Annotated in this window: 62 protein-coding genes, 1 tRNA gene and 1 pseudogene (2 of these 64 cut by a window edge); 33 read left to right on the top strand and 31 right to left on the bottom strand. The window is 38.8% G+C overall.

Annotation, left to right across the window (positions count from 1 at the left end; genetic code table 11):
- On the bottom strand, nt 1–783 hold the 5' portion of the coding sequence (locus WBW42_RS08925) for a DMT family transporter (protein WP_002118781.1). 60 nt of this gene lie to the left of the window's left edge; only the first 783 of its 843 coding nucleotides appear in the window; the start codon lies at nt 781–783; the stop codon falls past the left edge of the window.
- Between the two features lie 246 nt (nt 784–1,029).
- Between WBW42_RS08925 and WBW42_RS08920 the strand changes: the two genes are divergently transcribed.
- Complete coding sequence (locus WBW42_RS08920; protein WP_032055222.1) at nt 1,030–1,467, top strand: PaaI family thioesterase; 438 nt, start codon at nt 1,030–1,032, stop codon at nt 1,465–1,467.
- A gap of 15 nt (nt 1,468–1,482) precedes the next feature.
- Here the strand turns inward: WBW42_RS08920 and WBW42_RS08915 are convergent, their stop codons facing one another.
- Nucleotides 1,483–1,914, bottom strand: a complete 432-nt coding sequence (locus tag WBW42_RS08915; protein ID WP_032055221.1) for a hypothetical protein — start codon at nt 1,912–1,914, stop codon at nt 1,483–1,485.
- A 41-nt stretch (nt 1,915–1,955) separates the two neighbouring features.
- Nucleotides 1,956–2,102 carry a hypothetical protein gene (locus WBW42_RS08910; RefSeq protein WP_079381033.1) on the bottom strand — a complete coding sequence of 49 codons (147 nt, stop codon included), beginning with the start codon at nt 2,100–2,102 and terminating at the stop codon, nt 1,956–1,958.
- 46 nt (nt 2,103–2,148) lie between these two features.
- On the opposite strand from WBW42_RS08910, the gene WBW42_RS08905 reads away from it, so the two are divergent.
- Nucleotides 2,149–2,224 (top strand) — tRNA-Asn (locus tag WBW42_RS08905).
- 168 nt (nt 2,225–2,392) lie between these two features.
- Here the strand turns inward: WBW42_RS08905 and WBW42_RS08900 are convergent.
- The 13 genes and pseudogenes from WBW42_RS08900 to WBW42_RS08840 all read right to left on the bottom strand — a co-directional run bounded on the left by WBW42_RS08900 (nt 2,393) and on the right by WBW42_RS08840 (nt 13,258).
- Entirely contained in the window at nt 2,393–3,151 is a 759-nt protein-coding gene (locus tag WBW42_RS08900; RefSeq protein ID WP_032035927.1) for an SDR family oxidoreductase, read from the bottom strand.
- A gap of 251 nt (nt 3,152–3,402) precedes the next feature.
- The gene (locus tag WBW42_RS08895; RefSeq protein ID WP_032055220.1) at nt 3,403–4,047 is read right to left on the bottom strand and encodes a MiaE family protein; all 645 of its coding nucleotides are present in this window, start codon (nt 4,045–4,047) and stop codon (nt 3,403–3,405) included.
- A gap of 6 nt (nt 4,048–4,053) precedes the next feature.
- The gene (gene pdxJ, locus WBW42_RS08890) at nt 4,054–4,779 is read right to left on the bottom strand and encodes a pyridoxine 5'-phosphate synthase (protein WP_002118629.1); all 726 of its coding nucleotides are present in this window, start codon (nt 4,777–4,779) and stop codon (nt 4,054–4,056) included.
- Nucleotides 4,780–4,792: 13 nt separating this feature from the next.
- Nucleotides 4,793–5,506 carry a DNA repair protein RecO gene (gene recO, locus WBW42_RS08885; RefSeq protein ID WP_016140294.1) on the bottom strand — a complete coding sequence of 238 codons (714 nt, stop codon included), beginning with the start codon at nt 5,504–5,506 and terminating at the stop codon, nt 4,793–4,795.
- 9 nt (nt 5,507–5,515) lie between these two features.
- On the bottom strand, nt 5,516–5,719 hold the full coding sequence (locus WBW42_RS08880; protein ID WP_005067833.1) for an NF038104 family lipoprotein: 204 nt from the start codon (nt 5,717–5,719) through the stop codon (nt 5,516–5,518).
- A 17-nt stretch (nt 5,720–5,736) separates the two neighbouring features.
- Nucleotides 5,737–6,759: a GTPase Era gene (era, locus tag WBW42_RS08875; protein ID WP_079381034.1), complete on the bottom strand. Its 1,023-nt coding sequence runs from the start codon at nt 6,757–6,759 to the stop codon at nt 5,737–5,739.
- 11 nt (nt 6,760–6,770) lie between these two features.
- The gene (rnc, locus tag WBW42_RS08870) at nt 6,771–7,463 is read right to left on the bottom strand and encodes a ribonuclease III (RefSeq protein WP_005067830.1); all 693 of its coding nucleotides are present in this window, start codon (nt 7,461–7,463) and stop codon (nt 6,771–6,773) included.
- A complete protein-coding gene (locus WBW42_RS08865; RefSeq protein WP_032055219.1) occupies nt 7,435–7,809 on the bottom strand; it encodes a DUF4845 domain-containing protein in 375 nt (124 codons plus the stop codon). The genes rnc and WBW42_RS08865 overlap by 29 nt, the downstream gene beginning before the upstream one ends.
- A 24-nt stretch (nt 7,810–7,833) precedes the next feature.
- Nucleotides 7,834–8,661, bottom strand: coding sequence for a signal peptidase I (lepB, locus tag WBW42_RS08860; protein WP_002118456.1), 828 nt, complete (start codon nt 8,659–8,661; stop codon nt 7,834–7,836).
- Between the two features lie 75 nt (nt 8,662–8,736).
- Nucleotides 8,737–10,554, bottom strand: coding sequence for a translation elongation factor 4 (gene lepA / locus WBW42_RS08855; protein WP_002118606.1), 1,818 nt, complete (start codon nt 10,552–10,554; stop codon nt 8,737–8,739).
- A 183-nt stretch (nt 10,555–10,737) separates the two neighbouring features.
- A pseudogene (locus WBW42_RS08850) lies at nt 10,738–11,285 on the bottom strand (GNAT family N-acetyltransferase).
- Nucleotides 11,286–11,306: 21 nt separating this feature from the next.
- The gene (locus WBW42_RS08845) at nt 11,307–11,759 is read right to left on the bottom strand and encodes an acyl-CoA thioesterase (RefSeq protein ID WP_005073148.1); all 453 of its coding nucleotides are present in this window, start codon (nt 11,757–11,759) and stop codon (nt 11,307–11,309) included.
- Nucleotides 11,760–11,881: 122 nt separating this feature from the next.
- Nucleotides 11,882–13,258 carry a Do family serine endopeptidase gene (locus WBW42_RS08840; RefSeq protein ID WP_005067820.1) on the bottom strand — a complete coding sequence of 459 codons (1,377 nt, stop codon included), beginning with the start codon at nt 13,256–13,258 and terminating at the stop codon, nt 11,882–11,884.
- Between the two features lie 230 nt (nt 13,259–13,488).
- Between WBW42_RS08840 and nadB the strand changes: the two genes are divergently transcribed.
- Nucleotides 13,489–15,132, top strand: coding sequence for an L-aspartate oxidase (gene nadB / locus WBW42_RS08835; protein WP_000367525.1), 1,644 nt, complete (start codon nt 13,489–13,491; stop codon nt 15,130–15,132).
- 62 nt (nt 15,133–15,194) lie between these two features.
- Here nadB and WBW42_RS08830 read toward each other — a convergent pair whose 3' ends face one another.
- From WBW42_RS08830 to pabC, 4 genes are all read right to left on the bottom strand, one after another.
- On the bottom strand, nt 15,195–15,611 hold the full coding sequence (locus tag WBW42_RS08830; protein ID WP_000842533.1) for a PaaI family thioesterase: 417 nt from the start codon (nt 15,609–15,611) through the stop codon (nt 15,195–15,197).
- A gap of 136 nt (nt 15,612–15,747) precedes the next feature.
- Nucleotides 15,748–16,347 (bottom strand): dTMP kinase, encoded by a 600-nt coding sequence (gene tmk / locus WBW42_RS08825; protein ID WP_032055218.1) that lies wholly within the window; start codon nt 16,345–16,347, stop codon nt 15,748–15,750.
- Between the two features lie 9 nt (nt 16,348–16,356).
- Nucleotides 16,357–17,427, bottom strand: coding sequence for an endolytic transglycosylase MltG (mltG, locus tag WBW42_RS08820; protein ID WP_032055217.1), 1,071 nt, complete (start codon nt 17,425–17,427; stop codon nt 16,357–16,359).
- A gap of 1 nt (nt 17,428) precedes the next feature.
- Nucleotides 17,429–18,241 (bottom strand): aminodeoxychorismate lyase, encoded by an 813-nt coding sequence (pabC, locus tag WBW42_RS08815; protein ID WP_002118496.1) that lies wholly within the window; start codon nt 18,239–18,241, stop codon nt 17,429–17,431.
- Between the two features lie 263 nt (nt 18,242–18,504).
- On the opposite strand from pabC, the gene WBW42_RS08810 reads away from it, so the two are divergent.
- From WBW42_RS08810 to WBW42_RS08785, 6 genes are all read left to right on the top strand, one after another.
- The gene (locus WBW42_RS08810) at nt 18,505–19,512 is read left to right on the top strand and encodes a sulfate ABC transporter substrate-binding protein (RefSeq protein WP_001212602.1); all 1,008 of its coding nucleotides are present in this window, start codon (nt 18,505–18,507) and stop codon (nt 19,510–19,512) included.
- 30 nt (nt 19,513–19,542) lie between these two features.
- Nucleotides 19,543–20,151, top strand: coding sequence for an RBBP9/YdeN family alpha/beta hydrolase (locus WBW42_RS08805; RefSeq protein ID WP_032055214.1), 609 nt, complete (start codon nt 19,543–19,545; stop codon nt 20,149–20,151).
- 80 nt (nt 20,152–20,231) lie between these two features.
- Nucleotides 20,232–21,065 (top strand): sulfate ABC transporter permease subunit CysT, encoded by an 834-nt coding sequence (gene cysT, locus WBW42_RS08800; protein ID WP_032055212.1) that lies wholly within the window; start codon nt 20,232–20,234, stop codon nt 21,063–21,065.
- Nucleotides 21,062–21,946: a sulfate ABC transporter permease subunit CysW gene (gene cysW / locus WBW42_RS08795; protein WP_002118746.1), complete on the top strand. Its 885-nt coding sequence runs from the start codon at nt 21,062–21,064 to the stop codon at nt 21,944–21,946. The genes cysT and cysW overlap by 4 nt, the downstream gene beginning before the upstream one ends.
- 11 nt (nt 21,947–21,957) lie before the next feature.
- Nucleotides 21,958–23,019, top strand: a complete 1,062-nt coding sequence (locus WBW42_RS08790; RefSeq protein ID WP_002118816.1) for a sulfate/molybdate ABC transporter ATP-binding protein — start codon at nt 21,958–21,960, stop codon at nt 23,017–23,019.
- A gap of 71 nt (nt 23,020–23,090) precedes the next feature.
- The gene (locus WBW42_RS08785; RefSeq protein WP_002118601.1) at nt 23,091–24,014 is read left to right on the top strand and encodes a CysB family HTH-type transcriptional regulator; all 924 of its coding nucleotides are present in this window, start codon (nt 23,091–23,093) and stop codon (nt 24,012–24,014) included.
- Nucleotides 24,015–24,108: 94 nt separating this feature from the next.
- Here WBW42_RS08785 and carO read toward each other — a convergent pair whose 3' ends face one another.
- Nucleotides 24,109–24,837 (bottom strand): ornithine uptake porin CarO type 4, encoded by a 729-nt coding sequence (gene carO / locus WBW42_RS08780; protein ID WP_002118918.1) that lies wholly within the window; start codon nt 24,835–24,837, stop codon nt 24,109–24,111.
- A 294-nt stretch (nt 24,838–25,131) separates the two neighbouring features.
- On the opposite strand from carO, the gene dapD reads away from it, so the two are divergent.
- From dapD to WBW42_RS08740, 8 genes are all read left to right on the top strand, one after another.
- Nucleotides 25,132–25,953, top strand: a complete 822-nt coding sequence (gene dapD, locus WBW42_RS08775) for a 2,3,4,5-tetrahydropyridine-2,6-dicarboxylate N-succinyltransferase (RefSeq protein ID WP_002118664.1) — start codon at nt 25,132–25,134, stop codon at nt 25,951–25,953.
- Nucleotides 25,954–26,051: 98 nt separating this feature from the next.
- Entirely contained in the window at nt 26,052–26,762 is a 711-nt protein-coding gene (gene queE, locus WBW42_RS08770) for a 7-carboxy-7-deazaguanine synthase QueE (RefSeq protein ID WP_032063834.1), read from the top strand.
- A gap of 40 nt (nt 26,763–26,802) precedes the next feature.
- Nucleotides 26,803–27,471 (top strand): 7-cyano-7-deazaguanine synthase QueC, encoded by a 669-nt coding sequence (gene queC, locus WBW42_RS08765; RefSeq protein ID WP_002118843.1) that lies wholly within the window; start codon nt 26,803–26,805, stop codon nt 27,469–27,471.
- A 16-nt stretch (nt 27,472–27,487) separates the two neighbouring features.
- On the top strand, nt 27,488–27,904 hold the full coding sequence (locus WBW42_RS08760; RefSeq protein ID WP_005073124.1) for a hypothetical protein: 417 nt from the start codon (nt 27,488–27,490) through the stop codon (nt 27,902–27,904).
- 97 nt (nt 27,905–28,001) lie between these two features.
- The gene (locus WBW42_RS08755; protein ID WP_032055208.1) at nt 28,002–28,688 is read left to right on the top strand and encodes a Dph6-related ATP pyrophosphatase; all 687 of its coding nucleotides are present in this window, start codon (nt 28,002–28,004) and stop codon (nt 28,686–28,688) included.
- 17 nt (nt 28,689–28,705) lie between these two features.
- A complete protein-coding gene (locus WBW42_RS08750) occupies nt 28,706–29,167 on the top strand; it encodes a peroxiredoxin (RefSeq protein WP_032055206.1) in 462 nt (153 codons plus the stop codon).
- A gap of 118 nt (nt 29,168–29,285) precedes the next feature.
- Nucleotides 29,286–29,855, top strand: a complete 570-nt coding sequence (locus tag WBW42_RS08745; RefSeq protein WP_005073120.1) for a CAP domain-containing protein — start codon at nt 29,286–29,288, stop codon at nt 29,853–29,855.
- A gap of 11 nt (nt 29,856–29,866) precedes the next feature.
- Complete coding sequence (locus WBW42_RS08740) at nt 29,867–30,229, top strand: glyoxalase superfamily protein (protein ID WP_005067793.1); 363 nt, start codon at nt 29,867–29,869, stop codon at nt 30,227–30,229.
- Between the two features lie 11 nt (nt 30,230–30,240).
- On the opposite strand, the gene WBW42_RS08735 is transcribed toward WBW42_RS08740, so the two are convergent.
- Complete coding sequence (locus WBW42_RS08735) at nt 30,241–30,816, bottom strand: nicotinate-nicotinamide nucleotide adenylyltransferase (RefSeq protein WP_002119001.1); 576 nt, start codon at nt 30,814–30,816, stop codon at nt 30,241–30,243.
- A gap of 109 nt (nt 30,817–30,925) precedes the next feature.
- On the opposite strand from WBW42_RS08735, the gene WBW42_RS08730 reads away from it, so the two are divergent.
- A complete protein-coding gene (locus WBW42_RS08730; RefSeq protein WP_032055202.1) occupies nt 30,926–31,726 on the top strand; it encodes an enoyl-CoA hydratase-related protein in 801 nt (266 codons plus the stop codon).
- On the opposite strand, the gene WBW42_RS08725 is transcribed toward WBW42_RS08730, so the two are convergent.
- The 4 genes from WBW42_RS08725 to purL form a co-directional block, all read right to left on the bottom strand.
- Entirely contained in the window at nt 31,723–32,040 is a 318-nt protein-coding gene (locus WBW42_RS08725) for a YqfO family protein (protein WP_032055200.1), read from the bottom strand. The genes WBW42_RS08730 and WBW42_RS08725 overlap by 4 nt on opposite strands.
- A gap of 68 nt (nt 32,041–32,108) precedes the next feature.
- A complete protein-coding gene (locus WBW42_RS08720; protein WP_002118600.1) occupies nt 32,109–32,234 on the bottom strand; it encodes a KGW motif small protein in 126 nt (41 codons plus the stop codon).
- A gap of 200 nt (nt 32,235–32,434) precedes the next feature.
- The gene (locus WBW42_RS08715; RefSeq protein ID WP_032055197.1) at nt 32,435–33,640 is read right to left on the bottom strand and encodes a multidrug effflux MFS transporter; all 1,206 of its coding nucleotides are present in this window, start codon (nt 33,638–33,640) and stop codon (nt 32,435–32,437) included.
- A 77-nt stretch (nt 33,641–33,717) separates the two neighbouring features.
- Nucleotides 33,718–37,551, bottom strand: a complete 3,834-nt coding sequence (gene purL / locus WBW42_RS08710) for a phosphoribosylformylglycinamidine synthase (RefSeq protein WP_032055195.1) — start codon at nt 37,549–37,551, stop codon at nt 33,718–33,720.
- A gap of 309 nt (nt 37,552–37,860) precedes the next feature.
- On the opposite strand from purL, the gene WBW42_RS08705 reads away from it, so the two are divergent.
- From WBW42_RS08705 to pal, 10 genes are all read left to right on the top strand, one after another.
- Nucleotides 37,861–39,201 carry a deoxyguanosinetriphosphate triphosphohydrolase gene (locus tag WBW42_RS08705; protein WP_002118538.1) on the top strand — a complete coding sequence of 447 codons (1,341 nt, stop codon included), beginning with the start codon at nt 37,861–37,863 and terminating at the stop codon, nt 39,199–39,201.
- Nucleotides 39,202–39,294: 93 nt separating this feature from the next.
- Entirely contained in the window at nt 39,295–39,894 is a 600-nt protein-coding gene (gene ruvA / locus WBW42_RS08700) for a Holliday junction branch migration protein RuvA (protein WP_002118762.1), read from the top strand.
- Between the two features lie 7 nt (nt 39,895–39,901).
- Nucleotides 39,902–40,906: a Holliday junction branch migration DNA helicase RuvB gene (gene ruvB, locus WBW42_RS08695; RefSeq protein WP_002052424.1), complete on the top strand. Its 1,005-nt coding sequence runs from the start codon at nt 39,902–39,904 to the stop codon at nt 40,904–40,906.
- Between the two features lie 204 nt (nt 40,907–41,110).
- Nucleotides 41,111–42,445 (top strand): M20 family metallopeptidase, encoded by a 1,335-nt coding sequence (locus tag WBW42_RS08690; protein ID WP_032055192.1) that lies wholly within the window; start codon nt 41,111–41,113, stop codon nt 42,443–42,445.
- 212 nt (nt 42,446–42,657) lie between these two features.
- On the top strand, nt 42,658–43,065 hold the full coding sequence (ybgC, locus tag WBW42_RS08685; RefSeq protein ID WP_004699892.1) for a tol-pal system-associated acyl-CoA thioesterase: 408 nt from the start codon (nt 42,658–42,660) through the stop codon (nt 43,063–43,065).
- 24 nt (nt 43,066–43,089) lie between these two features.
- The gene (gene tolQ / locus WBW42_RS08680) at nt 43,090–43,788 is read left to right on the top strand and encodes a protein TolQ (RefSeq protein WP_016140259.1); all 699 of its coding nucleotides are present in this window, start codon (nt 43,090–43,092) and stop codon (nt 43,786–43,788) included.
- Nucleotides 43,788–44,240: a protein TolR gene (gene tolR, locus WBW42_RS08675; protein WP_005067772.1), complete on the top strand. Its 453-nt coding sequence runs from the start codon at nt 43,788–43,790 to the stop codon at nt 44,238–44,240. The genes tolQ and tolR overlap by 1 nt, the downstream gene beginning before the upstream one ends.
- Before the next feature lie 3 nt (nt 44,241–44,243).
- Nucleotides 44,244–45,659 carry a cell envelope integrity protein TolA gene (gene tolA, locus WBW42_RS08670; RefSeq protein WP_032055189.1) on the top strand — a complete coding sequence of 472 codons (1,416 nt, stop codon included), beginning with the start codon at nt 44,244–44,246 and terminating at the stop codon, nt 45,657–45,659.
- A gap of 93 nt (nt 45,660–45,752) precedes the next feature.
- The gene (tolB, locus tag WBW42_RS08665; protein ID WP_002118491.1) at nt 45,753–47,033 is read left to right on the top strand and encodes a Tol-Pal system beta propeller repeat protein TolB; all 1,281 of its coding nucleotides are present in this window, start codon (nt 45,753–45,755) and stop codon (nt 47,031–47,033) included.
- Nucleotides 47,034–47,060: 27 nt separating this feature from the next.
- Nucleotides 47,061–47,621 (top strand): peptidoglycan-associated lipoprotein Pal, encoded by a 561-nt coding sequence (gene pal / locus WBW42_RS08660; RefSeq protein ID WP_032055187.1) that lies wholly within the window; start codon nt 47,061–47,063, stop codon nt 47,619–47,621.
- A 50-nt stretch (nt 47,622–47,671) separates the two neighbouring features.
- Here pal and WBW42_RS08655 read toward each other — a convergent pair whose 3' ends face one another.
- Nucleotides 47,672–47,857, bottom strand: coding sequence for an NF038105 family protein (locus WBW42_RS08655; RefSeq protein ID WP_002118730.1), 186 nt, complete (start codon nt 47,855–47,857; stop codon nt 47,672–47,674).
- 185 nt (nt 47,858–48,042) lie between these two features.
- Here WBW42_RS08655 and WBW42_RS08650 point away from each other — a divergent pair, with 185 nt between their 5' ends.
- The 5 genes from WBW42_RS08650 (at nt 48,043) to WBW42_RS08630 (ending at nt 51,313) form a co-directional block, all read left to right on the top strand.
- Nucleotides 48,043–49,014, top strand: coding sequence for a class 1 fructose-bisphosphatase (locus tag WBW42_RS08650; protein ID WP_017399238.1), 972 nt, complete (start codon nt 48,043–48,045; stop codon nt 49,012–49,014).
- Nucleotides 49,015–49,073: 59 nt separating this feature from the next.
- Complete coding sequence (locus WBW42_RS08645; RefSeq protein WP_002118372.1) at nt 49,074–49,850, top strand: TrmH family RNA methyltransferase; 777 nt, start codon at nt 49,074–49,076, stop codon at nt 49,848–49,850.
- A gap of 159 nt (nt 49,851–50,009) precedes the next feature.
- A complete protein-coding gene (locus WBW42_RS08640) occupies nt 50,010–50,624 on the top strand; it encodes an RNA polymerase sigma factor (RefSeq protein ID WP_002118814.1) in 615 nt (204 codons plus the stop codon).
- Nucleotides 50,614–50,934, top strand: coding sequence for a hypothetical protein (locus tag WBW42_RS08635; protein ID WP_002118556.1), 321 nt, complete (start codon nt 50,614–50,616; stop codon nt 50,932–50,934). The genes WBW42_RS08640 and WBW42_RS08635 overlap by 11 nt, the downstream gene beginning before the upstream one ends.
- Nucleotides 50,924–51,313 carry a DUF3106 domain-containing protein gene (locus tag WBW42_RS08630; protein WP_016140251.1) on the top strand — a complete coding sequence of 130 codons (390 nt, stop codon included), beginning with the start codon at nt 50,924–50,926 and terminating at the stop codon, nt 51,311–51,313. Before WBW42_RS08635 ends, WBW42_RS08630 begins: the two co-directional genes overlap by 11 nt.
- Nucleotides 51,314–51,416: 103 nt before the next feature.
- On the opposite strand, the gene WBW42_RS08625 is transcribed toward WBW42_RS08630, so the two are convergent.
- The 4 genes from WBW42_RS08625 to cxpE form a co-directional block, all read right to left on the bottom strand.
- On the bottom strand, nt 51,417–53,834 hold the full coding sequence (locus WBW42_RS08625; RefSeq protein WP_032055183.1) for a CSLREA domain-containing protein: 2,418 nt from the start codon (nt 53,832–53,834) through the stop codon (nt 51,417–51,419).
- Nucleotides 53,835–53,848: 14 nt separating this feature from the next.
- Nucleotides 53,849–55,699, bottom strand: coding sequence for a rhombotarget A (gene rbtA / locus WBW42_RS08620; RefSeq protein ID WP_032055181.1), 1,851 nt, complete (start codon nt 55,697–55,699; stop codon nt 53,849–53,851).
- A gap of 337 nt (nt 55,700–56,036) precedes the next feature.
- Entirely contained in the window at nt 56,037–56,735 is a 699-nt protein-coding gene (hda, locus tag WBW42_RS08615; protein ID WP_002118656.1) for a DnaA regulatory inactivator Hda, read from the bottom strand.
- A gap of 20 nt (nt 56,736–56,755) precedes the next feature.
- Nucleotides 56,756–57,671 carry the 3' portion of a chloramphenicol efflux transporter CxpE gene (gene cxpE / locus WBW42_RS08610; protein ID WP_002118385.1) on the bottom strand. The gene runs 278 nt beyond the window's last position, so the window shows 916 of its 1,194 coding nt (coding positions 279–1,194); its start codon lies beyond the right edge, outside the window; it ends in the stop codon at nt 56,756–56,758.

Genomic DNA, 57,671 nt, shown 5'->3' with positions numbered 1-57,671 from the left:
CATAAAACTCGATAAAATCACTCGCCCTGTCACAGTCTCATTTACAAATAGGCTTCCACCTATAATCGCCAAACATGGCACACTTAGCTGTACTGTACTCGCTGTCACCCGATCAATATGCTTCAAAATTGCATACCAGAGTACATAAGCCCCGCTTGAAGTGACACCGCCCGACAAAATCGCTAAGACCCATCCTTGCATGTCAATGTAGCGATCTTGGGCAAGTAATACATTCGCCAACAAAACCATTGGCACAGCTAGCGTAAAATTTGCCAACGTACTACCAATCGGTTGTGTCATATTACGACCAGCAATGCTGTATCCTGCCCATGCCAACCCAGATATCACCATAATTAGAGCATATCCCCAATCAGGCGCATGAGTATCGGGTAATAACAAAACAATGATTCCAGCCAAAGCAATACATAAGCCTATACCACGATATATGCCAATCTGTTCACCCTGCCAATAGCCATAAAGCACCATAGTCAGCTGTACAACCCCAAACAATAACAGAGCACCAATACCAGCGTCGATCTGAAGATAAGCATATGAAAATGCCAAAATATAAACCGCTAGAAAAAATGCGTTTTTTAAACTCCATTGGACTTTGGTTTGAGACGATTTTGAATATAAAAACAGTCCAAATAAAACAACCGCACCACTTCCCACTCGTATTAGACTAAAAGTCATTGGGTCAATATGTCGGCCAACCAAAGCCAAACGACACAATACAGAATTTGCTGCAAAAGCCGCCATTATAAGTGCAATTTTAAAAAGCATTGTCCTTATGCTCCTGTTATTTCTTATTTCTTATAGTGTAAAAGAAGTCTTTCTTATCTATCTAATTCATTATGCAACTCATTTAATTCAATTTTTATAATAAAGGAATTTTATATTAAATGAACAAAATTTTAAAATTCAACTTATCAGTTCAATCTTTAACTATAGAATTGACTTATCGATGACTTAATAATAGGCTAATATCAAGTTCTATTTTGGAACTTAAAAAATTAAAGGACCCAAAAAATGAAAAATCCGATGGAAATGACTGGCCTTGAATTTTTACAAGCAATGATAGAAGGCCATATTCCACCTGCCAGCATTAGTAAAACAATACCTATGCAACCTACTGAAATTTCAGAAGGATCTGTTACCTTTAAAGCCCAAGCAGATCATAACCATTTAAATCCACTCGGTGGCGTACATGGTGGTTTTGCTGCCACCGTCCTAGATTCAGTGACTGGCTGTGCAGTACATACGATGTTACCTGCGGGTGTAGGTTACGGCACAATCGACCTTAACGTAAAAATGTGCCGCCCTATTCCCCAAAATCAGGCTTTAATTGCAACAGGCAAAGTTATTAATTTAAGTAAAAATTTAGGTATTACTGAAGGAAAGATTATTGATGAGGAAGGTAAACTGTATGCCTATGCAACAGCAACCTGCATGATTATTCGTCCATAATCATTAAAGGCAGCCTTAAACCGCTGCCTTTTTTATTAAGTCATCTGAATTATCTGGACGTTCACAAGTTTGTGCAATCACATACGGCGCCCAAATATTTTTAAGTTGAAGTTCTATAATTTCTTGATGCTCTACAGACCAAGCTAAAACTTTATTTTTACCCAACAATAACTCCCCTTCTAATTGAAAAATATATAAAGATTCAGAAGAGTTTAGTAGTTTCGAGCTTTTTAAAATCTTAAGTGAATTATGCACATTCCATTTAGCGCTAAACCAAAGCTGCAATAAATCGCCTAAATATAAATCCTGCTTTTTGAAAGGATAAGCATTAATCCATGCACCTTCTACAAGTGTGTAATAAGATTCTGATTGATTTAAGATATTGAGATAATTGTTTTGATAGAAATCAAAATTAGAAAAAATAGAAGCGATCGTAAGCGTTTTCATACTTATCTCCGATTTAGCCATTTTAGTGCTGGCAAGTTGGTTTAAATCCACACTGTTTGAATTTCTCCAAACGCTTGTTCTTTTTTGAATCTAGCAATTGATTTTTTAAAGTGCAAGTAATTTCTTAACTCATCACTCAACTGATCAAATAAAAAGCATACGACACAAAAATGAAGTAAACATGACAATTTAGACTTGACCCTTCTCAAAATCTCCTTATAATCGCATGCAGATTCTCCCATAGCTCAGTCGGTAGAGCGACGGACTGTTAATCCGCAGGTCCCTGGTTCGAGCCCAGGTGGGAGAGCCAAATACTAAAAAGCCCGCAGCATTAAAGCGGGCTTTTTTTTGCCATAAATTTATCAATAACTATAAAAAATCCTCTATCAGCAGATAGAGGATTTAATTTTTTCTTAGAGTCTTTATTAGGTTTAACGCTCTAACCTAACTCGAAAGAATATATTTTCTTCTTAAATTATTATTCCACTTCAACCACTTTTAAAGGATTAAAAGATTGAGTGGTCGGCATCATTTCAATACGATTAATATTAATGTGTGGAGGTTGGGAAGCAATCCAAGCTACTGTATTTGCAATATCTTCAGGCAAAAGTGGATTCTTTTTATCATATAGACTGTTTACTTTATCCTCATCACCTTTAAAACGCACAAGAGAAAATTCAGTACCTCCACACAACCCTGGTTCAATGTTAGTTACGCGCACACCAGTACCAGCCAAATCAGCACGAAGATTTAGACTAAATTGCTCCACGAAAGCTTTGGTTGCCCCATACACATTGCCCCCTGGGTATGGATATGTGCCTGCGATAGACCCCATATTAATAATCAAACCTGATTTTTTCTTTACCATACTTGGCAAAATTAATCGGGTAATCGTAACAAGCCCCTTAACATTGGTATCAATCATCGTGTACCAATCATCTAGATCTGATTTATCTGCTGGTTCCAATCCTAATGCCAAACCTGCATTATTCACCAATAAATCAATTTGGCCGATTTGAAATTCGGCTGGCAAATCAACCAATACTTTATTTATATTTTCTGCCGTATCTGTCATGTCAAATACTAATGGGTAGAATTTTTCACCAAGTTCTTGTTTTAGTTCTTCTAGTTTTTCTGCTCGTCTTCCGCAACCAATAACGTTATATCCTAACTCAATCAGTTTTTTTGAAATGCTATAACCAAAACCCGCTGAGGCACCTGTAACTAATGCTAACATTCTTATATCCTTAGAAATGATCAACTATTTCAGTTGAACTCATGATGAACATATCAGCCTTTATATTTACACAATATTTATTATTAGCCTAAAAAAATAAAAGTTTTTTAAAAATTTTAAGAGAAATTAAAATCTATAAAAAATATATTTATTAAATAATTATATGCATTAAAAAACTAAAAGCAGAACATGCTTACCTAATAAAAAAGTTTACCGTGAAAGGTAAACTTTTTTATTTGAGACATCCAAGACTAAGCAGGAATACCACTATGAAAACGGAAAGTATTATCTGGGGTTAAAATCAGATTCTTTTCAACTTCACGGATATGATCAATTCGCTGCTGAATATCCTCTTTAGGATCTTTCATTTTTGCAGTTTTTGCTACATCAAGCGCAAGTGCGAGATAGTCTTCAAAATGACGAGACTCTGACTTAAGCAAGTATCGATAATAACGTCCTAACTCATCATCTACACGCGGAGCAAGTGCATAAAAACGCTCACATGAACGAGCCTCTACGAATGCCCCAATCACCAGCACATCAATTAAAGCTTCAGGCTCATACGTACGAATCTCTTTACGCAACCCACCTGCATAACGCCCAGCACTTAAACCAGTCCACTCTTGACCGCGCTTAGCCATAAGCTCAAGTACTTGTTCGTAGTGAAGCATTTCTTCTCGTACAAGTTGAGCAAGTTTTACTTGTAAGTCAGGAAAGAAGCTATAGCGGAACATTAAGTTCATTGCTGTACTAGCAGCTTTCTTTTCACAATTAGCATGATCTTGCATCAAGATATCTAAATTATTGATTGCCTCATCCAACCATGCATTTGGTGTTTGACATCCTAAAAAGGCCACCACAGGTTGCATTAATTCATCGTAATTGATACTCGACATAACCAACTATCCTGCTGCCTGAATCGCTGTTTTCATATCTTTAACCGCTTGAACCAGACCTACAAAAACACTTTCAGCAATAATTGAATGACCAATGTTTAATTCATGAATTTGTGGAATAGCTGCAATTGGCGCAATATTTTTAAGGTTAAGGCCATGACCTGCATTTACAACCAAACCTTTTGAAGCTGCATATTCAACACCTTTGATAATACGCTCTAACTCGGCTTGTTGATCTTGCTCTGTTTCCGCATCTGCATATGCACCTGTATGCAACTCAATCGTAGGTGCGCCACACGCAACTGCTGCATCAATTTGGGCTAAATCAGCATCAATAAATAATGATACGTCGCAACCAATGGCCGCTAAAGTTTGAGTTGCAGCTTTAACTTTTTCAAAGTTACCCACTACATCCAAACCGCCTTCAGTTGTTACTTCTTGGCGTCTTTCTGGAACAAAACACACGTGCTGCGGCTGAATTTCTTTCGCAAACTCGACCATTTCATCAGTAACAGCCAACTCTAGGTTCATACGCGTTTTTAATAATGGACGCATGCGGCGTACGTCATCATCTTGAATATGACGACGATCTTCACGCAAATGCAAAGTAATCCCCTCTGCACCCGCTTCTTCACAAATAAGAGCAGCTTCTACAGGGTCTGGATAAGTAGTACCGCGCGCCTGTCTCAAAGTAGCAACATGGTCTATGTTTACACCAAGCAATGCAGCCATAAATAAATCCTAATTACGATTGAGTTTGAGTATTTTGAATCCACAATTGTCGACTTTTTAGGGGACGATCTCCTAAAAGCGATGTAATCATTTGACGGTATAGTTTACCTAATAATTGCAATTGTTCGTGAGAAAAATCCTGGCCTTGCTCATAATCCAACATAGATAAAATTGCTTTACCTGACAATGAAGAACGACTTGCCTGAACAACGGGCGCAAAACCTTCCGTCACCTGAAATTGATAAAACTGGTGAGCCTGTATTGGCTGTTGTTGAGTATCAATTGAGAAATCAATCGCGTAACCCAGCTCAGGAAGCAAAACATGTTCGAACTGGCGCAAAATCTGTCTCAGAAAAAGATCAGGATTTTCGTGGGAAGATAATTGCTGTAATTGAAGCAAAGTTAATTGATATTGCTCAAAAGTTTGTGGCATTGCCTCTTCTAATGGGCAAAGTCTAAGAACAATTTCATTTAGATAAAAACCAGCAAAAAAAGCATCACCAAAAAAGAAAACAGGCTGATTTAATATTTCCAGCTTAGTAAAATTTTTGAGTTCACTTTTACCTGTGGCTTGCAGTCGAATAGGTTGATATTGAGGGGGCGGAGTCTGCCTTAAGATGCCATCGACTCGCCCATATTCCTGAGTAAAAAGATGCACAATATGACTTTTTTCACGGTACTTACGGTGATGAATCATATATCCATGGAGGACTTCATTGCGCATCATAAAAAGAATCTATTCCTCAGATTCTTTTTCTTTTTTATCATCCTCATCATCACCGTCAGGAATAACAGCACCTACAACAGCTGCTGTACCTTTAACTACACCTTTAGTAGTTTTATAGGCGATACCTACTGGTACGGTTACAAGCTTATATACACAACCTTGTAACATCAATGTACATCCAACTATAGCGATTAATGATGTAATTGTTTTCATACCAGCATCCTTATCCTTTAGATATCACTGTATCCTAAGCTTTTGAGAGCTCGCTCATCATCAGACCAGCCACCCTTCACTTTTACCCAAAGTGTGAGCATAATTTTTTGCTCAAACATTTTTTCCATGTCTTTACGAGCATCCATACCAATCGTTTTAAGCTTGGCACCTTTTTCACCAATCACAATGGCTTTTTGACCAGCGCGGTCTACAAAAATCGTTGCATCGATATAGGTACAAGCCGGCTTTAAACGACCAGTTTTTTCATTAACAGTTGCTTCTTCTGTTTTGAAAGATTCAATTTGTACTGTTAAATCATAAGGAAGCTCTTCACCCAACTGACGCATAATTTTTTCGCGAATAATTTCACTTGCTAAGAAGCGTTCAGAGCGGTCAGTAATCTGATCAAATGAATACAATGGTGGTTGGTAAGGAAGGTATTTCTCAATCGTTTCACTCAAGTGTTCCAAGTTTGCACCACGCAAAGCAGAAACAGGAACAATCTCAGCAAAATTCATAAGTTTGGCACGTTCTTGAATGAGAGGAAGAATCTCTCTTTTATCTTCAAAAGTGTCCGCCTTATTAATGACCAAAATAACCGGCATTTCAGCGTTCTTGAGTTTTTCAAGCACTAAATCGTCATTTTGAGTCCACTTATAAGCATCGATAACGAATAAAACTAAGTTAACGTCACGTAATGCAGAATGAGCAGCACGGTTCATCATTTTATTAATAGCACGCACTTCTTTTTTATGCATACCTGGGGTATCTACATATACCGCCTGCATCTTTTCGCGCGAATCAATACCAATAATTTTATGACGTGTTGTTTGAGGTTTACGCGAAGTAATAGAAAGTTTTTGACCCAATAAATGGTTCATGAGGGTAGATTTACCCACATTTGGACGCCCCACAATCGCCACAAATCCGCTCTTAAAATCCGAAGGGATTGTTACGCCTTTGGAACTAAAAAATTGATCAATCAGATTATTAGGATCTTGGTTTTCATTTGAATCTGGATTGATTTGATCAGAATGCATCGACATGCAGGTTATTGCTCCAATAACTTTAAAATTTCCGCCGCTGCTGCCTGCTCGGCAAAACGACGACTTGAACCCTCACCATAAATCTTCGGTAAACCATCTACCACACATTCCACTTTAAAGTGCTGATGAGGTGCATCACCCTGAATATCTACAACCTCGTAAACAGGGAGAGGTTTTTTACGTGCTTGTAGATACTCTTGTAAACGTGATTTCGGATCTTTGAGTTGATCCGTAGGTTCTATATGGTCTAAATAGGGTATGTACCATTTTAGCACAATATCTTTAAGTAAGTTGAGATCACCACTATCAAGATAAATTGCACCAATAATCGCTTCTACCGTATCTGCTAATATTGACTCACGATGATGACCACCAGATTTCAACTCGCCTGTACTTAATATTAAACACCGACTAAGTTGCAAATCGGTTGCAATCTTACCTAACGCTTCTTGGCGAACTAAGGTCGCACGCATACGCGTGAGACGACCTTCATTTTCATTTGGATAGGCATGATATAGATAATTGGCGATTATCATGCCTAATAATGAATCACCGAGAAACTCTAAGCGCTCGTAATTGTATTTGTGACTCACCGAACGATGAGTCAAAGCTAACTGTAACAATTCAAGCTGCTTAAATTGATATCCGATTCGACTCAGTAAGCGAGGATCACTTAGTTTGAACTGATGTTTTATCAAAACTCTTCTCAAATGTTAAAACTAAATCAATATTGAATAAGAAAGGTTTTCTTACTTCATATTTCTTTTTGACCGTTAGACCTGACTGATTAAACACTTGAGCGATCTCTTTAAAGTGGAGATCACGAATATTGTTCATTTCAAGTCGCTGATCCATTTGTGTTACAAACTTTTGTGGTGTGATCTCAGAAGAGCTTTCTTGTAAAAGCTCTTCTATCTGATTATTAATCAGCCGATCATCCCAATATGCTGGCCAAACTGCAAGTACAGCTTTTACTGCAACCGCAAATATAACCACCCCAAATAAAATTGCTAAATACGAAGTACCCTGTTGTGCCTTACGCATTTCTTTTTTTCCTAATGGTTGTTTTTAATCTATTTTTCCATTTCGGCTAAAGTTAGGAAGGTGTAAACCCGGTTCTTTATGCATCCACACGTAGAATGCTCGTCCTGTTAAGTTTTCTTCAGGAACGAAACCCCAGAAACGACTGTCTGCACTTTGATCTCGGTTATCCCCCATTGCAAAGTAATGTCCTTTTGGTACAGTCACTTCCCAATATAAACCGTCTTGGTTCGCATATTTACCATTTTCAACATAGTTGATAAACGGTGCTTGGCGCGCCACATTTACGCCTTCAAGCTCACGCATCGTAAAGGTATGCTCACCAATCGTCTCTTTATGATAAATAGACGTTGGCGTATCCATCACATCTTTTTCACGACTGAACTGTGTTAATACTTTCGGTACTTTTTTCCCGTTAATAATCAATTGCCCATGGTCATAAACAATATGATCACCAGGTAAACCGATTACACGTTTAATATAGCTAATAGTCGGTTGAGGTGGATAACGGAATACAATTACATCACCACGCTTCGGTTCGCCTACATCAATAATCTTCTTATTAACGATAGGTAGACGTACACCATAATCAAATTTATTCACCAGAATAAAATCACCAGTTTCTAAAGTTGGCACCATAGAGTCCGATGGAATATTAAATGGCTCATAAAGAAATGAACGAAGCACAAGTACTACAGCTAAAACTGGCCAAAAGTCATAGGCCCATGTAATGACAAAATTTTCGTTCCCGCGTCCTTTATTTGCACGCTGTTTTAATACAAGTTTATCTAACAACCACACTGCAAATAGAATCAGCGTAACTGGAACAAGAATTAAATTAAAATCAAAATCCACATGACCTCACTCGCAGCCTCGCTGCTTGTATTACAGTGGGGAAAAGAAATTGTTCACTTCCCCCACCCTCATTTCTTATCTTTCTACTTTCAATACAGCCAAGAACGCTTCTTGTGGAATTTCAACACTTCCCACTTGTTTCATACGTTTCTTACCTTCTTTTTGTTTAGAAAGTAGTTTTTTCTTACGCGAAACGTCACCACCATAACATTTTGCCAATACGTTTTTACGCATCGCTTTTACGGTAGAACGGGCAATAATTTGCGCACCGATTGCTGCCTGAATAGCAACATCGAACATTTGGCGAGGAATTAAGTCTTTCATTTTCTCAACCAATGCAATACCACGATGACGTGCATCATTACGGTGACAAATCATAGCCAAGGCATCAACCTTTTCGCTATTAATTAACACATCAACCTTAACTAAAGCTGAACTTTCAAAACGTACAAAGTTATAGTCTAAAGATGCAAAGCCACGAGAGCATGACTTTAATCTATCAAAGAAATCCATAACAACTTCAGCCATCGGGATTTCAAAAGTAATAGAAACTTGGTTACCCAAGAATTTCATATCTTTTTGTACACCACGACGTTCGATACAGAGCGTCATTACGTTCCCTAAATATTCTTGAGGAACAAGGATATGACATTCAGCAATTGGTTCACGCAAATCTTCTACAGTCGATCCATCCGGCATTTTTGATGGACTATCGATGTAAATCGTTTCGCCTTTCTTAGTTAATGCTTCATAAATTACGGTAGGTGCAGAACTGATGAGGTCAAGATCGTATTCACGCTCTAAACGCTCTTGTACAATTTCCATGTGCAGCATACCTAAGAAGCCACAACGGAAACCAAAGCCTAAAGCATCCGAACTTTCTGGTTCAAAGAATAAAGCCGAGTCATTGATCTGTAATTTTTGTAATGCTTCACGGAATGGTTCAAAGTCACTCGCATCAATAGGGAAAAGACCAGCATATACTTGCGGTTTAACCTTTTTGAAACCCGGTAAAGTTGCAACGTCTGGTGTAGAAGCAAGAGTAATCGTGTCACCTACTGGTGCACCAAAAATATCTTTAATACCCGCAATAACAAAACCTACTTCACCAGCTTCAAGAATATCTGTTTCGGTATGCTTAGGATTAAACACACCTACAGAAGTGACCGGATGAGTTTGCCCTGTCGATTTAACCAACATTTTGTCGCCCTTGCGGATACGACCTTGTTTAATACGAACAAGAGAAACTACGCCTAAGTAGTTATCAAACCATGAGTCGATAATTAATGCTTGTAATGGTGCTTCACGATCACCTTCTGGCGCCGGAATAACATCGACTAAACGCTCGAGTACACCTTCAACACCTAAACCAGTTTTTGCTGAACAGGTTGGTGCATCTGTCGCTTCAATCCCGATAATTTCTTCAATTTCATGAATTACACGTTCAGGTTCAGCCTGTGGTAAATCAATTTTATTTAGAATAGGAAGAACTTCTAGACCTTGTTCAATTGCTGTATAACAGTTTGCAACTGATTGAGCTTCAACACCTTGTGCAGCATCTACAACCAGTAGCGCACCTTCACATGCAGCTAATGAACGAGAAACTTCATAGGAGAAGTCAACGTGCCCTGGCGTATCAATAAAGTTAAGTTGGTATTCCTGACCATTTGGATGGGTGTAATACAGCGTGACAGAAGCGGCTTTAATGGTAATCCCACGTTCACGCTCAAGCTCCATTGAGTCTAAGACCTGAGCTTGCATTTCACGATCTTGTAGACCACCACACATCTGAATAAAACGGTCAGCCAATGTAGACTTACCATGGTCAATGTGGGCAATAATCGAGAAATTTCGTATATTTTTGATATCGACGGATTTTTTAGCTTGCGCCATGGGTTACCTTGAGAAAATATAGAGTGCTATGTAGCTTGTTTTAATACACAGCCAAAGCGGTTAAATAAATTGCGTGAGATTATAACAGATTGCCGATATGAAAAAGATATAAATTCTTTCTTTTAAAAAAGCTTTTTAAACTTCTCAACATAACGATCTATTTCTCTTTGAAGAGTACTTAAATCAGAACAGTTTTAGCTCGAACTTAAGTAGACTTGCAGATAAATTATTACCTGTCTCATTAGCTATATCCCCAATCAATTCAAATCCGAGTTTCTGCACGACTTGTTGAGATCTAATGTTCTGTTCAAATATTTCAGCCCAAACATATTTTATTTGTTTTTGGAATAATCTCTCTTGTTTCAAATACTGGATGAGCCCTACTAGAGCCTCTTGCATATATCCCTCACCCATGCATTAGGATGAAGTTCATAACCAATGACAACCGCAAAATCATCATCACTCTGTTTGATAGTATTTACACCACATGTTCCCAACATACTTCCATCTTTTTTAAGACGAATAGCATGCCTAAAACCTAGCTGTTGATTCCATTTTTTATGCATTTTTTCAATTAAAGCCCCAGCTTCTTCTAATGAAGTAAAGGCTTTTAAATCATAAAATTCGAGTACGCTTGAATTTGAAAATAAGTCAAAGACAAAATTTTTATCAGCTTCTGTAAGATCACTTAAGATTAATCGATCGGTTTCTATGGAAAATAAATTCTTCAAATTCCAGCCTCTCTTTTTTACTTACTTATCATACGAAACGGTAAAATCGTAAGGGTTTATGCTTGAGTCAAGCGGCTTGTATGCATGGGTAAAAGTTGGCGACATTCGTTTTGGACGTCCTGTAGCAATTTCAATACATGCCCATTTGGTATTCCCAACAAATAATACGGCCTGATCTGATGGACGAAAAAACACATACTGGCGGAATGAATAAAGTGCATTAATGTCATCTAACCATGTACGTAACACAATTTGTTCGCCTTCAAATGCAGCTTTACGATATTGCACATGATGCTCAACCGCGACCATGGCGTGTTTTAACTCAAGATATTTAGTTACCCCTACTCCCAAAGTTTCAACATGAGCAGCAGCTACATCCTGCATCCATTGAACATACATTACGTTATTTACATGCCCTAACGCATCAATGTGATGTGGCTGCACCTGAATATGTAAATCAAAAATACTACTCACAAATGAACACTCTTATTTATTAACCTTAAAACTGAAATAAGTGTAGGTAGATATCGCTAAACGCTCAAGATAAATAACAAAAACCACCCATTTTCAGGGTGGCTTATTGATTCGGTTGAGGATTATTGAATACGTAAACCAAGCATTGCGCGCTGTCCCTGACGAATAATAGCAACACGTGCTACGGTATTTTTCGGCAAGTTAGAAACAACTTTTGCAAAATCCTGACTATTCAAAATCTGGTTATTATTGACTTGAGTAATCACATCACCCGGAATGATATTTGACAGTGACGCTAAACCACCACGGCGAACATCTTGTACATAAATACCGCCTTTTACGCTCAACGCATTTTTTTCCGGTTCAGCTAGATCACGAATACTCATGCCTAAAACTGGCCCCTTAGATGCAGCACCTTGTGCACCAGTAGCAGGTGTTTCATCTGGTGCAGTCGTTAAAGTCGCTGAAATATTGCGTGTTTTATCATCACGTAATACTTCAAACTGAACGGTTTGATTTGGCTGTACTTTGTTTAATGCATAGAGTAAATCACTCGTACGGAGCACAGGTGCACCATTTAGTTTTAAAATCACATCTCCGGCTCTTAATCCTGCTTTTTGTGCAGGTGAGTTCGGAGAAATTTGAGTAATTAAAGCACCTTCAGGTTTTGGTAATTTGTAGGCATCAGCAAGGTTTCGATCAATATCTTGCATCATCACACCAAGATAAGAGCGTGTGACTTTACCTTTTGTTTTAAGCTGATCGGCAACATCCATTGCTACATCAATCGGAATAGAGAAAGACAAGCCCATATAACCGCCAGTACCACTAAATATTCGAGAGTTTACCCCGACCACTTCACCATTTTGGTTAAACAATGGACCACCAGAGTTACCCGGGTTTAAAGCCACATCAGTTTGAATAAACGGCACCGAAGTTTCACCGCTCATGTTTCGTGATTTTGCGCTGACAATACCGGCCGAAGCTGAGTAGTCAAAGCCAAACGGAGAACCAATAGCTAAAACAGGTTCTCCGACACGTAAGCGATCAACATTTCCTACTCGTAAAGCTGGATAGTTAGTTCCGTTTACTTTTAATAAAGCAACGTCTGTACGCTCATCGCTACCCACTACGGTTGCATCAATTTCACGGCGGTCATTTAGAGTGATGCTAATACGAGAGGCATTTTCAATCACATGGTGGTTTGTAAGCAAATAACCATCTTTACTAATGAAGAATGCACTTCCGTAAGCTGTCTTTTCTTGTGGACCTTGTTGCTGTGGAATGATGACCTGATTGCCAAAGAAACGTTTTAAAATTTCAGGAACTTGCTGCTGCAACAGTTCATCCTGAGTCATTTTTTTTACGACATTTACACTCACGACTGCTGGACTAACTTGTTCAACAAGATTTGAAAAATCAACAGCAGCATTTGCTTGAACAGCAGCAACTGTAAATACCGCTGCATACATTCCTTGTTGTAAATAGCGAGATTTCATTCGGTGCTCACCCACAATTGGTCTACGAGAATAAGGATAAAACTGTTGTATCACAACGCTTTGAGGTTGTGCGTAACAATATGTTTATTTGTAATACGTCATCACAAGGAATATTTTACGCATTGCAACTTTTTAAGCCAATTGCAATTTTTCTCTGAGTTAGAGCGCTTAAGCTCTTGCCTTTTTAGGTAAAAAGGGGTGTCATTAGCGGACGTTTTAAATTGATGCGAATGGACATGCCTAATTTACAGACAATTCACCACTTTGACGTGATTATTGTGGGCAGCGGCGGCGCTGGTTTAAGTCTGGCTTTATCGTTACCAAATCATTTTAATATTGCAGTTTTAGCCAAAGCTGCTCTAACCGAAGCAAGTACCTTTTATGCTCAAGGTGGCGTTGCTGCTGTTCTTGATGAGACTGACTCTATTCAACAGCATATTAATGACACTATGATTGCAGGCGCTCATTTATGTGAAATGGACGCGGTACAACATACCGTAGAAGGCGGCCGCCCTTCTGTTGATTTTCTTTTAAAACAAGGCGTGCAATTTACCTTAGATGAAGATGAACAGCTTCATTTGACTCGCGAAGGTGGTCACTCGCAGCGTCGCATTATCCATTCTGCTGATGCAACAGGCAAAGCCATTTCAACCACTTTGGTTGAACGTGCCAAAGAACGTAAAAATATTACTATTTTTGAAAATTATATTGCGATTGATTTAATCACCTCGCATAAATTAGGTCATACCGATCAAGCGAATCGCGCTATTGGTTTGTATGCCTTAGATGAAAATACGGAAAAAGTTCATACATTCCTTGCACCATTTACCGCACTGGCTTGCGGCGGTGCAATGAAAGCTTATCTGTACACATCTAATCCAGATATTGCCACAGGTGACGGTATTGCAATGGCTTATCGTGCAGGTTGCCGTGTAGCCAATATGGAATTTAATCAGTTCCATCCAACTTGCCTGTACCATCCACAAGCCCGCTCTTTCTTAATTACTGAAGCTATGCGTGGTGAAGGTGCTTATTTGCGCTTACCTGATGGCGAACGTTTTATGTTGCGTTTTGATGATCGTGCAGAACTGGCTCCTCGCGATATTGTGGCACGTACCATTGACCATGAAATCAAGCGTCTCGGTATTCGTCACGTGTGGTTAGACATTACCCATAAATCACCTGAGTTTATTAAAGAGCACTTCCCTACACTTTATGCACGATTGCTTGAGTTAGGTATCGACATTACCAAAGATATGATTCCTGTAGTTCCAGCAGCTCACTATACATGTGGGGGTGTGGTGGTTGACTCAAATAGCCAGACGGACATTGAAGGTCTCTATGCGATTGGTGAAACGTCTTATACAGGCTTACATGGTGCAAACCGTATGGCAAGTAACTCATTACTTGAGTGCTTTGTTTACGGTATGAGTGCGGCAAAAGATATCGAAAATAAATTTGATGAAAACTTCAAATTACCTGAAGTACCAACTTGGGATGACTCACAAGTAACCAATCCAGATGAAGATGTTGTGATTTTACAAAACTGGGATGAGTTACGTTCGACCATGTGGAACTACGTTGGTATTGTCAGAACCACAAAACGTTTAGAACGTGCTTTACACCGTATTGAAATGTTAAAGCGTGAAATCACGGAATATTATCAAGACTATCGTGTTAGCAAAAACCTGATTGAGCTTCGTAACCTTGTTTTAGTATCTGAAATGATTGTTCGCTGTGCCATGCAACGTAAAGAATCACGTGGTTTACATTACACGCTTGATTATCCGGAAACTTCCAGCGAGATTCGTAAAACTGTTTTGACTCCTCCAAATTTTGCAGTAGAACAGCCATTGGTAAATACCGACATTTAAGCTGTTCTTCTACTCTACAAAAAAGCACAGCTCTGGCTGTGCTTTTTTATTTGCTTTGATATTTATGCTCTAGGTGGGATTGAATAAGTCGCGGTCACATGCGCAACGGGTTCATCCAAACCGACTGAATAAATCCAGACTTCCCCAACAACCAAGCTCTTTCCGACCTTCATGAGTTTACATTCACTACGTAAGTCTTGATCACCTGCGGGTTTTCTTAAAAAATTAATATTAAAGTTGGTGGTTACGGCTAAACCAACAATACCGATCTCACCTAATATCGCAATATATAAGGCAAAATCAGCTAATGTCATCATGGTTGGACCAGATATGGTGCCACCAGGGCGTTGATGCCTTTGATCGACATGATAATAAACAACTGCAGCTTTGGGGGTGACTGATTCAATCGTGCAATGTTCAAGACTTGGTGGAAATTCCTTTTCAAGAAATGCCACGATTTCTTCTTTTGAGCTTTTCATCCTTGTTATTCTTCAATCTATAAATCATATGTAAGATAGCATAAGAAAATAACAGATATTTTCTATGACGTTTTAAATCAGAATTAGCGTCATTTTTCACCACTCCCAAAAATATGAGAGTGGCTAATCCGATGGCCTATGCTAAATATTGTAGAGCTTGCTCAAACACCTGATCTGGACTTTGTGTAGCATCTAAACGTTTAATACGCTCAGGCTCAGCTTTCCATAAGGTTTCATAACCTTCACGAACCTTAGTAAAGAAGCTTAACTTTTCTTGTTCAAAACGGTCTAAAGCTCCACGTTCACGTGCACGGTTCATACCAAGTTCAATCGGTGCATCTAACCAGAAAGTCACCTCCGGCATGCGTGAAACGAAGTTCTGATTTAAAAGTTGTAATTTATCTTGGCTTAAACCACGGCCAGAACATTGATAAGCAAAACTCGCATCGGTAAAGCGATCACTTAATACAATTTTGTTAGCTTCTAAAGCAGGCAAAATAACTTGTTGTAAGTGTTGAGCACGTGCTGCATAAATGAGTAATAACTCGGTATCATGACTCATATTTTCATCATGATTCACCGCCAAAAGCATCGAACGAATTTGCTCAGCTAACGGTGTGCCCCCCGGCTCTCGAGTTAAAATAACTTGTTTGCCTTGCTCTTCAAAATGCTGATGAATTTTTCGAATGAGTGTAGTTTTACCTACCCCTTCCGTGCCTTCAAAGCTGATAAACATCTCTTTTCCTTATTTCTTCGATCTCAACACGGATAAATATTCTTGCACAGCTTGATTATGTGCTTGCAAGTCTGCCGTAAATTTATGTCCACCATTACCAGTCGCTACGAAATAGATGTTATTTGAATCATCTGGATGTAATGCTGCTTCAATTGCTTTTTGGCTTGGCAAAGCAATTGGAGTTGGAGGCAAACCATTAATGGTATAAGTATTATATGGTGTTGGAGTACGGAGGTCTTCTCGGGTAATGTTGCCTTTATAATTATTACCCATTCCGTAAATAACAGTTGGATCCGTTTGTAAACGCATACCGAGTTTTAAACGGCGGACAAAAACTCCAGAAACTTGTGTAAGTTCACTGTCTAAACTCGTTTCTTTCTCAACAATAGAAGCCATAATTAATGCTTCGTATTTATCTTTATAAGGTAAATTCGGCGCGCGATTTGCCCAAGCTGTATCTAGAGCTTTTATTTGACGATGATATAAATCGGTAAGAATTTTCTTGTCAGTCTCGCCTTTGGCAAAGAAATAAGTATTCGGCGCGAATAAGCCTTCTGGATGATCGTAAGGAATCCCAAGCGCTTTCATAAGCTGATCATTAGGTAAATCCAATATTGTATTTTTTACATTTTTATCATTTTTGAGTGCAGTAATAAGCTGCTTAAAAGTTGTACCTTCAATCACCAAAACACGATTCATCTGAGCATTATCAGCATCAGATAACATCTCTAACACTTGTCTTACACTCATCCCTTGTTCAATTTCATACACACCAGCTTTCATGCTGTCATGAATCATAAACTTTTGATAAAGCTTTAATACGATAGGAAAGCTAATTTTGTCTTCTTTTGCTAAACGATCAATAAAACCAGAATAAGTTTCCCCAGATGTAATAGATAACATCTGTTTTTTGCCTTCGATAGGATAAGCCTTAAACAAACTTGACCATAAAATGGCAAACGTAAAGATTAAAACAATAAAAAGGCCAATTAGAACCAATCGCTTAGAAAATTTTGGAGCTTGTTTTTTGTTATTTTTCTTGGCGTTTTTTGCTTTCGCATTCACAGGTGGCTTCGGCATATTAATGAATCTGATTTAAGTTAAGGATATGAAATAAATCTATGCATGCCTGTGTATCTAGCGTTTTTTCGCCTAAATGAGTGACCACTCGCATAGGGTTTAAAGCATTACAAAAGAATAGACTTTGTATTTCAGATACTTCATCTAATTCAATCACACGTACTTCACAGGCAATACCATGGTGCTGCATACGCGCCAGAATTTCTGCCCGCATTACACCATGGACGCCATTATAGCGAAGTTCAGGAGTAATCCATCTATCATTTAAACGAATAAAACAATTACTACTGACCCCTTCAACAATATAACCTTGTACATCAGTAACTAATGCTTCAGCCCACCCGAGTTGATCTGCTTCTTTTTTTAGCAATACTTGTTCAAGACGGTTTAAAGATTTAAGCCCGACCAAGCTCGGCATGGTTAAACCTAGGGCCTGATTTAAAACACCGCACTGGATAGAGTCAGGCACAAACGGCTCTAAAGCTTTTGGATAAAACCAGATATAAATATCAGCTTCATGTTTCGGCAAACTATAACCGCGGTCGCCTTCCCCACGACTAATCACAATTTTTAAAGTGCCGTTGAGTACAAGGTTCTGCTTTTGCAGCTGCTGTAAACTCAGTTCGATTAATTCAAAATTTACAGTTAAAGACAGTTTTTGACATGCAAGTTTTAGACGTTGCCAGTGCCTTTCTTTAAGCTCAATCTGATTTTGAAAGACACGAATTGTGGTAAAGCATCCATCTCCATAATGAAAGGCTCTATCTAATAAAGGAATAGTCTCAACGGGTTGCCCATTTTTAAAACACCACATGTTTGCTCCATCCTTTGCTAAAAGCCGCACAACAATACAACACCTTTCATTTAAATAATAAATGATTGATTTTAAAAAATTATACCGATTTCGTATCTGCTTTTGAAACTTGTTATATATCAAGATTTAAGAATAGTTTATCTCTTTTTATTATTTCTATTTTTTTCATATTAAATTCGTTTTTTATTATTTTTTTAGAATAAAGACTAGCGCTATTCTGCGTTCATGTTTTGAACATTTCATATTTTTTGAGGACTTATCTCATGCGTTTTTCTCAATTAAAAGTCGGGGTTATCGCTGCACTTCTTTCTGTTTCGTCATTTGCAGCCCAAGAATTTTTAAACGTTTCTTACGATCCTACTCGTGAGCTATATACAGATTTCAACAAACAGTTCGGTACTTACTGGAAACAACGTACTGGTCAAGATATTGAGTTTAAGCAATCACACGGCGGCTCTGGTAAACAGGCTCGTGCGGTTATCGATGGCTTAAATGCAGATGTGGTGACATTAGCACTTGCAGCAGATATTGATGAAATTGCTGAAAAAGCAAAATTACTTCCAACTAACTGGCAGAAAAAACTGCCACAAAACTCAACGCCATATACATCAACCATTGTATTTTTGGTGCGTAAAGGCAACCCAAAGCAAATTAAAGACTGGGCTGATTTAATCAAACCAGGTGTAGAAATCATTACACCAAACCCGAAAACCTCTGGTGGTGCTCGTTGGAACTATCTTGCAGCCTGGGCTTGGGCAAAACATCAACCAGGCGGCAATGATGCGAAAGCACAAGAATACGTTCGCCAAATTTATAAACATACTAAAGTTCTAGACTCTGGTGCTCGCGGTGCGACGACTACTTTCGCTGAGCGTGGCATTGGTGATGTATTACTGGCTTGGGAGAATGAAGCTCATTTAGCTATTCGTGAACAGCCGGGCAAATTTGAAATTATTACTCCGTCTCTTTCGATATTAGCTGAGCCTCCAGTTGCAATTGTGGAGAAGAATGCAGCTAAAAAAGGCAACTTAACGATTGCTAAAGGTTATCTCAACTATTTGTACTCACCTGCTGGTCAAGAAATTGCAGCACGTAACTTCTACCGTCCGCGTAACGCAGCTGTTCTTAAAAAATACAGCAATGTATTTAAGCCATTGAAGCTTGTAACAATCGACAAAGAGTTTGGTGGTTGGACAAAAGTACAAAAACAACACTTCGATAATGGTGGTGTTTTCGATCAAATCGTGAAAATCAATAGTGCAGAGAAGTAATTCTTTGCACTAAAGGTAAGGAGAACAGACATGATTCACACTGTAATTGTTCCGGGTGTAGGTGGCAGTGAACATCAGCATTGGCAATCTTGGTTGCAGCGTCAACTCGTGTCTAGTTCTCGTGTTGAGCAAAAAAACTGGGATAGACCTGTATTAAGCGAATGGGTTGAGCAATTCGTTAAAACAGTTCAAGCAGCTCAAGCTCCTGTTCAAATTGTTGCACATAGTTTTGGATGCTTAACGAGTGTAGCTGCTTTGGCTGAGCATCCAGAATTAAGAAGCCAAGTTAAGAAACTAATTTTAGTCGCTCCAGCGAATCCGGCACGCTTTGGGGAAGCAGGGTTTGCTCGCCATAGCTTGACCGACTACAAAGATTATTTTCATCAATTAAAAATTGATGTGCCTGCAACGCTACTCATTAGTGAAAATGATCCATGGCTCGGCTTTTTTGATGCGTTACAACTTGCAAAATCATGGAAGTTAAATCCCGTTAATCTTGGTGAAGTGGGCCATATTAATGTTGCCTCAGGTTTTGGGCCATTCCCGGATTTGCTGAACTATTTGATCCCAGAAGATTCGATGTGTAGTCACTCATCTATCGACCCGGTAAAAGCACATTTCTCTCTGAAATTTGCTTAATACCAATCTTTATACCGCACTGTTTATCTTTTTTTATTCGCTTACTGGTTTCAGCAGGCTTTTCTCTTTGAGGAAATATCATGTCGCAGCGATCCCGAGTGCTGCCTGGGTTTGGTCTATCTTTGGGCTTCACCCTCGCCTACGTTTCTTTTATTGTGCTTATTCCATTAGCCGCAGTCTTTATCAAATCATTTGGAATCGGATGGGACGGATTATGGGAAATTTTAACGTCTGAGCGTATTTTGAAATCGCTTCAACTCAGCTTTAGTTCAGCTTTAATCGCAGCATTTATTAATGTTGTGTTTGGTCTGCTTTTGGCTTGGTGTCTTGTCCGCTATAACTTTCCAGGAAAGCGTCTAATTGATGCATTGGTCGATTTACCTTTTGCTCTTCCAACCGCAGTTGCTGGTATTGCACTGACTTCACTCTATGCACCTACTGGTTGGTTAGGTCAATATCTGGAACCACTTGGTATTCAGGTTGCCTATACGCCTATCGGGATTACGCTGGCATTGGTATTTATTGGTATTCCTTTTATTGTTCGGACCGTTCAACCAGTACTCAGCGATATTGAAACCGAACTTGAGGAAGCAGCTTCAGCACTTGGTGCAAATCGTTGGCAGACCATTACTAAAATTATTTTACCCATCTTACTACCTGCTCTATTTACAGGCTTTGCTTTAGCGTTTGCTCGCGGCGTGGGTGAGTATGGTTCTGTTATTTTTATTGCAGGTAACCAGCCATTTAAAACAGAAATTGCACCGCTGATGATCATTTCTCGTCTTGAAGAATATGATTATGCAGGTGCAACGACCATTGCAGCGGTCATGTTAGTTCTCTCTTTTATCATTCTATTTGTCATTAACTTACTTCAAGCATGGGCAAACCGTCGTACAGGGAGAAACATCACATGAATTTACATACCGACAGCAACGCACTTGCTTTGAAGTTACAGTCTCGTGATGCGACACGTGAGCCAACTTGGGTACGTTATACCCTTATTACAATTGCACTGATTTTTTTCCTCAGTTGCCTCATGCTGCCACTCATTTTAGTTTTCGTAGAAGCATTTAAACAGGGACTTGAAGTCTATGTTCAGGCTTTGATTGATCCAGATACCTTATCAGCAGTGAAATTAACATTACTCACCGCAGCAATTGCAGTTCCAATTAATGTGATATTTGGTGTTGCTGCAGCTTGGGCTGTCTCTAAGTTCCAGTTTAAAGGCAAGGCAATTTTAACCACTATCATTGATATGCCTTTTTCGGTTTCACCTGTTATTGCAGGTTTAATGATTGTTCTAATTTTTGGTGCGCAAGGTTGGTTCGGCGGCTGGTTAATGGATCATGACATCAAGATTTTATATGCCGTACCTGGAATTGTTTTAGCAACCATTTTTATTACAGTTCCTTTTGTGGCGCGTGAGTTAATTCCACTCATGGAAGCTCAGGGAACAGAGGAAGAAGAAGCAGCAATTGTACTCGGTGCTTCAGGTTGGCAAACTTTTTGGAAGGTCACCCTCCCTAACATTAAATGGGGTCTGATTTACGGCGTGATTTTGTGTAATGCCCGTGCAATGGGTGAGTTTGGCGCAGTATCAGTGGTTTCTGGTCATATCCGTGGTGAAACCAATACCCTGCCACTGCATGTTGAAATTTTATATAACGAGTACACCTTTAGCGCAGCCTTTGCCGTGTCCTCACTGCTTGCCTTCTTAGCTCTTTTAACACTGATTTTAAAAACTTGGTTAGAGCTACATCAAGATAAACCAGAACCGCATTCAACTGATTCGTAAGGAATGAAATCATGAGTATTCAAGTTAAAAATATTGAAAAACACTTTGGTGCATTCCATGCGCTTAAAAATATTTCCCTAGACTTTCCAGAGGGTGAACTGGTTGCGCTACTTGGACCATCTGGTTGTGGTAAGACGACTCTGCTTCGTATCATTGCAGGTCTAGAGTCAGCCGATGGCGGTCAGGTTTTACTTGAAGGTGAAGATGCGACTAATGTACATGTGCGTGAGCGTCAGGTCGGCTTTGTATTTCAGCACTATGCTTTATTCCGTCACATGACTGTATTTGACAATATTGCCTTTGGTTTACGTGTTCGACCTCGTGCAACCCGTCCTTCGGAAGCTGAAATTAAAAAACGTGTCACTCGTTTACTTGATCTAGTTCAACTAGGCTTTTTAGCAGACCGCTACCCTGCTCAGCTTTCTGGCGGACAACGTCAGCGTATTGCTTTAGCCCGTGCTTTGGCAGTAGAACCTCGCGTGTTATTACTCGATGAACCATTTGGCGCTCTAGATGCCAAAGTACGCAAAGAATTACGTCGCTGGTTACGCAACTTACATGATGAATTGCATATCACTTCAATTTTCGTGACTCACGATCAAGAAGAAGCACTTGAGGTTGCAGACCAGATTATTGTCATGAATAAAGGTAATGTTGAGCAAATCGGTTCACCTCGTGAAGTTTATGAAAAACCTGCAACGCCATTTGTGTTTGATTTCTTGGGTCAGGCAAATCGATTTGAAGGTGAACATACGGAAGGTATTATCCGTATCGGTAATGACCGTATTCAATTACCAACAGCAGTTGAGGCACCTCAAGGAAAAGTGATTGCTTTTGCCCGTCCAGATGAGTTACATATTCACTCGCAACCGCAAGCGAATACCATTGAAGCGACTTTTGTACGTGAAATCTGGATTGCTGGAAAAGTAGTGGCCGAATTACAAGACCGTAATGGACGTTTAATTGAAATTGCTCTGAGCAGTGAAGCTGCAAAATTACATGCATTTAAACCTAATCAAACTGTTTGGGTGAGCGCATCTCAATTGCACTTATTTGCAGACCAAGTTGCTTAAGAAATATATTTGGTGAGGAAATATCTTGCGGATCTTTAGACGCTCCTCACCTCTTTTGAGGAAAAGTGTAAATGAACTTTCAACAATTAAGAATTATCCGAGAAACAGTACGCCAAAACTTTAACTTGACGGAAGCATCGGCTGCACTCTACACATCTCAATCGGGTGTAAGTAAACACATCAAAGATTTAGAAGATGAATTAGGTGTTCAACTTTTCGTTCGTAAAGGTAAACGCCTTTTAGGTTTAACTGAACCAGGACAGTCACTTCTTAGCATTGTTGAACGCATGTTAGTGGATGCTGAAAATATTAAACGGCTTGCTGAAGATTTTAATAAGGTTGATGAAGGAACATTAACGATCGCAACTACGCATACACAAGCGCGTTATGTATTGCCTCCAATCGTTAATCAATTTAAGAAATTATTTCCAAAAGTTCATTTGATTTTACAACAAGCTAGCCCTGTCGAAATTTCAGAAATGCTTTTACAAGGCGAAGCGGATATTGGAATTGCAACTGAGTCTTTAACAACTGAAGAAAATCTGGCTAGTATTCCTTACTATCAATGGCAGCACAGTATTATTACCCCGCAAAATCATCCTCTGGTGCAGGCGGATAAGATCACTCTAGAACTTTTAGCAGAATATCCACTCATTACTTATCATGGTGGTTTTACAGGCCGATCTAAAATTGATAAAGCCTTTGAAGAAGCTCACCTAGATGCAGATATCGTAATGTCAGCTCTTGATGCCGATGTTATCAAAACTTATGTGGAACTTGGCATGGGTGTCGGGATTGTCAATGACGTGGCTTATGATACAGAACGTGATTATCGTTTAAAGCAAACCAAAACTGATATTTTTGGTGTTAATACTACATGGATTGCGGTTCGCAAAGGCCACTTATTACGCGGTTATGGTTACGAATTTATTTCTTTATGCTCACCTGATGCGGATATTAAAGCGCTTAAGAAAATTGCTTACCCAGACGAATAAAAATTAAAAATAAATAAAAGAGCTTTTTAGCTCTTTTATTTATTTTATTAAGTACAAAAAAAACGAGCCGTAGCTCGTTTTTTCTTTTGCGATCTTACCAGTAGAAGTTCACACCAACTTTACCAACTGGTAACCATTGGTATTTATCATCATTACGGATTTCGTTTTCTTCAGCACGTAAGTCTTTATCAAAGTCAGCACCATTAACATTAACAAATGTACCATTTGATTTAAGATTTACACTTGGGTTACCAGTATAGTAAGCACCTACCTCACCAAATACACCCCAGTTTTTATTGATTTTAGGTGCAAAACCAAAACCTAAATATGGAGCGATATCATTTTTATAACTTAATTTACCATCCACTGAACCATTAAAGTTATAATTATTACCATTTACTTTAATAGTACCGTCTTGCGAACGTTTAGTTAGATCGTAATCGTTATCTAAATAAGCAGCACCCGCAGCTACATATAAACCTTGAGCCCAACGGTTAGCACTTGCACCCCATGGACGAATCTCAGCATTTAAGTAGATATTATTGTTATCCATATCTAGGTCATATTTAGTACCATTTACAGAAACATCATCTGTCCATGAAATGTCACCACCATTATAACCAAGAGCCAAACCTACATATGGGTTTGCTTGCCATAACAAAGCACCACCGTAACCAGTTGTACCTACCTCAGCACGTGCCCCCACAGGAATTAATTGGTTTTTGTCAAATGCGTAGCTGTCATGAACAACGGCTTCATCTGCCATAGCAGCGCCAGCAGCGAATAAAGCTGTTGTAGTGACTAATACACGTAATGCTTTCATAGTTTTCTCCTCAAAAAGGCTCTGTTTTTAATTTATTCATCTTGTGACTGAAATCATAATAATGACAGCTTAGATTCTTTTTTATACAAAAAATGCTAGATTTCTGTTATTTTTTGATACAAATTGAGTTAAATTTTTATTTTCAAATCATTTTTGTGTAAAAAACACTTGATTATCTAATAAGCTTATTTTGGTTTATCTCATTTATATCATCAATTAAACGTAACACGTTTTTGAAAGATTCTTGTCACAAATTAGTGTAAAATCTTTAAAATTTTTTATGGAAGGAAGATCATGTCTCAGCTTTCTACAATCATTGAGCAAGCATTTGAAGACCGCGCAAATTTTACTGCAGCAGATTGTTCAAGCGAAATTCGCCAAGCTGTTGAAGAAGCAATTGCTGGTTTAGATAACGGTACACTTCGAGTTGCTGAAAAAATCAATGGTGAATGGGTTGTTCATCAATGGTTAAAAAAAGCTGTTTTATTATCATTTAAACTGAATGACAATAAACCAATCGAGTCATGTGATCTTCGTTTCTATGACAAAGTTGAAACTAAATTCTCTGGTTGGACTGAAGAGCAATTTAAAGCTGCAGGTGTTCGTGTTGTTCCTCCTGCTGTAGCACGTCGTGGTAGCTTCCAAGCTAAAAACGTGGTGTTAATGCCATCTTATGTCAACATTGGCGCTTATGTAGATGAAGGCACAATGGTTGATACATGGGCAACTGTAGGTTCATGTGCTCAAATCGGTAAAAATGTTCACTTATCTGGTGGTGTAGGTATTGGTGGTGTTTTAGAACCATTACAAGCTAACCCAACTATTATTGAAGACAACTGCTTTATCGGTGCGCGTTCAGAAATCGTTGAAGGCGTTATCGTTGAAGAAGGCTCAGTCATTTCAATGGGCGTTTTCATCGGTCAATCAACTAAAATTTATGACCGTGAAACTGGCGAAATCCATTATGGTCGTGTACCAGCAGGTTCAGTTGTAGTTTCAGGCAGCTTGCCATCTAAATGTGGTACTTACAGCTTATATGCTGCAATTATCGTGAAAAAAGTTGATGCGCAAACACGTTCAAAAACAAGCTTGAACGATTTGTTACGCGCTGACTAATTTGTTATAACTCTGTTGCGGAGCTTTAATCGCTCCTCATCTCTACGATCAAACTGATCGTAGAGATTTTATTTTTTATATAGTGTGGTATTTCTAGAATGGCTTCCTTACGTTCCTCTGCAATTCCTGTCTCAGACCCTGCGTCCGGTTTACGCATTACCGAGATTTTTTACTCGTTGCAGGGTGAAGCAAATGCCTCTGGCCTACCGACTGTATTTATTCGTCTAACAGGCTGTCCATTACGTTGTAGCTATTGCGATACCACCTATTCCTTTGAAGGTGGCGAGCGTTTTTCACTTGAACATATCATTGAAACAGCTACACAATTTCAAACACCTTATATTTGTGTGACAGGTGGTGAACCTCTTGCTCAGCCAAACTGTTTGATTTTATTACAACGTTTATGTGAAGCAGGTTTTGACGTCTCTTTAGAAACCAGTGGAGCCCTTGATGTATCAAGAGTGGATCTCCGTGTTTCAAAAGTCCTCGATTTAAAAACTCCAACTTCTGGTGAAGAACATCGCAATCTCATCAGTAATCTTGACCATTTAACACCACGTGACCAAATCAAATTTGTGATTTGTAATCGTGAAGACTATGAATGGTCAAAGCAACAAGTTGAAAAATATCAACTGCAAACCAAAGTCAGTACCGTTTGGTTCTCCCCTGCCTTTGCGGTTGAAAAAGGTGCTGTAGGCCTGCCACGTCTAGCACGTGATCTGGCACAGTGGATACTTGATGATAAATTACCTGTTCGTTTTCAACTTCAGTTACATAAACTGCTTTGGAATGATGAATCAGGTCGTTAATCACTCAATAAAATAAATCATTCCGAATATGGAGAAAAATATGCGCTCTCGTGCCATTGTTTTACTTTCAGGCGGCTTAGACTCAACCACTTGCCTAGCTTGGGCACAAGCGCGCTATGAATGTATTGCTATTAGTTTTATGTATGGTCAACGCTCAACCACTGAACTTGATGCTGCAAAAGCATTAGCTCAGCGTTCAGGTGTTGAACATCGTGTAATTAATATTGATCTAGCAAATTTAGGTGGATCAGCACTTACAGATCACAACATTGCAGTACCAGAACAGTTACAAGAAGGTATTCCTGTAACTTATGTACCAGCGCGTAACACTATTTTCCTCTCATATGCTCTAGCAGCAGCTGAAGTATTTAATGCTGAAGCTATTGTTATTGGTATCAATGCTGTTGATTATTCAGGATATCCTGATTGTCGCCCTGAATTTATTGATGCTTTTGCGAATATGGCCCGTTTAGCAACTAAAGCTGGCGTAGAAGGAAAACCACTTAAATTTGAAACACCCCTGTTACATTTATCCAAAGCGAATATCATACGTTTAGGGATTGAACATGGCGTAGACTATAGTCAAACGGTATCTTGCTACCAAGCAGATGCTCAAGGACGTGCGTGTGGTAAATGTGACAGTTGCCGTTTGCGTAAAGAAGGCTTTATCGATGCTGGTGTTACCGATCCAACACGCTATATACCGTAATAAGTAGGTAAAATTTATGAAGTTGTTAAAATCAAATCTTATTCTTTCATCTTTATTCTCAGCAGCTGCACTTATGGCTGGTTCAGCTCAAGCAGCTGAAAACCCAGTTCAAGCGGCATATAAAAGTACTAACGTTAAAGGTGCATTAGTTAACGTTTGTAAAGAACAAACTGCTAAAGGCGGCAAGTTAAGTTCATCTGAAGTTAGCAAATTCTGTAGCTGCCAAGTTGAAGCACAAGGTAAAGTGACTGAAGCACAAAAATGGGAAATCCAAAGCGCAATCAATGCGAAGAAAAGCCCAAGTTCTCTAGGATTTGTACAACAACAAAACCGTGATCTTAAAGCATGTTTTGGTCCTCAGTTAACAACTAAGCTTGAAAAGTTAACTGAAGATGCAATGAAGGCAGCTCAACAACAAGCTCCTAAGAAATAAGATTTTAATGTCCCAAATTAAGCCTGCATTTATGCAGGCTTTTTTTATAGCTCTGTTAAAATGACAGCACTTTTGACCAATTCATTTGATGTAAGCTATGCAAGAACAATGGAAAACTAATGCTAACCATAAAAGGTCTATTGTCTCATTTAGTGGAGGCAAAGATAGTTCTCTAGCACTCTACCATGCAATGCAGACAGGCGAAGTGATTGGGTTGATCGTAATGCTAGAAGAACAAGGCCAACGTTCTCGCTCACATGCTATGCCTCTTGATATTATTCAAGCACAAGCTAAAGCAATCGGTTTGCCCGTGCTTATGGCTTCATCAAGTTGGAATGACTATGAAGTAAAGTTTATTGAATTACTCAATCAAGCAAAGCAACAAGGAGCCGAGGTACTGGTTACAGGTGACCTTGATATGCCTGAACACGGCTGTTGGCATGATCGAGTAACGCAACAAGTGGGTCTTCAATTAGCAATGCCTCTTTGGCTACGTCCGCATCGTGAAGTTGTTGAAGAATTTATTCAACTTGGATTCCAGAGTGTAGTGGTGACCGTAAACCTTAAACTCGGGATGAAGGTAGGAGATTTAGGAAAAACTTTAACTTTAGAATATATCCAAGAGCTTGAGAACCGTGGCATTGATCCATGTGGTGAGGGCGGTGAATTTCATACGACCGTGATTGATGGGCCAATTTTTAACAAAGCAATCCCTGTAAGAAAACTCAATATTGTTTATCATGAGGAATACGCTTTTTTACCACTTGAATTAAATCAAATTTAACTTTTAAAGGATAAGAAATGTCTGAGAATATTCAACTGCCAAATCAGGTGTTCCCTACTACACACGGCGAAGTGAACTTGACCGAAGTCGAAAATGAATGGCTAATTATTTACTTCTATCCTAAAGATTCAACACCAGGGTGTACAACACAAGCAGTGGGTTTTTCTTGTTTGAAAGATCAGTTTGATGCTTTAGATACCCGTATTTTCGGTATTTCACGTGACTCGGTAAAAGCCCATCAAAATTTTACAGAGAAGCAAGCACTTACTATTGATCTGATCAGTGATAAAGAAGAAATTCTTTGTCATCACTTTGATGTGATTAAAGAAAAGAATATGTATGGTAAAAAAGTAATGGGTATTGAACGTTCTACTTTTATTTTCCATAACAAAACTTTAGTTAAAAGCTATCGCAAAGTTAAAGCAGCTGGGCATGCAGAGCAAGTTCTAGAAGACTTAAAAGCTCTACAAACAGCTTAATAAACTTAAGAAACAAAAAGCGGGCATAATGCTCGTTTTTTGTATATGAACAAATTACTTACTCCTTTACTTTGGCGTATGATAAAGACATTAGAATAATTCACGCTAAGGTATTTACATGAGTCTGCTCAAAGTTTGTAATTTACTGTCTAGTGGTCTTGTTATCTCTGCTTGCTCCGTTAGTTCATCCAGTATGCCGCCCTCAATTACACCATCTACCACGCAAGTTGAAACTCCACCTATAAAAATAAGTTGCCAAGATTTACAAAACCCTGCCTATCAACAAACCGTACTTAAAATAATTAATCAAATTCGCCAGCAATCACGCCAATGTGGACAACAACATTTCGCTGCAACCAGACCATTAAGTTGGAGTAATAATTTATATAAAGGTGCACTTTCTCATAGTGAAGATATGGCAACACACAACTTTCTCGGACATGTTGGCTCCACGGGACTAGATTTAAAATCACGTTTGAAAATTTATAATACACTCGGTAAAGCCAATGGTGAAAATGTCGCGAGTGGACAGAAAACATTAGATGAAGTGATGTCTAGATGGCTGTCGAGTCCCCTACATTGTAGTAACCTAATGAACCCTAAATTTACAACCTATGCAATTGCTTGTGCTTCTGATCAATCTGTAAAACAAAAGAGCTATTGGACTCAACAATTTGGTACACGTTAAAAGGAAAAAAGATGCAATCAGGTTCGATCACCCCTATTTTAAGAATTTTTGATGTCGAGTTAGCTCAATCATTTTATCTTGAGTTCTTAGGTTTTCAGCTTGATTGGCAACACCAATTTGAAGACAACTTTCCGTTATATTTACAAATTTCTAAAGATGATTGCGTTATTCATTTATCTGAGCATTTTGGAGATGCGAGTCCTCATAGTGCGATCCGTATTTATTGGGAACATATTTACGAGCTGCATAGTGAACTAAGCCAAAAAAATTATAAATTTTCTAAGCCTCAGGTTGAAAAAACAGATTGGGAGACACTTGAACTCAGTATCACCGATCCTTTTTCCAACCGAATTATCTTTTGGGCAGATGCTTAATCGATATACATTTACTCAAAATCATCTAAATTAGAGCGATCATCTTCTTCAAAGCGTTGTTGTAACTGTTGATAAGTGCGTGTTTTTTTAAACTCATCTAAAAATTGAATAGTTCCTACAGGGAAAAATTCGGTTTGGATTTCACCACGATAATAAGCTTCACGCATTGGTGTTGCCGAGATAGAGTCTTTTAAACTATCAAGCTCAACCATAATCCACTCAGGAAATAGTCGTAAATAATATGAAGACTCATCCTTAAAGTGTCCAATCAAACCAACTTTTGAGTTCGGTTCAATTACGCCATTCACTAAAGATTTGACTTGTTTTACCCATTTTTCGTCATTATAAACATCTACTACATGTACAAAACGAATGCGTTTTTGCTCTTCTAACGAGAAATTTGACAAGATCATTTGCTCGCGCTCTACTGCTAAGAACGGATTTTTAATATTACGTTCCATTTGAGCAGAACCTAATGCCAAAACGACATAGTGGCTTTGTTGTAAGGCAATTTCAATTGTCTGCATATGAGCTAAATGAAATGGTTGAAAACGCCCTATAAAAACGAGATAGTCAAATTTATACATAATTAGATTTTCACTTTTTATGAACTCACCAGTTAACCGCATTACAAAAAATATGCGCCATAATGAGAACCTAAAAATTAACAACGTGGTTTAAAGCAAGGATAGTACGATGACACTTAGCTGTATTCAACAACCTCATCAACATTTACACGCAAATTTAGAAGGTGGCGTACTCACCTTAGCCATAAATCGCCCAGAAGCAAAAAATGCACTGTATGGCGAACTTTACTTATGGATTGCCAAAGCACTTGATGAAGCTGACCAAGACAAAGATGTACGAGTAATCGTTATACGTGGTGTAGAGCAAGATTTTACCGCTGGTAATGACATGAAAGATTTTATGGGTTTTGTACAAAATCCCAATCTAGGCCCAGCAGGTCAAGTTCCTCCGTTTGTACTCCTTAAATCTGCTGCTAGATTATCGAAGCCACTTATTATTGCAGTAAAAGGTGTGGCTATTGGTATTGGTGTTACGATTTTATTACATGCAGATTTAGTTTTTGCTGACAATACCGCCCTTTTCCAAATTCCATTTGTAAGTCTTGGCCTTTCTCCAGAAGGCGGTGCAAGCCAATTATTGGTTAAACAAGCGGGTTATCACAAAGCAGCTGAACTTCTATTTACTGCGAAAAAATTTAATGCAGAAACCGCAGTACAAGCAAGCTTAGTTAATGAAGTTGTTGAAGATGCTTATGCATCTGCTCAGGCAACCGCTCAACATTTAGCAGCTTTACCACTTGCCTCATTAAAACAAACCAAAGCATTGATGAAACATGATTTAGATCAAATTATTGAATGTATTGATCATGAAGCTGAAATCTTTATGCAACGCGTTCAATCTCCAGAAATGCTAGAAGCTGTACAAGCATTTATGCAGAAACGTAAACCAGATTTCTCGCAGTTTAATTAAAAATCAATTTCTATGATTTGAATAAACTCAAAGGCAGGCTCTTCATAAGGATGGCTTGCCTTTAATGCTTTTGCTACAGCCTGTGCATTTTCTTCAATTACAATTGTTTCAACTCGCCACTCATCAACTTGTTCAAGTTCACCCAGCTCTCCGATATAAGGATCTGCACCTTTGATGGGTTTAAATTGCCCTATTCCTTTCACTTGCCATGCGCAGTGTTCATAATTACCGATACCACCCGCACCAGCAGAAAAAATAGCTTGTTTAGTCGACTCAAGATGTGAATCTGGCACGTAATAAATCAGCTTTAACATAGGTAGAATGACTCAAAACTAGTGAACTTGCTTTAAATCATACCGTTAAAAAAGCTTCTAAATCAAAGTCAGCTCATCATTACCAAATAATTTGCTCCAATAAAGAGGATTTGAATGGCAAGCGCCAAGCCAAACAAGCGCCAGCCCTTATCTTTGGTATACATTGTTCTTATGTGATACTTATTTTTCATCATTTTGATCTCCGATTTTTATCGTTGTTACAGAGAAAGCAAAAATTGATCCAATTTTGAACAAACTATAAAGTGTTAAATAGCCGAATGTCTATAGACTTATAATTTTTCTAAAATGCTTAAAAGAGCTACACTCATTTATATGTAGCTCTTATTCTGAACAAAATTTTAAATTTCAGTGTGCTAGCTGCGTCTTTATAATTTTAAGCATTCGATTTCTTTAAATATCTGTTCTCATATATTGTCATCATAAATGCTAAACCACATAAAATGACGAAGCCGCCAGTCATTGGTATTAATGTACCGTTATATAATTGCCCAATAATAGATGCCAGAATAAGTGACAAAACGGAGGATGCTGCACCAATAATGGCCGATGCCATACCTGCAACATGCCCCATCGGTTCCATTGCAATTGCATTTAAATTTCCAAATAAAGTTCCAAATAATAAAAATAAAATGCAGGCATAAAGCATAAACATCCAGAATGAAATAGCCACACCTAAAAGTTGAATTCCTAAGAAAACTAAAGAAATTAAGCACAAACCTAGAAAGCCATAAATACAGATTGGACGCATACCAAACTTCATAACAATTTTAGAATTTGTAAATGAAGCGATTCCCATCACACCTGCGAGCACAGCAAAATAAGCACTAAACTCTTGCCCTGTTTTACCAAACTGCTGCATAAAAATTTGCTGAGAAGTACCTAAGTAACCAATAAATCCACCAAAGCAAAAACCTGCACATAGCAAATAGCTCATGGTGGTTTTATTACTCACTACTTCTTTAAAGCCCTCTTGAAATGCTTGTAGGCGCATAGGTAAACGATTTTCGGGAAGCAACGTCTCTTCCAAACGTAAAGCAACCCATGCCCCCACAACTGTGGCATAGGCCATATATAAAACAAAGATCTCACGCCAACCAAAGAAATGGATAATGAGCTGGCCCAAACTTGGTGCAATTGCTGGGGCAACCATAAACACCATCATAATTAAAGACATGATGCGGGCCATTTGAGCCCCACTGTATTTATCTCTAACAATTGAAATAGAAGCCACGTAAGGACCTGATACGCCAACCCCTTGAATGAAACGTCCAACTAGAAACCATTCAAAACTTTGTGTGGTAAAACACAACAAACTTCCCAGAAAGTAAATAACAATTCCTGTGAATAAAATACGTTTACGGCCAATCGCATCGGATAGAGGGCCAGCAATCAGTTGACCAATCGTCATACCAGAAAAAATACCAATAATGACCCACTGTGTCTGATTATTATTTTTTAAGTCAAAAACTCGTCCGATTTCGCCCAAAGCAGGTAGGACTGCATCTATTGAAAAAGAAACAATAGACATGAGCAATGCCATTAGTAATGCAAATTCATGGAAATGGATTTTTGATTTCATTTTTCTTCTCTGCTATTTATTAATATCGTACTACATACAAATAAGCCACCTTACGGTGGCTTATTTCAACTTTTATATTACCCGATAAACTTACGTGCATTACGGAACATACGTAACCATGCACCATCCTCAGTCCATTCTTCTGGACTCCAAGAGTGTTGAATTGCACGGAAAGTACGCTCTGGGTGTGGCATCATGATCGTTGCACGACCATCTTTAGATGTTACACCAGTAATCGCTTCCGGCGAACCATTCGGATTCAATGGATAATGTTGAGTCGGGTTACCATGGCTGTCAACATAACGCAAAGCAACTTGATTCGCTGCATTCAAGCCTGCAATATCAGCTTCACTCGCAACTGCACGACCTTCACCGTGTGCTACAGCAATCGGTAAAATCGAACCTTCCATTCCATTAAGCAATACAGAAACAGTTTTTTCAACACGAACGTTTACGCTACGAGCTTCAAAAACTTCTGACATATTGCGGTGGAAACGTGGCCAATGTTCAGCACCTGGAATAAGTGGTGCTAATTGTGACAACATTTGGCAACCATTACAGATACCTAAGCTGAACGTATCTTCACGATGGAAGAATTGTTCAAACTGATCACGTAATTTCGCATTGAACAATACAGATTTTGCCCAACCACCGCCAGCACCCATTACGTCACCGTAAGAGAAACCGCCACAAGTTACTAAACCTTCAAAATCACTTAGACTAACGCGACCAGCAAGTAAATCACTCATGTGCACGTCAACGGTATTGAAACCAACCTTATCAAAGGCTGCTGCCATTTCAATATGACCGTTTACACCTTGCTCACGCAAGATCGCCATATTAGGACGACGTGTGTTAATGAATGGTGCTTCGATAGGTTCATTCAAGTCAAATGTTGGTTTAGCAATTAAGCCTTGATGTGATTTATCTGCAATTAAAGCAAATTCTTGGTCAGCAGTTTCTACGTTATCACGTAAACGTTGGATCTGATGAGATACTTCAGACCAAGCCTGTTGTAACTCTGCGCGCTCTAAAGTCAAACCGTTTACAGATAATTGATCTGTGTTGTTTACACGACCAACTACAGCAATTGCATCTTTTAAGCTAGAAGCAGCAACTTCTGCTTGTAAAGCTTCCCAATCAGCTGCTTTGATTTGAACAACTGCACCAATTTCTTCAGCAAACAAACTTGCTGGAGTTTGGTCTTCTAATGCAACACCTAAACGTGCAGCAAACATCATTTCAGCAACAGTTGCAAGTAAACCACCATCACCGATGTCATGGTAAGCTTGAATCAAGCCACGGTTGTTCCAATCTTGAATTAAAGCAAAGAACGCTTTGAAATCATCAAAACTATCAACGTCTGGAGTGATTGAACCAATTGCTTTATATACTTGCGCAAGAATAGAACCACCTAAACGGAATTGTCCTTTAGATAAATCAATACGGACAAGTACTGAGTCTTCTAAATTCTTAAGTTCAGGTGTTAAAGTCTTACGAACATCAGCTACTGGAGCAAATGCAGTAATTACACCAGTCATTGGAGATGTTACAGCTTTATCTTCACCATTATCATTCCAAGTGGTACGCATTGAAAGCGAGTCTTTACCTACAGGAATCGCAATTCCTAAAGCAGGACACATTTCCATACCAATCGCTTTCACACCTTCAAACAATGCTTGGTCTTCACCTTTTTGACCAGCAGCAGCCATCCAGTTTGCAGAAAGTTTGATATCGCTAATTTGTTCAATGTTTGCACATGCAATATTGGTAATTGCTTCAGCAACTGCCAAGCGAGCAGATGCTGCTGGATTTAACAATGCAACTGGTGGACGTTCACCCATTGCCATTGCTTCACCAGTGAACCCTTGTAGGCTCGTAGTCGTTACTGCTGCATCCGCAACAGGAATCTGCCAACGACCAACCATTTGGTCACGTGCAACCATACCTGTAATTGAACGGTCACCAATGGTGATTAAGAATGACTTAGACGCAACTGTAGGATTTTTCAATACACGGAAAATCGCATCTTTCAAATCAACTTTTGAAGCGTCAAATTCGTTACCTTTGCGTTCAATTGTTTCATAAGAACGTTGCATACGCGGTGTACCGCCAAGCATTACTTGCATTGGGATATCAACTGCATTGTTCTGGAACAATGGATCTTCAACAGTTAAATGACGAGCTTCAGTTGCTTCACCTAACACGGCAAATGGACAACGTTCACGAGCACAGATTGATTCGAACTGTTCTAAAGACTCTGGGCGAATTGCAAGAACATAACGCTCTTGAGCTTCATTTGACCAGATTTCCATTGGGCTCATGCCCGGCTCTAATGAAGGAATTTTACGAAGGTTAAGAACTGCACCTAACTCATGATCATTCACAAGTTCAGGCATAGCATTTGATAGACCACCCGCGCCAACGTCATGTACAGAAACGATTGGGTTGAAGTCTTCTAAACGCCAGCAAGTATCGATTACTTCTTGACAACGGCGCTCCATTTCTGGGTTTTCACGTTGTACAGAAGCGAAATCAAGGCTTTCACCCATTGTACCGCTATCTACAGAAGATGCTGCACCACCACCAAGACCGATTAACATTGCAGGACCACCCAACACAATGAGTAAATCACCTGGTTGAATCGCATCTTTTTCTACATGGTCAGGACGGATATTACCGTAACCACCAGCAATCATGATTGGCTTGTGGAAGCCTTTCACTTCACCATTTACATTCTGTTCGAAAGTACGGAAATAACCATTTAACGCAGGACGACCGAATTCATTATTAAATGCCGCGCCACCTAATGGACCTTCAATCATGATTTGTAATGGCGAAGCCATACGTGAAGGTTTACCGTAGTTTTCTTCCCAAGGCTGTTCAAAACCAGGAATATTTAAGTTCGAAACTGTGAAACCTGTTAAACCAGCTTTTGGTTTACCACCACGGCCAGTTGCACCTTCATCACGGATTTCACCGCCTGAACCTGTTGCAGCACCAGCAAATGGAGAAATTGCTGTTGGGTGGTTATGAGTTTCAACCTTCATTAAAATATGAGCAGCTTGGCTCTTATATTTATAAACAAAGTGACCATTTTCATCCGCTTTCGGATAAAAACGCATCGTGTCATAACCCACAATTACTGAAGCATTATCTTTATATGCCGATAACACATCAGTTGGAGATTCTTTATAAGTGTTTTTAATCATCTGAAACAATGATAATGGTTGTTTTTCACCATCAATTGTCCATTCAGATCCAAAGATTTTATGACGACAGTGCTCAGAGTTTGCTTGTGCAAACATCATCAACTCGATGTCATTTGGATTACGACCAAGCTTAATGAATGCTTCAGTTAAGTAATCAATTTCTTGTTCAGATAACGCAAAACCAAACTCATTATTAGCTTTAACCAAAGCTTCTTTGCCTTGACCCAAGATATCAATTGAATTTAATGGTTTTGGAGCTGTTTCTGAAAATAATGCTTTTGCATCATCAATTTGAGCAAAAACTGTTTCTGTCATACGGTCATGAAGTACTTGTTTAACTTCATTCGTAATTTCAGTAACACCTTTTAACGTAAATAAAAGACCACGTTCTAAACGGTGTACTGGTGTATTACAGTTTTTGAAAATATCAGTTGCTTTAGAAGACCAAGGTGAAATAGTACCCACACGTGGTGTAACTAAAATCTGAATCTCATCACTTGCAGATTGACGAAGTTCAAAAGACTCACCGTCATTCAATAATTGCAAAGCAGATTGATGTTGCTGCTCGTTGAGCGCTTGATCAAACAAATAGACCCATTGGCTGTCAAAAGATTGAACAGAACTAATTGACGATAAACGTGTTAATAGTTGAGCTTTCTTAAAAGAAGAATGTGCTGCTGCACCGGCCACGATAAACATGTTGATTTTGGCTCCACGGGCAGGTCTTGTGAACCTTACCGCAATGTGACTTTAGAGAGAGCGCATATTCTACTGCGTCTTGCTAAAATCAGCTAGATGTAGAATCAGTATTCTGTAACCTAATTCTGCAAGAAGTGATTTGTTTTTTGTTCAAAATCATTTTTTTAGTCATTCTTGCTAAAAATAAATTGTTGCATGTTTATTCAATAACATAATAAAACCCGAACTAAGACAAACTATGTCGCACCAAGCTAGTGCTTTTAAGTTTTTTTTGGCATGATCAGGTTTTATAGTTTTGAATAATGATAAATGGAACAAATGCGTTGGTTAGAGCTGCTGTCTGCAGTTCGTTTAGGTAGCAAAAAAAGTAGTACAGAACTGGCTCGTAGCCCATTCCATAAAGATTATGACCGCATTATATTTTCTCAAAGTTTTCGTCAGTTAAACCGTAAGACTCAAGTTCATCCTCTAGCACAGCATGATGGCATTCATACCCGCTTAACACACTCCCTTGAAGTTTCCTGCATTGGTCGCTCAATGGGTATGCTTGCCGCAGAAAAAATAAAAGACGAATTACCCGTCTGGATTTCACCTGCCGATGTTGGGGCAATTATTCAGGCAGCATGTCTGGCCCACGATATTGGTAATCCCCCTTTCGGGCATGCGGGTGAATATGCAATTCGCGAATGGTTCGATGATGCCTCGCATGATGATTTTTTGAAAAAACTAAGCCCCGAAGAAGAAGCTGATGTTCGTCAGTTTGAAGGTAATGCTCAAGGATTACGTCTATTAAGTCGCATTGACTATCATCCAAATGATGGCGGTATGCGCTTAACTTATGCAACTTTAGGTGCTTATCTAAAATATCCATGGCTTTCAAAAACAATTGCTTCTCAGGGTGACCGCCCTTCCCATCAAAGAGCAAAGTTTGGTTGTTATCAGTCTGAAAAAGAAATTTTAAAACAGATTGCAGAACAACTTGGATTGATTCAACTCGGCGAATATCATTATTGCCGTCATCCACTCACTTACCTGCTAGAAGCTGCTGATGACATTTGCTATGCCCTCATTGATTTAGAAGATGGCATTGTCTTGAATATGCTGAGTTACCAAGAAGTTGAACCAATATTCCTAAATCTTATTGCCGACTATGGTCAGCCTGAAGAGTTATCTCATCCAAACAGTACATGGCAACAAAAGATTTCGGCATTACGTGGTCGTGTCATGAAACGGCTTGTAGATGAAGTTACTACAGCCTTTGCTAAACATCATTATGAAATCATTACAGGTCAGCTTAAAGGCAATCTTTTGCAATATTGTTCGCCAGATATTGCAATTGGTATTGAAACTGCCAAAAATCTGGCACGTGATAAAATTTTTGAGCACCCGCAGAAGTCTGGTTTAGAAATTATTGCGCACCAAAGTTTACAAACGATTTTGGATGCATTTGTACCACTCACAACTCCGCATAAATCTTTAAGCTTTAAAGAACAACGTTTAATGTCTATCCTTAATCTATATGGTGCTAACTTTAGCAATAATCACTACAGCAATATCATGCAAGTCCTCGATATTATCAGTAAGTTCTCAGATCATCAGGCTTATAGCTTGGCGCAAGAGCTACAAGGCAATAAAATAGGTTTGTTTTAAGCTGGCTTGATATAGAAAGAAATAAAACTAGTGTCGTTTTCAATTCATTTTAGAACGACCAGATTTACAGTTATGAATAAGTGAAATTACGCTATGATCGGATGTTTAATTGGCGAAGTGTTTGCCCTAGAAGCCCCTACTGTCTTACTAAATGTAAACGGTGTGGGTTATGAAATTGATACGCCACTTTCAACATTTTGCCAATTACAAAAAGGCCAGAAAGTTACGTTATGGACGCATTTAGTTGTTCGTGAAGATGCTCAACAACTCTACGGTTTTAGCGATGCTCAAGAGAAAACAATTTTCCGCACCTTATTAAAAGTAAATGGTGTCGGCCCGAAAATGGCATTGGGTATTTTATCGACACTAAGCGTTGAGTTATTGGTTCACACCATTGAACATGATGATATAAATACGCTGGTCAAAGTTCCAGGGGTTGGCAAAAAAACAGCTGAACGTTTAATGATTGAACTCCGTGATCGTTTCAAAACATTGGCTCAAGGCACTTCAACTGTGGCGACCATGCCTCAAATTCAATTTGCTGCAAACTCTCCTGTTGCAGAAGCAGAAGCTGCGTTGCAATCTTTAGGTTATAAGCCACTTGAAGCACAAAAAGCTGTTGCTGCGGTTAAAGCCGATTACACAGAATCAGCCGATATTATTCGTGCTGCTCTTAAATCCATGATGAAGTAAAACACTTATGCAAGACCGTTTAATCAGTGGAACAGAAAAACCTGAAGATCATTTTGACCGGGCTATTCGACCAACTTCTCTTGCCGACTATATTGGACAACCAGTCGTACGCGAGCAAATGGAAATTTTCATTGGCGCTGCTCGTGGTCGTGGTGAAGCACTCGACCACACACTGATTTTTGGTCCGCCTGGCTTAGGAAAAACAACACTAGCTAATATTATTGCACGTGAAATGGGTGGCAACCTCAAATCTACTTCGGGGCCTGTCTTGGAACGTGCAGGAGATTTAGCAGCAATGCTGACTAACCTTGAAGAAGGCGATGTTTTATTTATTGATGAAATTCATCGTCTTTCACCGGTGATTGAAGAAATTCTGTATCCAGCGATGGAAGATTACCAACTTGACATCATGATTGGTGAAGGCCCTGCTGCTCGTTCAATTAAACTCGATTTACCGCCTTTTACACTTGTCGCTGCCACCACACGTGCGGGTTTACTGACCTCACCACTACGTGATCGCTTCGGTATTGTGCAACGTCTCGAGTTCTACTCTGTAGAAGACTTGACTCATATTGTGTCACGCTCTGCAAACTTAATGGATGTACCCATTACAGTTGAAGGCGCAGAAGAAGTAGCTCGTCGATCACGTGGAACACCTCGTATCGCTAACCGTTTATTACGACGTGTTCGTGACTATGCACAAGTGAAAGGCACAGGCGAAGTGACCCATGAAATGGCACAGCGTGCGCTTGATATGCTCAATGTTGATAAAGCTGGCCTAGATACCCTAGACCGACGTTACTTGAGCATGCTACTCGAGCGTTTTGATGGCGGTCCTGCTGGAGTTGAAGCGCTTGCAGCAGCGATGGCTGAAGACAGCGGTACACTTGAAGACGTGATTGAACCTTATTTAATTCAACAAGGTTATGTCATGCGTACTGCACGAGGTCGGATTGCAACCAACCAATCTTATTTACAGTTTGGAATGACACCGCCTGAGCCTAAAAACTAATCAAAGGAAGAGAATTTTCTCTTTCTTTTTTAATTTAATCTCTCTATCCAATTAAAATAATAATTGTCTTATCAATAAATTAGCTACTCTATACCTTTTAAGTCTTTCTTTATACCTTATTGATTTTTTAATATTTCTAAAAACTACATTATAAGAAATCTAGATAGCAAATCTTATGAACAATAATATTTTTAGGATAAGGACATGTACAAAAAAGCCGCTTTGATTTTTCCACTCGCTCTAATGAGTCAGCTGAGCCTAGCAGATTGGGTAAAAGATGCTGCACAACAAAATGAAAATCAGGTTATTCAATTAAGACAACATATTCATGAGCATCCTGAACTTGGCAATATGGAATTTAAAACATCTGCACTAGTTCAAAAAGAATTAAAGTCCTATGGCATTCAGGTCAAAACAGGTTATGCGAAAACAGGTGTTATTGGCATTTTAAAAGGGAATAAACCTGGCCCTATTATTGCACTTAGAGCCGATATGGATGCACTACCTATGGAAGAAAAAAGTGGTGTTCCCTTTGCGAGTAAACAGAAAGCAATTTATCAAGGAAAAGAAACTTACGTAATGCATGCTTGTGGACATGACGCACACACTGCAATGTTATTAGGCGCAGCAAAAATTCTGGCTGCCAATAAAGATAAAATATCGGGTACCGTTGTCTTTGTTTTTCAACCCGCTGAAGAAGGTGGAGCAGATATAGACAACTTTACGCAGGGTGATCAAATCGGCTCAAGAAAAATGATCGCAGATGGCGCATTTAGAGATTATAAACCCGAGGCTATTTTTGGAATGCATGTCATATCTGGTATGCAAAGTGGACACCTTTATTATAAAGATGGTGCCATTTTAAATAGTGCAGATCACTTGCGTATTCAGGTCAACGGCAAGCAGGTACATGGCTCAACCCCTTGGTTAGGTAGAGATCCGATTTATGCATCGGCACAAATGATTAATAATTTGCAGAGCCTTATTAGCCGAAGAACTGATCTCACCCAAGGCATGGGCGTTGTCAGCATCGGTAACATTCAAGGGGGTACAGCAGGCAATGTGATTCCAGAACAAGTCAATATGATTGGGACTATTCGCTCTAACAACGAGCAGATACGGGCAAATATCTTAAAAAGTTTACCAACCCTGATAGAGCATAACGCTCAAGCCAATGACGTGACCGCCAAAGTTGAAATTGCTCCTTACGCTCCAGTAACCATGAACGACAAAGCGCTCACTCAGTTTATTCAGCCAACTCTAGCCAAAGTTGTTGGCGATTCAAAACTCCATGTTTTAGATCACAATGCAAGCGCAAGTGAAGATTTTGCCTATTATGGCAAGTTAATGCCCTCATTTTTTGTTTTCTTGGGCGCAACTCCAGAAAATCAGGACTTAACTCAGGCGGCACCAAATCATAGTCCTTATTTTATTGTAGATAACAAGGCTTTAAAAACTGGGACCGAGCTACATGTAAGATTCGTATTAGATTATCCGAATATATCAAAACAAGTTCAAACTTCATGGAAGCCCTCTTAACTTTAAAAGCTTGCTAGCCATAAGATGTAGCGTTTTTAGATTAGAAATACAGCAACCGCAATTGAAAGGTTGTGCCATAGGACTTAGTATGCAATCTGCTAAACTGCCCCGTATTTAAAAGCAGATGTATGGCTGTTGAATAGAGCTGATGTTTTATTCAAAGCCATATTTTAAATATAAAGCTCTATAGTGAACTAAAACGGAATACTCTCATGGCGAATCATTTTGAATTCAACATTCGTGTTTATATTGAAGATACGGACGCAGGTGGTATTGTTTACCATGCCAACCATATTCGCTATATGGAACGTACCCGTACTGAATGGCTCCGTGCTTCTGGCGTTGATCATTACTGGCATCAAAAAGACTACAACTTTGTCGTACACAAAATTGACGTAAAATACATGCGTCCTATTTTAATGGATGATTTAATTACTGTTACAGCACGTGTAGTTTCATGTAAAGCTGCGTCATTTGTGTTGCAACAAAATATTTATCGTGGTGAAATCTTGCTTGCTTCTGGCGAGGTTGAGTTGGCATGTTTAAGTAAAGAACTTGTAGCTCGTCGTCTTCCAGAAGAAATACGTGATCTTATTCGTAAAGAATTGGAACAAGACTAAAAAAACAACCGGCATATGTAACCTATGGCAACAAACATTGAATCAACCCTGCATATTTCTGACCTTATTTTACAAGCAAGTCCAGTCGTTCAGTTGGTCATGCTAATTTTATTGTTAGCATCGATCTTTAGTTGGTATCTGATTGCCAAGTTACATATGAGTTATAAAAAAGCACATCAAGACGATGAACATTTCCAAAAAATGTTCTGGTCTGGTGCCGAACTCAATACGCTTTATAACAATGCTCAACTCAACTCAAAGCGCTCTGGGCTTGAAGATATTTTTTATCAAGGGTTGAGCGAATTTTTTAAACTTAAAAAGCGTCAGGCTCCTGTTTCACAAACAATTGAAGGCACTGAACGTATTTTGCGTGTAGGTTTGAGTCGTGATCAGAGCCATTTAGAATACGGCTTAGGTACTTTAGCAAGTATCGGTTCTGTAGCACCGTACATCGGTCTATTCGGTACTGTTTGGGGTATTATGAATGCCTTTATCGGTTTAGCTGCGGTTGATCAGGTAACTCTAGCAACTGTTGCACCGGGTATTGCCGAAGCACTTATTGCAACTGCAATTGGTTTGTTTGCCGCAATTCCTGCTGTATTAGCTTTTAACCATTTCACTGCTAAAAGTGAAAGTGTTTATTCTGATCGCGCTTTATTTGCTGAAGAGATGATTGCTTTATTGCAACGTCAATCTGTGGGTTCATCACAGGAAGATGCATAATGGCAATTCAGCGTTCAGGGCGCTTTGAGCGCATAAAAAAACCATTAAAAAGTGATATGAACGTCGTACCTTATATTGACGTTATGCTCGTGCTTTTGGTTATTTTTATGGTAACTGCCCCTATGATTACCAGTGGTATCAAGGTTGATTTACCTCAAGCAAATAACCATCCAATTGAATCAAAAGATATGCCAGCCATGGTAACAATTGGCAAAGATGGCAATATTTATCTTCAGTATGAAGATTACAAAGATAATGAACCATTATCTCGTGAAAAACTTGAAGAAGTTTTAAGCGATGCTCAAAAACAAGCTGAACAAGAAAACAAACAACTCACAGTTTTAGTCAATGGTGATAAGTCTCGTCCTTATGGAGAAGTCGTATCATTGATGGCGAGTTTACAAGAAGCAGGTTTAACTCAAGTTGGCCTTCTGACAGAGCCTTTAAAATAAGCTATGAACAAAAATCAAAAGCCGCCCTTTAAACAAAATGCGATTGCATTGAGCTTTACACTCGGAGTTCATGCAATTGCCATTGTTGGCTTGCTTTTTTTAGGCTTGAGTAAACCACCTGAACAGCCAAAAAAGCTAACAACTATTTTAGTTAAGCCAGAAGATTTGCCTCCTCCTTTAGCAAAAGAAGTTGAACAAGAGACTACAGCTACCAATGAAGCAAAAGAGGTATTAGCCCCTATTGTGGATGAAACGCTTCCTCAAAATCTTCCGACTACGCCTCCTCCTCCAACAGCTCAACAACTTGCCGCCCAACAGCAAAAGGCTGAACAGGCACAACAAGCTAAGTTAGCTGAGCAAAAACGTAAAGCTGAAGAAGCTGCAAAAGCTAAACAAGCAGCAGCGGAACAGCAACGTAAAGAGGAAATACAAAAACAGCAGGCTGAAGCTAAAGCAAAATCAGAAGCTGAACAAAAGCGTAAGGCCGAACAAACGGCAAAAGCTCAAGCAGATGCCAAAGCTAAACAAGAGCAAAGTGAAGCTCGTAAAGCTGCTGAAGACGCTAAACGTAAAGCTGAGGCTGATGCAAAATTAAAACGTGAAGCTCAAAAGGCCGAAAACGCTAAGCTTCAAGCACAACAAGAGGCTAAGCGAAAAGCTGAGGCCGATGCGAAAGCCAAGCATGAACAAAGTGAAGCCCGTAAAGCTGCCGATGACGCTAAACGAAAAGTTGAAGCTGCTGCTAAAGCTAAACAGCAAAAAGCTAATGACGATGCTAAACGTAAAGCTGAAGCAGATGCTAAAGCTAAGCAACAAAAAGCTGAGGAAGCTAAACGCAAAGCTGAGGCCGATGCAAAAGCTAAGCAACAAAAAGCCAATGACGAGGCTAAACGTAAAGCTGAGGCCGATGCAAAAGCTAAACAGCAAAAAGCTGATGATGCTAAACGTAAAGCTGAGGCCGATACGAAAGCCAAACAGCAAAAGGCTGCTGACGATGCTAAACGCAAAGCTGAGGCTGATGCTAAAGCCAAGCAAAAAGCTGCTGACGATGCTAAGCGTAAAGCTGAAGCAGAGGCCGAAGCCAAAGCTGCATCTGCTCAAAAAGCACAAGAAGAGGCAGCTCAAAAGAAAGCTGAAGCTAAAAAGGTTGCTTCTTCAGCTAGACGCGATTTTGAGCAAAAAATTCGACGCTCTTGGGATGTTCCAACTGGCAGTAGTGGTAAAACAGTTGGTGTTCGTTTTACCCTCTCCGATTCGGGAAGCGTTAATTCTATTGTGATCACCCGTTCAAGCGGTGACGATGCTTTAGACGCAAGTATTAAAGCTGCAATTCAAGCCGCAGCGCCATATCCTATGCCATCAGATCCAGATGCAAGACGTGAAGCAAGAAGTGTTAGCTCTACATTTAGAGCGCAATAATTTTGAAAGAGTTACATGCTTTAAATAGTTTAAGGCATGTAACTATGCTACAAAATCAACAGTCACAAAAATACCTGCTATGACTTTAAACTTATGAATACGAGCCGCAAACACCTGCTATCTTTAGCACTGATCACTGCCTTAAGCCCTATTGCTTCTACCACTGCTTTTGCCCAGTTATATCTGGAAATTGCCAAAGCACCAGATCAGGCACCCAAAATTGCTATTGTCCCATTTACAAACGACAATGGGCTCTATCCTATTGTTGAAACAGACTTAAACCGTTCTGGGCGCTTTACAAGCTCATCTAAAAACTTACCTGCCAATGCTGCAATTAATCAGATTCAAGCTTCTGACTGGCAAGCCGCGGGTATTCCATATGTAGTTACTGGTCAAATTAAACAAACAGCGACAGGTTTTGAAGTTCACTACCAACTTTATGATGTACAAAAGCAACAATACATTTTAAATGAACTTTTAAATGTACCAGCTGCTCGCATACGTCAGGCTGGTCATATGGTAAGTGATGCTATTTATCAAGCGCTTACTGGCATTCCTGGTGACTTTAGCGGCCGTATTGCATATGTACTAAGAAACCCTGCAACACCTGCCGAGCGTTATACACTACAAATTGCAGATACGGATGGTGAACAACCAAAGACTGTTTTATCGTCTCGTGATCCAATTCTTTCTCCGGCATGGACACCAGATGCTAAAAAAATTGCTTATGTTTCTTTTGAAACTAAACGTCCAGCAATTTATTTACAGGATTTATCAACTGGAACACGTGAAGTTCTTACTAGTTTCAGAGGTCTAAACGGCGCACCAAGTTTCTCACCAGATGGCCAATCAATGCTGTTTACAGCATCTATGAATGGCAACCCTGAAATCTATCAAATGGATTTATCAACTCGCCAAGTCAAACGCATGACAAATGACTCGGCAATTGATACCGAAGCACGTTACACACCAGATGGAAAATCCTTTATTTTCACTTCTGACCGTGGTGGCTCTGCCCAAATTTATCGTTATACCTTTGCTGATGGCTCAGTAAAACGTCTAACGTTTAAAGGGTCATTTAATGCACGTGGAACTCTGAGTGCAGATGGCAAAAAGATTGCACTTGTTCATCGCCCAAGTGGCAGCAGTTATAAAGTTGCAATTCAAGACATTAATACTGGCATCACCAATATTCTTACCCCAACTAGTTTAGATGAATCACCAAGTTTCTCACCAAATGGGCAAATGGTGGTCTACGCAACTCGTGAAGGCAACCGTGGCTTGTTGTCTATTATGTCTACTGATGGACGTTTCCGTATGAATTTACCAAGCGAACAAGGTGAAGTACGTGAACCAGCCTGGGCACCAAAATAACTTTTAATTCCATTGACGGAGATGATCATGAAATCAATCAAATATTTAGCTCTACCCTTTCTTAGCGTAGCACTCGTAATGACAGGCTGTGCTAGCCGTAAACCTGCAGCGACTACCACAACTGGTACAAATCCAAGTACGGTAAACACTTCTGGTTTAAGTGAAGATGCTGCATTAAATGCTCAAAATTTGGCAGGCGCTTCATCTAAAGGTGTAACTGAATCAAATAAAGCGGCTTTGGCTAAACGGGTTGTTCACTTTGATTATGACAGCAGCGATTTATCTACTGAAGACTACCAAACACTTCAAGCTCACGCTCAGTTCCTTATCGCAAATGCAAATTCAAAAGTTGCATTAACAGGCCATACAGATGAACGTGGTACACGTGAATACAACATGGCTTTAGGTGAGCGTCGTGCTAAAGCTGTACAAAGCTATTTAATTACCAATGGTGTAAACCCGCAGCAACTTGAAGCTGTAAGTTATGGTAAAGAAGCTCCTGTTAATGCGGGACATGATGAATCAGCGTGGAAAGAAAATCGCCGCGTTGAGATTAATTACGAAGCAGTCCCTCCTTTATTAAAATAAGGGATATGCATAAAAAAACGCTCATAATAATATGAGCGTTTTTTTATTACTTAAGAAGATTTCTTTTCTTCTTCAGGATGTTGCATGGACTCAATCAAATCATGCTTATTAAAATCTTTATATTCAGGTTTTGCCTCATAATCTTTCCAAGCTTCCTGAACATTTTCTTTCGAAATTTCATCTAGATTGATTGGTTCACCTGCTGTGGGGGTCGCATCAAACTTCTTTGTTGTCATTTCGATTCTCCTAAAAATATACAATCCTTTGTAATGCAATCAACATACCATTTTAATTGGGGCTTGTAAGCATAAATCCAACACAAATAAAGTAAGATAATTTTTATTTTGTGACATTCTCATCTAGAATATGCCACGTATTTATCTGACTCATTTTGATGCTTGAAGCACAGGAGCGTTTTTTTATGTCCAACCTCACTTTGTCCCAATTTTTACAACAACAAAAAGGGAATCTAACACCTGAGTTGGCTCAAGTCATCGATACTATTGCCACGACCTGTAAAACAATCGACCAAGCATTACAAAAAGGTGCTCTGGCTGGTATTTTAGGTAGTGCTGGCAATGAAAATGTTCAGGGTGAAACACAGAAAAAACTTGATGTGATTTCGAATGACTACTTAATTGATGCTTTAAAAGTACACCCGCATGTAGGCGGTCTCGCTTCTGAAGAGCTTGATGAGTTCACACCTGCACAAGAAAATGGTAAATACCTCGTTTTATTTGATCCATTAGATGGCTCAAGCAATATCGATATCAATATGTGTGTAGGCACGATTTTCTCTATTTTGCCTGCAAAAAATGCCGTAACACAAGCAAACGATTTCATGCAAGCTGGTACACAGCAAGTTGCTGCTGGTTATGTACTTTATGGCCCATCAACTATGATGGCTTTAACGGTTGGAAATGGCGTAGCATTCTTTACTTTAGATCCAGAAACTCAAACATTCTTGCTGACGAATGAGAATGTACAGGTTGCAGCAGATACTCAAGAATTCGCTATTAACGCATCTAACCAGCGTCATTGGGAACAACCCGTAAAACAATATATTGATGAATTACTCGCGGGCAAGACATCTGTTCGTGAAAAAGATTTCAATATGCGCTGGGTCGCATGTATGGTTGGCGATATTCACCGTATCTTATGTCGTAGTGGTATTTTCCTTTACCCATACGACTTAAAAGATCCGAAAAAAGCAGGTCGTTTACGTTTAATGTATGAAGCAAACCCAATGAGTATGCTCATTGAACAAGCAGGTGGTGCATCAACTACTGGCCGTGTACGCATTCTAGAGATTGAACCTACAGAACTTCACCAACGTGTACCTGTAATTATCGGTTCTAAAAATGAAGTTGAACGCGTAACAAGCTACCACTAATAATTTTAATTACTTAGGGCATCATAGTATGATGGTGCCCTTTTGTTGGATATTTTCTTATGGCGGTTATTTTTTTAGAATCAAAAGACAATGCAAAAATTAAACATTTGCGTGGATTAATCGAACTCAGTAACGCCCGAAAAAAGCACCAACAAACCGTTCTTGAAGGCACACATCTTTGTTTGGCGTGGTTACAACAGCAAAAAAAGATTTTTTCTTTATTTACCACAGAACAAGCATTAGAACACGAAGATTTAAAGAAAATAACAGAACTACATCAAGGCCATATCTTTGTTATTAGTGAAGTTTTATATAGAGATTTGAGCACATTAGGTACAAGCTTACCTTGTTTAGCGATTATTGATTTACCTAAAACTGCATCAACTATCGACTACAATGTAGACACCTTAATTCTAGAAAATATTCAAGATCCGGGTAACGTAGGTACACTTCTACGTTCAGCAGCAGCAGCAAATATTAAACAAATCATTTGCACACAAGGCTCTGCATCACTTTGGTCACCACGAGTTTTAAGAGCAGGTATGGGCGCTCATTTTAGCTTACATTGTTTTGAAAACTTCCAGCTGACAGATATCCTTCCAAAATTTCAAATCCCGGTTTTTGTTACTAGCTCTCATCGCTCAACCAGTCTTTACTCAAAAGACCTATCTAAACCGTGTGTGTGGATTTTAGGAAATGAAGGTCAAGGTGCAAGCGATTACGCGTTAGATCACGCACAATCAGTGACTATTCCTCAACCGGGTGGACAAGAGTCATTAAACGTGGCAATTGCAGGATCTATTTGTTTTTTTGAGATGGTTCGCCAACGCCAATAAAACGTTAATTTATTTTACATCGCACATATTTGTGAAAAAAATCAATTACACTAGTAAAAAATAACCGATTGTTGTCAACCTCCCACCTCTTTTCAACGTTATATAAGAGATATATTGAAGATAAGGTGGGTATGTCCAATGACAGGATTTTCCATCTCCATGGATTTAGCACCGAAAAAGTCTCGATCGGAAACATCTAGTGCTCATGCCAGCACGGCTGAGCAACGCCTGAAAGTTTTCATGCAAGATGTTACTGGTCGTGCTTTGGTAATGATGGAGAGTGCTACCCAAGGTCAACAAGGTATTGCGATGGATTTGGTTCAAGAAGCATTTATTGCTTTACACAAATCTTATGCCGATAAAAGTACTGAAGAATGGTATCCCCTGTTCTACACTATTTTGAATAACAAACTTCAAGATTGGCGCCGCAAAGAAGCTCGTAGAGCAAACCCATTTTCATTCTTCAAAAAAGTTAGTCTGGATAATGACGACGACGAAGTTATCGATGTAGTTGATGAAAAAGCTATTAATCCTGCAGATTTTCTCGATCAAGCAGTAACGATAGAGGAAATTCGGGAAGCAATTGAAAAACTACCTGTTCGTCAACAACAGGCATTTATGTTACGTGCGTGGGAAGGGTTTGACACCCATACAACAGCTCAGATCATGAACTGTACCGAAGGTAGTGTGAAAACCCATTATCACCGAGCAATTCAGGGACTTAGAGAATACTTGGCACATTTAAATCCCTTGGGAGGTTCTGATGAATCATGATGATTTCACTAAAAAGGTGACATCCAAACTTGATAGTTTGGCAGATCACCATAAAAATAAAACAGTGGTCATGAATCATGTGCTTGACCATATTCAACAAAAACCAGCCTCTTATTATAGTGTCTGGAAAATGACTGGTTTCGCACTTGCCGCAGCAATTACAGGTTTTGTGATTCTGCCTAACTCAGTCGAAATTGTGGATAAGCCACAAAATCAAGTGATCGTAAATCCTAAATTATCTCCACAAATGGTGGAAGATTTAGAGATGTTAATGGTGTTGGGTGAGGATAAAGTACAACATGGCAGCTAAAAAATTAGCACTTATCCTGTGTTCATTAAGTTTCTTGCAGACAAGTTTTGCAGGTTTTGAACGCTTTTGGATTTTTTCTAAAGATGCCAATGCACAAGTCGATGACACATGGGATGCTCTTTCTGAAGAAGAGCAACGTGCAGTCATTAAACGTTACCAGAGTTTAAAAGAGTTACCAGCAAATCAGAGCAATAACTTACAGCAACGCATGGACTGGTTTACTCAACTTCCTGAAGCTGAAAAACAAAAAATGCGTGAAGCATGGCAAAAAATGAGTACGCAAGAGCGTAAAGACTTACGTGAACGGATGCTTAAAGCGAATGGTGAAGAAAGAACAGCGATTCGTGAAGAATACATGAACAAGTATTTAGAACACTAAGTTCTTATTTGGCTATCAAAGATAAGGCATCTAATCACTTAATTATTTTGATTTTATTTCTTATAAAAAGCCTCCAATTGGAGGCTTTTTTTATTCTTTGAGTTTATTTACGATAGCGTCTATAAGCTGCTAAACCAAGTAACGATGCTAAAGATAAAATTCCCAAGCTGCCACCACCGCCTCCACTATTACCACCTCCAGCAGTAGTATTACTACTCACTAAACTGATAGTACCTGCATTTGAAATTTTATTATCAGCATCATATACGTAATAAGTTAATGTATCATTGAAGTTATTAAAACTATTTTTAGCTTGAATATAAATATTACCACCATAACAAGTATTATCCTTATCTTCACCTGGACAAGGGCCTTCTCTATCTGCCTTAACTACTGTAAAAATTCCATCTTTTGAAGTTTTACTTGGCAAATATATAGGCAAGTCTGCAAACTGAGGTTTATTAGGCTTTGTAATAAGTGTATTAGCTGGACCATCTCCATCATCATTTGCGTATTTAAGTAAATTTAATGGAATTATTTCATTTGCTAAATATTGGAATACAACTTTACTATCACTTGCTACAGGTGCAACATTATCAAATCGTGCTTCTAAAAGACCAGATGATTGAGTAGAACCATCTTTACTACTAATCGTATATTTACAATAGTTGTAGTCACCAGCTTGAGTAGTAATATCATCCGATCGATAGAATATAATTTGCTGTAAAGCACTATTCCACTCACAAAAAAGTTTATCGTCTTTTTCCGTGCTTGCAACTTTGTCATCTATCAATCCTGTTCCAACAGATTCAAGATTAATATTATAGTCCGTACTATTAAAAAACTTTAGAAGATGGCTACTATCTTCATTTGGCAAAGGTAAGCCATTTGCCTTCAAATCAATATAGATCGCTCGGTATTTTGCATTTGCTTTAGTTTGATCAAGAAGATTTTTATAATTTGCCAAATCTATTTTTAAGACATTCCACAAATATGAATAAAGTGGATTAGTGAGATTTTTTTCTGCAGTATCATACTGGGTTTGGTATCCCTCAAGTAAAGTAGTGAGAGAGCTGTTGCCTAAACCTCTTAAATCACCAGCAGTTAATTTCATTAGTTCTACTGAACCTATATCACAGCTATTACGAGCAATGTTATCGGGCTGATAATATAGTTTATTAGTTGGGAGTCGAGCTAAACCACGTTGATCTATATCAGCGCATATAGCTTTACCCTCAGGGTCTACATCTATTAAATCTTCTTTTCCAGCAGCTACCAATGGAAAATAAAGTGGTAAAAAACCAGTTACTGCTGCAGCTTTTTCATGGCGCTCAAGTAAAGAGTTAAATGGAAAACCTGAAATATCAATTGTCTTATTAGCTGACGAAAGTACCTCTGTTGGTAAATCACATTTATCAGTATTATTACTTAAATTTAGTGCATTAAAAGATAATCTAAGACCTGAGTTCTTCAAATCAGCTGCTGAGCCTGCTAAATATCGACAAGCATATCCAACTGGATTGTATCCAATTATATTAAAATTCAATTCTTTCCCACCTAAACTGTCATATAGGAAAGTTGTATGTGCGTTATTTTCAACAATAGTGTTATTTTGTAGCTTTAAACTACTTCCACCACTTAAAATAGTTGATGGATTTGTTGTATTACTAGGAATCGCATCTCCTGTAAATTTTAAAATAACCCCATTTACAGTGCTGGCAATATTTTGAGCAATTGTATTAATTGTAAAAGTAGCTTTCGGCTCGCCACAAAATTCAAATGTACTAGCAGAATTGCTCGAACCATTCTTGATAATACTTGAGGATGTAAGAGTAACCTCTCGTTTGGCATACTCAGTACCATTTTTACAACTCATAGCTAACACGCTACCAGTACTTGCTTGATTGCCTTGCAAGAGGGAATGAGTTATTGATAAATTTACTCCGCTACCACCAAGAAAAACAGCTCCACCTTTTGGAGCTTGAGAGTTTAAAATTTGAGAATTTAATAATGTAACATTACCACCCGCATAAATAGCCCCACCTTGATTTGAAGCTATACCATTTTCTATAATAATATTTTGCAGGAATAGAGCTTTTTGATTTTCCGCTGTGTTAAATATACGCGACTTGCCCGCAGCATTAATACGTGTTTTAAGTTCTGGTAGAGCAGGATAGTCATTTGTTAAAACATTCTTTTCTGACCAAATTTTATCTTCTTCACGTTCACCATAGCCATAAATAGAAATATTAGCATTGGGCACCAATTCTTTATTTAAAGTATAAGTTCCAGCTTTTAACTGAATTACCTGATCAGTATCGAGGCTAAATACAGTACACCCATAAGCGGATTTACGAGTTTCTGCAACTTTAATAGCTTCTCTTAATGAACATGCGTTCGTATTTTCACCATCTTCATCAGCAAAAGTTGTGACCTCAATTCTTTTATTTGTGGTATCAGCAAAAAGTGGCATATTTGCAAGCACAGCTAACGCTAACAATGCCTTTTTATAATTTTTCATAGTCTCATCCCTGATTATGACTTGAAACGGCGTAAAGCAATTAAACCTAATAAACTTAAAATAAAGGCCCCACCAACACTACCTCCACCTCCGGTACTGACAGATTTGTCTTCAATTCCAGATAAAGGATCCTGAACAATTCTTGTCGGGATAGTGATATATTGAAACTCTACGCCTTCATTAAATCGAGACACACTCGTAACAACCTGAATACTAAAAATATCCGCGCCATGCCAGTTCCCATTTGGTGTATAAATTACATTTCCATTTTGATCTAAAGTTATATTGCCTTTAGAAACTGGTGTGTCTGTACTTTGTTTAATTCTAAGGCATCCTGGTTGCCATTCTTTTCCATCAGCTCGCTCGCCAAACAATCGCTTACACGTAGCTGGAGTCACTAAATCTGCTTCACTTAGAGAACCAAGAATATTAAATTTTGCAACTTGGCCATATCTAATATCTTGACCTACTGAGGATATCTCAGTATCTAAAATATATTCAATCGCTCCAAGATCACATAGCTCATCATAACCGCTACGTTTTTTCCCACGTTGATCAACACTTTCACAGCTTGCTAATCCGACTGAAGTGCCGTCACTATATAAACGACCTTTATTAATAATTAAGGAGTCAGCTAAAGTATTATAACTTTCTAAAAGTCGAGGCTTAAAAAAACCTAAAAAACTATCTTTAGGAGTGTTAAAAGGACAAAATAAACCTTCTTTCGCTGTTACATCGCATACTCCCTCATCTGTACTACCTGCTATTAATTTTTCATTAGCAGGATAAAGAATATTAGGAAGCTTAGAGGTCGCATTTCTATTACATTCTGTTGTCACCAAATTACTTTGTATAATTGCTTTATCGGCACTAGTAGCCTGGCAGTTGATCGTATTTCCAACTAAAACACTATTTGAAATAGAAGCATTACCTTGGGGAGCATCTAGAAATAATCCTTTATCATTTTTAATCATCGTAATGTTATTAACAAACATCCCATCTTGAACATTTGCAATAAAACCTACTTTATTATGAAAAAAAGTACTGTTACTCAGACCGGTAGAACGCTGGCTTAAATATCCCCCTGTACTTTCATCATCAAATTTATTTGCACTGAAGAAAAGTGATCCAGCAGCAGAACTAACTTCATTGTCTCGAATCACAGACTGCGTGATCAAATACAAAGGCTGCTCACTATAAATTACTCCACCTTGTGTTGCTTTATTATTTTGAATAAGAGTATTGGTAATTGTGACGAACCCATAGGTCTGGCCACTTTTCGTGACCAATCCTCTATTATAAATTGCTCCCCCTTGAGCTGCGTATCCATCAATTAAACGAGAGTTTTGAATTTTCAATATTTCATGATTATCAATCAAACCACCAGTGACGGCTTTAAATTTTAAACCCGCACCTTGTAAATTAAGATCAGTTAGCGAAACAGAAATTGATGCTTTTTCAATACTTTCATCATCAATTTTAAATAACTGATCAGTACCAATCATTTTTATTGTAGCGTTATGCGAACCTGGTTGATCGGTATCAACTAGCGTAGAATCATTTTTAGCAGTACTAATTGTCAGAGGAGCTGTTATCTTTATTTTTTCATTAAGTGTGTACTCTTTATCTCTTTGCAAAATAATATTATTTGAGTCACCACTAGCACAGCCACGATAACCATCTTTTACAGACGCAACAACCTTAGAATCGCTTGAATTAAGTTTATTTAAAAGTTCGACAGCCTCGCGTAATGAACAGACCGTGTTATCGACGTCTTCATCAGTTGTAGTTGTGACTTGAATATCGGCAGAATAAGCGTGTCCAGCAGCAGCCAATAAAGCAAAAGCAATGCTCCGTTTGAGCATACCCATCTCCTTACATCTTTTTTCATTTTTCTTTGTCAATATTGCAAAATTTCCGCTTTTGCAATCGCATCCTTTGTGCGTACTTTGTCACAGGAAGTAGAATTTCTCAAGACATTTTGGTCGGTCTGTAGAGTCATTTTTGAGCTAGATTACAAAAAGCTTCGTAGACCTAAAAAAGTTTTTTAAATACAAAAAATTGTCGTATTAAAAAATTAAAAAAGAATTTATAAGTTATAAATATAGCTTTTCTGAAATGAAAAAAACTTATGTAGGGAAAGCCATTTTTTAAATTGTATGAGTTTAATTTAAGCAAAACAGCAAATTTAAGCTAGAAACTCTACTGTTGATACTCATCAATCAAAGCATAAATTTGTCTTAAAGTCGCATTAGAAAGTTTTGTTTTTTCACCTTTGAGTAGTTTTTCTAACTGAGCAACAGTTTGCAGTAAAAGAGATGCTTGGTGAGGACCATGTAATAATAAGTAATCAACAATTTGTTGGTCAAAGTGAATACCCCGTCTAGCCATTACAGATGTCACCAAGGCATAGCGGTCTGCATATAGACTTCCACTTGGCACTTTTACACTAACGGCTTGTGTAAGTCGTGATTGTAGGTCTGGTAATTCCAGCTTTAATTCAATCGGTGCTACACGCGACGAAAACACCAGTTGTCCTTCGTGATTATTCATTAAATGAAAAACAGCTTTCTGCCAGTGAGGCACACCACTAATCGATTCAATATCATCCAAAGCAACAAGATCATAATGTTCTAAAGAGGTAATTGCCTCAATAGGTGCATCAAGCAGTTCGAGCAAAGATACTTTAATAGCAGATTTGCCTATTTCTAAATAAGAATCACAAATTGCAGAAAGTAAATGACTCTTCCCCGTCCCCGCTCCACCGTAAATATAGAACCTACTCACCAGACCAGCATGTAGTTGACGCACGGCATCGACTACATGCCCCCAACCCGGTCCCGAAAAATCACTGATTCGGGCATCAAGTTGAGGTTCTATATCCAGTTGGAGTTGACGCATATATTGAATTAACCTTGAAATTATTTCTGGTTAGGAGATTTTAGTTCATCTGTATCTTGCTGTGTTTTAACTTCAAGATCAAGCTTAGTGCTTTCGGTTTGTACATGAATTTGCTCAATATCGCCATGTTGGATCACTAATGTAGATGGTGGAGCATAAAGTGAGCTTCTTTCGTAATTCTCTCTTAAATGCTTCAACAACACTACAATAACCGCAGCAACAGGCAATGCAATTAACATTCCCAAGAAGCCTGCAAGTTGTGCACCTGCCAATACTGCAAAAACAACTGCTACAGGAGATAAGCCAATTTTATCACCCAGTAGGAATGGCTGTAAGATATAGCCTTCTACCGCTTGACCAATCATAAAGACGATACCAACCAGTAATAGATGCATCCAATCCAAGCCAAACTGGAACAGGCTAGCAATAACAGCGGCAATAATACCTACGGCAAAACCTAAATAAGGAATAATACTAGCAAGTCCTGCCACCATACCAATAATAAGACCAACTTCCAAACCGATGAGTTGTAAACCAACTGCATATACTACGCCAAGCAATAGCATGACCAGAAACTGACCTTTAACAAATGCCCCTAAAACGCTATGGCATTCACCAACGATCTGTAAAGTAGTTGCTTCATATGGACGTGGAATGAGACGACGTAAGTTTTGTAACATACGTTCCCAATCAAGCAAGAAATAGAAAGCAATAATTGGAATTAAAACAACTGTTCCACCAATCTGAATAAAATTCAAACCAGATTGAGCCAGTTTTAATAACACTGCCTGAATGCTGTCTGCGCTATAGTTTGTTTGGACATATTCCATGACAGCTTTAGACAACTGCTCTGTGTCAATTTCCATTTGCTGGACATTAAATGTTGAAGACACCCAAGGTAAAAAGGTAGCGTTAATCCAGTGAATACCTGCTGGA

The organism is Acinetobacter sp. LT1 (genome assembly GCF_059800965.1).
Note: the sequence above shows the minus strand (reverse complement) of the source record. Positions and strands in the feature narration are given on the sequence as shown.

Bases quoted from the DNA above. Each gene is read 5' to 3' on its own strand.
- pal (WP_032055187.1), top strand. From the start codon at position 47,061: ATGAAATCAATCAAATATTTAGCTCTACCCTTTCTTAGCGTAGCACTC.
- cysT (WP_032055212.1), top strand. From the start codon at position 20,232: ATGTCGCAGCGATCCCGAGTGCTGCCTGGGTTTGGTCTATCTTTGGGC.
- WBW42_RS08895 (WP_032055220.1), bottom strand. From the start codon at position 4,047: ATGTCGAGTATCAATTACGATGAATTAATGCAACCTGTGGTGGCCTTT.
- rbtA (WP_032055181.1), bottom strand. From the start codon at position 55,699: ATGCTCAAACGGAGCATTGCTTTTGCTTTATTGGCTGCTGCTGGACAC.
- WBW42_RS08805 (WP_032055214.1), top strand. From the start codon at position 19,543: ATGATTCACACTGTAATTGTTCCGGGTGTAGGTGGCAGTGAACATCAG.
- WBW42_RS08740 (WP_005067793.1), top strand. From the start codon at position 29,867: ATGCAATCAGGTTCGATCACCCCTATTTTAAGAATTTTTGATGTCGAG.
- tolQ (WP_016140259.1), top strand. From the start codon at position 43,090: ATGGCAACAAACATTGAATCAACCCTGCATATTTCTGACCTTATTTTA.
- pdxJ (WP_002118629.1), bottom strand. From the start codon at position 4,779: ATGGCTGCATTGCTTGGTGTAAACATAGACCATGTTGCTACTTTGAGA.
- queE (WP_032063834.1), top strand. From the start codon at position 26,052: ATGGCTTCCTTACGTTCCTCTGCAATTCCTGTCTCAGACCCTGCGTCC.
- WBW42_RS08830 (WP_000842533.1), bottom strand. From the start codon at position 15,611: ATGAAAAGCTCAAAAGAAGAAATCGTGGCATTTCTTGAAAAGGAATTT.
- WBW42_RS08785 (WP_002118601.1), top strand. From the start codon at position 23,091: ATGAACTTTCAACAATTAAGAATTATCCGAGAAACAGTACGCCAAAAC.
- WBW42_RS08880 (WP_005067833.1), bottom strand. From the start codon at position 5,719: ATGAAAACAATTACATCATTAATCGCTATAGTTGGATGTACATTGATG.
- lepA (WP_002118606.1), bottom strand. From the start codon at position 10,554: ATGGCGCAAGCTAAAAAATCCGTCGATATCAAAAATATACGAAATTTC.
- WBW42_RS08865 (WP_032055219.1), bottom strand. From the start codon at position 7,809: ATGCGTAAGGCACAACAGGGTACTTCGTATTTAGCAATTTTATTTGGG.
- purL (WP_032055195.1), bottom strand. From the start codon at position 37,551: ATGTTTATCGTGGCCGGTGCAGCAGCACATTCTTCTTTTAAGAAAGCT.
- WBW42_RS08915 (WP_032055221.1), bottom strand. From the start codon at position 1,914: ATGAAAACGCTTACGATCGCTTCTATTTTTTCTAATTTTGATTTCTAT.
- WBW42_RS08760 (WP_005073124.1), top strand. From the start codon at position 27,488: ATGAAGTTGTTAAAATCAAATCTTATTCTTTCATCTTTATTCTCAGCA.
- WBW42_RS08755 (WP_032055208.1), top strand. From the start codon at position 28,002: ATGCAAGAACAATGGAAAACTAATGCTAACCATAAAAGGTCTATTGTC.
- WBW42_RS08645 (WP_002118372.1), top strand. From the start codon at position 49,074: ATGGCGGTTATTTTTTTAGAATCAAAAGACAATGCAAAAATTAAACAT.
- queC (WP_002118843.1), top strand. From the start codon at position 26,803: ATGCGCTCTCGTGCCATTGTTTTACTTTCAGGCGGCTTAGACTCAACC.
- WBW42_RS08725 (WP_032055200.1), bottom strand. From the start codon at position 32,040: ATGTTAAAGCTGATTTATTACGTGCCAGATTCACATCTTGAGTCGACT.
- WBW42_RS08635 (WP_002118556.1), top strand. From the start codon at position 50,614: ATGAATCATGATGATTTCACTAAAAAGGTGACATCCAAACTTGATAGT.
- carO (WP_002118918.1), bottom strand. From the start codon at position 24,837: ATGAAAGCATTACGTGTATTAGTCACTACAACAGCTTTATTCGCTGCT.
- tmk (WP_032055218.1), bottom strand. From the start codon at position 16,347: ATGTTTATCAGCTTTGAAGGCACGGAAGGGGTAGGTAAAACTACACTC.
- WBW42_RS08790 (WP_002118816.1), top strand. From the start codon at position 21,958: ATGAGTATTCAAGTTAAAAATATTGAAAAACACTTTGGTGCATTCCAT.
- WBW42_RS08810 (WP_001212602.1), top strand. From the start codon at position 18,505: ATGCGTTTTTCTCAATTAAAAGTCGGGGTTATCGCTGCACTTCTTTCT.
- WBW42_RS08920 (WP_032055222.1), top strand. From the start codon at position 1,030: ATGAAAAATCCGATGGAAATGACTGGCCTTGAATTTTTACAAGCAATG.
- WBW42_RS08840 (WP_005067820.1), bottom strand. From the start codon at position 13,258: ATGAAATCTCGCTATTTACAACAAGGAATGTATGCAGCGGTATTTACA.
- WBW42_RS08630 (WP_016140251.1), top strand. From the start codon at position 50,924: ATGGCAGCTAAAAAATTAGCACTTATCCTGTGTTCATTAAGTTTCTTG.
- WBW42_RS08705 (WP_002118538.1), top strand. From the start codon at position 37,861: ATGGAACAAATGCGTTGGTTAGAGCTGCTGTCTGCAGTTCGTTTAGGT.
- pabC (WP_002118496.1), bottom strand. From the start codon at position 18,241: ATGTGGTGTTTTAAAAATGGGCAACCCGTTGAGACTATTCCTTTATTA.
- WBW42_RS08720 (WP_002118600.1), bottom strand. From the start codon at position 32,234: ATGATGAAAAATAAGTATCACATAAGAACAATGTATACCAAAGATAAG.
- cysW (WP_002118746.1), top strand. From the start codon at position 21,062: ATGAATTTACATACCGACAGCAACGCACTTGCTTTGAAGTTACAGTCT.
- era (WP_079381034.1), bottom strand. From the start codon at position 6,759: ATGCATTCTGATCAAATCAATCCAGATTCAAATGAAAACCAAGATCCT.
- WBW42_RS08900 (WP_032035927.1), bottom strand. From the start codon at position 3,151: ATGTTAGCATTAGTTACAGGTGCCTCAGCGGGTTTTGGTTATAGCATT.
- WBW42_RS08735 (WP_002119001.1), bottom strand. From the start codon at position 30,816: ATGTATAAATTTGACTATCTCGTTTTTATAGGGCGTTTTCAACCATTT.
- dapD (WP_002118664.1), top strand. From the start codon at position 25,132: ATGTCTCAGCTTTCTACAATCATTGAGCAAGCATTTGAAGACCGCGCA.
- WBW42_RS08715 (WP_032055197.1), bottom strand. From the start codon at position 33,640: ATGAAATCAAAAATCCATTTCCATGAATTTGCATTACTAATGGCATTG.
- WBW42_RS08690 (WP_032055192.1), top strand. From the start codon at position 41,111: ATGTACAAAAAAGCCGCTTTGATTTTTCCACTCGCTCTAATGAGTCAG.
- WBW42_RS08640 (WP_002118814.1), top strand. From the start codon at position 50,010: ATGGATTTAGCACCGAAAAAGTCTCGATCGGAAACATCTAGTGCTCAT.
- tolA (WP_032055189.1), top strand. From the start codon at position 44,244: ATGAACAAAAATCAAAAGCCGCCCTTTAAACAAAATGCGATTGCATTG.
- WBW42_RS08730 (WP_032055202.1), top strand. From the start codon at position 30,926: ATGACACTTAGCTGTATTCAACAACCTCATCAACATTTACACGCAAAT.
- WBW42_RS08745 (WP_005073120.1), top strand. From the start codon at position 29,286: ATGAGTCTGCTCAAAGTTTGTAATTTACTGTCTAGTGGTCTTGTTATC.
- ruvA (WP_002118762.1), top strand. From the start codon at position 39,295: ATGATCGGATGTTTAATTGGCGAAGTGTTTGCCCTAGAAGCCCCTACT.
- tolR (WP_005067772.1), top strand. From the start codon at position 43,788: ATGGCAATTCAGCGTTCAGGGCGCTTTGAGCGCATAAAAAAACCATTA.
- mltG (WP_032055217.1), bottom strand. From the start codon at position 17,427: ATGCCGAAGCCACCTGTGAATGCGAAAGCAAAAAACGCCAAGAAAAAT.
- nadB (WP_000367525.1), top strand. From the start codon at position 13,489: ATGGACATGCCTAATTTACAGACAATTCACCACTTTGACGTGATTATT.
- WBW42_RS08650 (WP_017399238.1), top strand. From the start codon at position 48,043: ATGTCCAACCTCACTTTGTCCCAATTTTTACAACAACAAAAAGGGAAT.
- hda (WP_002118656.1), bottom strand. From the start codon at position 56,735: ATGCGTCAACTCCAACTGGATATAGAACCTCAACTTGATGCCCGAATC.
- WBW42_RS08625 (WP_032055183.1), bottom strand. From the start codon at position 53,834: ATGAAAAATTATAAAAAGGCATTGTTAGCGTTAGCTGTGCTTGCAAAT.
- WBW42_RS08750 (WP_032055206.1), top strand. From the start codon at position 28,706: ATGTCTGAGAATATTCAACTGCCAAATCAGGTGTTCCCTACTACACAC.
- ruvB (WP_002052424.1), top strand. From the start codon at position 39,902: ATGCAAGACCGTTTAATCAGTGGAACAGAAAAACCTGAAGATCATTTT.
- WBW42_RS08655 (WP_002118730.1), bottom strand. From the start codon at position 47,857: ATGACAACAAAGAAGTTTGATGCGACCCCCACAGCAGGTGAACCAATC.
- recO (WP_016140294.1), bottom strand. From the start codon at position 5,506: ATGATGCGCAATGAAGTCCTCCATGGATATATGATTCATCACCGTAAG.
- ybgC (WP_004699892.1), top strand. From the start codon at position 42,658: ATGGCGAATCATTTTGAATTCAACATTCGTGTTTATATTGAAGATACG.
- tolB (WP_002118491.1), top strand. From the start codon at position 45,753: ATGAATACGAGCCGCAAACACCTGCTATCTTTAGCACTGATCACTGCC.